This is a genomic window from Streptomyces polyasparticus, from assembly GCF_014493765.1.
GTDB lineage: Bacteria > Actinomycetota > Actinomycetes > Streptomycetales > Streptomycetaceae > Streptomyces > Streptomyces polyasparticus.
In genome coordinates, this window is the sequence record NZ_JACTVJ010000008.1 from 1 (window position 1) to 57671 (window position 57671).

The 57671-nt window shown below is 71.1% G+C and carries 46 protein-coding genes and 3 pseudogenes (1 of these 49 running past the window's edge); 32 read left to right on the plus strand and 17 right to left on the minus strand.

All coding sequences use genetic code 11. The features are described 5' to 3' along the window. Window position 1: 1 nt before the first annotated feature. From H9Y04_RS19050 to H9Y04_RS19070, 6 genes and pseudogenes are all read right to left on the minus strand, one after another. Window positions 2-925, minus strand: coding sequence for an alpha/beta fold hydrolase (locus H9Y04_RS19050; RefSeq protein WP_187815140.1), 924 nt, complete (start codon window positions 923-925; stop codon window positions 2-4). Further along, the gene (locus H9Y04_RS19055; protein ID WP_187815141.1) at window positions 922-1434 is read right to left on the minus strand and encodes a phage holin family protein; all 513 of its coding nucleotides are present in this window, start codon (window positions 1432-1434) and stop codon (window positions 922-924) included. Before H9Y04_RS19055 ends, H9Y04_RS19050 begins: the two co-directional genes overlap by 4 nt. Window positions 1435-1562: 128 nt before the next feature. Continuing rightward, a pseudogene (locus tag H9Y04_RS46800) lies at window positions 1563-1780 on the minus strand (DUF6584 family protein); the annotation flags it as partial. Further along, entirely contained in the window at window positions 1780-3210 is a 1431-nt protein-coding gene (gene nhaA / locus H9Y04_RS19060; protein ID WP_308801030.1) for a Na+/H+ antiporter NhaA, read from the minus strand. The gene nhaA and the pseudogene H9Y04_RS46800, both read right to left, overlap by 1 nt. Before the next feature lie 198 nt (window positions 3211-3408). After that, on the minus strand, window positions 3409-5370 hold the full coding sequence (gene acs, locus H9Y04_RS19065; RefSeq protein ID WP_187815143.1) for an acetate--CoA ligase: 1962 nt from the start codon (window positions 5368-5370) through the stop codon (window positions 3409-3411). A gap of 186 nt (window positions 5371-5556) precedes the next feature. Further along, window positions 5557-7890 carry a SulP family inorganic anion transporter gene (locus H9Y04_RS19070; protein ID WP_187815144.1) on the minus strand — a complete coding sequence of 778 codons (2334 nt, stop codon included), beginning with the start codon at window positions 7888-7890 and terminating at the stop codon, window positions 5557-5559. Between the two features lie 301 nt (window positions 7891-8191). Between H9Y04_RS19070 and H9Y04_RS19075 the strand changes: the two genes are divergently transcribed. Continuing rightward, window positions 8192-9502 (plus strand): polysaccharide deacetylase family protein, encoded by a 1311-nt coding sequence (locus H9Y04_RS19075; RefSeq protein ID WP_187815145.1) that lies wholly within the window; start codon window positions 8192-8194, stop codon window positions 9500-9502. 14 nt (window positions 9503-9516) lie between these two features. On the opposite strand, the gene H9Y04_RS19080 is transcribed toward H9Y04_RS19075, so the two are convergent. Then, window positions 9517-10500 (minus strand): ATP-binding protein, encoded by a 984-nt coding sequence (locus tag H9Y04_RS19080; protein WP_187815146.1) that lies wholly within the window; start codon window positions 10498-10500, stop codon window positions 9517-9519. A 145-nt stretch (window positions 10501-10645) separates the two neighbouring features. On the opposite strand from H9Y04_RS19080, the gene H9Y04_RS19085 reads away from it, so the two are divergent. The 3 genes from H9Y04_RS19085 to H9Y04_RS19095 all read left to right on the plus strand — a co-directional run bounded on the left by H9Y04_RS19085 (window position 10646) and on the right by H9Y04_RS19095 (window position 14084). Then, window positions 10646-11464 carry an AraC family transcriptional regulator gene (locus tag H9Y04_RS19085; RefSeq protein ID WP_187815147.1) on the plus strand — a complete coding sequence of 273 codons (819 nt, stop codon included), beginning with the start codon at window positions 10646-10648 and terminating at the stop codon, window positions 11462-11464. Window positions 11465-11646: 182 nt separating this feature from the next. Further along, window positions 11647-13158 (plus strand): L-lactate permease, encoded by a 1512-nt coding sequence (locus H9Y04_RS19090; protein ID WP_187815148.1) that lies wholly within the window; start codon window positions 11647-11649, stop codon window positions 13156-13158. A gap of 113 nt (window positions 13159-13271) precedes the next feature. Further along, a complete protein-coding gene (locus H9Y04_RS19095) occupies window positions 13272-14084 on the plus strand; it encodes a Fic family protein (RefSeq protein WP_187815149.1) in 813 nt (270 codons plus the stop codon). Between the two features lie 502 nt (window positions 14085-14586). Here H9Y04_RS19095 and H9Y04_RS19100 read toward each other — a convergent pair. Beyond that, window positions 14587-15420, minus strand: a complete 834-nt coding sequence (locus H9Y04_RS19100) for an HAD family hydrolase (protein WP_187815150.1) — start codon at window positions 15418-15420, stop codon at window positions 14587-14589. A 590-nt stretch (window positions 15421-16010) separates the two neighbouring features. Here H9Y04_RS19100 and ssd point away from each other — a divergent pair. The 7 genes and pseudogenes from ssd to H9Y04_RS19135 all read left to right on the plus strand — a co-directional run bounded on the left by ssd (window position 16011) and on the right by H9Y04_RS19135 (window position 21814). Next, window positions 16011-17093: a septum site-determining protein Ssd gene (ssd, locus tag H9Y04_RS19105; RefSeq protein ID WP_187815151.1), complete on the plus strand. Its 1083-nt coding sequence runs from the start codon at window positions 16011-16013 to the stop codon at window positions 17091-17093. Next, window positions 17090-18235, plus strand: a complete 1146-nt coding sequence (locus tag H9Y04_RS19110) for a TadA family conjugal transfer-associated ATPase (RefSeq protein ID WP_187815152.1) — start codon at window positions 17090-17092, stop codon at window positions 18233-18235. The genes ssd and H9Y04_RS19110 overlap by 4 nt, the downstream gene beginning before the upstream one ends. Window positions 18236-18261: 26 nt before the next feature. Next, window positions 18262-19101: pseudogene (locus H9Y04_RS19115) on the plus strand (type II secretion system F family protein); the annotation flags it as partial. Window positions 19102-19352: 251 nt separating this feature from the next. After that, the gene (locus H9Y04_RS19120) at window positions 19353-20138 is read left to right on the plus strand and encodes a type II secretion system F family protein (RefSeq protein ID WP_187815154.1); all 786 of its coding nucleotides are present in this window, start codon (window positions 19353-19355) and stop codon (window positions 20136-20138) included. Window positions 20139-20392: 254 nt separating this feature from the next. Next, complete coding sequence (locus H9Y04_RS19125; protein WP_236071093.1) at window positions 20393-20551, plus strand: DUF4244 domain-containing protein; 159 nt, start codon at window positions 20393-20395, stop codon at window positions 20549-20551. 73 nt (window positions 20552-20624) lie between these two features. Then, the gene (locus H9Y04_RS19130; RefSeq protein ID WP_308801031.1) at window positions 20625-20954 is read left to right on the plus strand and encodes a TadE family type IV pilus minor pilin; all 330 of its coding nucleotides are present in this window, start codon (window positions 20625-20627) and stop codon (window positions 20952-20954) included. A gap of 551 nt (window positions 20955-21505) precedes the next feature. Beyond that, window positions 21506-21814, plus strand: coding sequence for an Rv3654c family TadE-like protein (locus H9Y04_RS19135; protein WP_308801035.1), 309 nt, complete (start codon window positions 21506-21508; stop codon window positions 21812-21814). A gap of 558 nt (window positions 21815-22372) precedes the next feature. Here the strand turns inward: H9Y04_RS19135 and H9Y04_RS19140 are convergent. Continuing rightward, on the minus strand, window positions 22373-24850 hold the full coding sequence (locus tag H9Y04_RS19140) for a DEAD/DEAH box helicase (RefSeq protein ID WP_187815156.1): 2478 nt from the start codon (window positions 24848-24850) through the stop codon (window positions 22373-22375). 79 nt (window positions 24851-24929) lie between these two features. On the opposite strand from H9Y04_RS19140, the gene bldG reads away from it, so the two are divergent. The 5 genes from bldG to H9Y04_RS19165 all read left to right on the plus strand — a co-directional run bounded on the left by bldG (window position 24930) and on the right by H9Y04_RS19165 (window position 30953). Further along, window positions 24930-25271: an anti-sigma factor antagonist BldG gene (bldG, locus tag H9Y04_RS19145; protein ID WP_003975386.1), complete on the plus strand. Its 342-nt coding sequence runs from the start codon at window positions 24930-24932 to the stop codon at window positions 25269-25271. Between the two features lie 106 nt (window positions 25272-25377). After that, window positions 25378-25812, plus strand: coding sequence for an ATP-binding protein (locus H9Y04_RS19150; protein WP_187815157.1), 435 nt, complete (start codon window positions 25378-25380; stop codon window positions 25810-25812). A 303-nt stretch (window positions 25813-26115) separates the two neighbouring features. Beyond that, entirely contained in the window at window positions 26116-28518 is a 2403-nt protein-coding gene (locus tag H9Y04_RS19155; RefSeq protein ID WP_187815158.1) for a sodium-translocating pyrophosphatase, read from the plus strand. A gap of 197 nt (window positions 28519-28715) precedes the next feature. After that, on the plus strand, window positions 28716-29288 hold the full coding sequence (locus H9Y04_RS19160) for a small secreted protein (protein ID WP_308801032.1): 573 nt from the start codon (window positions 28716-28718) through the stop codon (window positions 29286-29288). A 162-nt stretch (window positions 29289-29450) separates the two neighbouring features. Next, window positions 29451-30953: a DUF7059 domain-containing protein gene (locus tag H9Y04_RS19165; protein ID WP_187815160.1), complete on the plus strand. Its 1503-nt coding sequence runs from the start codon at window positions 29451-29453 to the stop codon at window positions 30951-30953. Between the two features lie 158 nt (window positions 30954-31111). Here the strand turns inward: H9Y04_RS19165 and H9Y04_RS19170 are convergent, their stop codons facing one another. After that, on the minus strand, window positions 31112-31561 hold the full coding sequence (locus H9Y04_RS19170) for a MarR family winged helix-turn-helix transcriptional regulator (RefSeq protein ID WP_187815161.1): 450 nt from the start codon (window positions 31559-31561) through the stop codon (window positions 31112-31114). A 118-nt stretch (window positions 31562-31679) separates the two neighbouring features. Between H9Y04_RS19170 and H9Y04_RS19175 the strand changes: the two genes are divergently transcribed. The 11 genes and pseudogenes from H9Y04_RS19175 (at window position 31680) to H9Y04_RS19220 (ending at window position 48088) form a co-directional block, all read left to right on the plus strand. After that, window positions 31680-33131, plus strand: coding sequence for an MFS transporter (locus H9Y04_RS19175; RefSeq protein ID WP_187815162.1), 1452 nt, complete (start codon window positions 31680-31682; stop codon window positions 33129-33131). Window positions 33132-33311: 180 nt separating this feature from the next. Continuing rightward, window positions 33312-34168, plus strand: a pseudogene (locus H9Y04_RS47755) (serine/threonine-protein kinase); the annotation flags it as partial. 210 nt (window positions 34169-34378) lie between these two features. Beyond that, window positions 34379-35362 carry a septum formation family protein gene (locus H9Y04_RS47760; RefSeq protein ID WP_308801033.1) on the plus strand — a complete coding sequence of 328 codons (984 nt, stop codon included), beginning with the start codon at window positions 34379-34381 and terminating at the stop codon, window positions 35360-35362. Between the two features lie 109 nt (window positions 35363-35471). Further along, entirely contained in the window at window positions 35472-35669 is a 198-nt protein-coding gene (locus H9Y04_RS19185; RefSeq protein ID WP_187815163.1) for a hypothetical protein, read from the plus strand. Between the two features lie 326 nt (window positions 35670-35995). After that, the gene (gene topA / locus H9Y04_RS19190) at window positions 35996-38815 is read left to right on the plus strand and encodes a type I DNA topoisomerase (protein WP_187815164.1); all 2820 of its coding nucleotides are present in this window, start codon (window positions 35996-35998) and stop codon (window positions 38813-38815) included. 107 nt (window positions 38816-38922) lie between these two features. Continuing rightward, window positions 38923-42126, plus strand: a complete 3204-nt coding sequence (gene tmk, locus H9Y04_RS19195) for a dTMP kinase (RefSeq protein ID WP_187815165.1) — start codon at window positions 38923-38925, stop codon at window positions 42124-42126. A gap of 113 nt (window positions 42127-42239) precedes the next feature. After that, complete coding sequence (locus H9Y04_RS19200) at window positions 42240-43445, plus strand: DNA polymerase III subunit delta' (protein ID WP_187815166.1); 1206 nt, start codon at window positions 42240-42242, stop codon at window positions 43443-43445. Window positions 43446-43575: 130 nt separating this feature from the next. After that, window positions 43576-45108, plus strand: coding sequence for an alpha/beta hydrolase (locus tag H9Y04_RS19205; RefSeq protein ID WP_187815167.1), 1533 nt, complete (start codon window positions 43576-43578; stop codon window positions 45106-45108). 112 nt (window positions 45109-45220) lie between these two features. Next, window positions 45221-46399: an NAD(P)/FAD-dependent oxidoreductase gene (locus H9Y04_RS19210; protein ID WP_187815168.1), complete on the plus strand. Its 1179-nt coding sequence runs from the start codon at window positions 45221-45223 to the stop codon at window positions 46397-46399. A 42-nt stretch (window positions 46400-46441) separates the two neighbouring features. Next, window positions 46442-47326: an RNA polymerase sigma-70 factor gene (locus tag H9Y04_RS19215; protein ID WP_187815169.1), complete on the plus strand. Its 885-nt coding sequence runs from the start codon at window positions 46442-46444 to the stop codon at window positions 47324-47326. A 141-nt stretch (window positions 47327-47467) separates the two neighbouring features. Then, complete coding sequence (locus H9Y04_RS19220; protein WP_187815170.1) at window positions 47468-48088, plus strand: LysE family transporter; 621 nt, start codon at window positions 47468-47470, stop codon at window positions 48086-48088. Window positions 48089-48202: 114 nt separating this feature from the next. Here the strand turns inward: H9Y04_RS19220 and H9Y04_RS19225 are convergent, their stop codons facing one another. After that, the gene (locus tag H9Y04_RS19225; RefSeq protein WP_187815171.1) at window positions 48203-48793 is read right to left on the minus strand and encodes a TetR/AcrR family transcriptional regulator; all 591 of its coding nucleotides are present in this window, start codon (window positions 48791-48793) and stop codon (window positions 48203-48205) included. Window positions 48794-48965: 172 nt separating this feature from the next. Here H9Y04_RS19225 and H9Y04_RS19230 point away from each other — a divergent pair, with 172 nt between their 5' ends. Continuing rightward, a complete protein-coding gene (locus H9Y04_RS19230; RefSeq protein WP_187815172.1) occupies window positions 48966-50402 on the plus strand; it encodes an MFS transporter in 1437 nt (478 codons plus the stop codon). Between the two features lie 45 nt (window positions 50403-50447). On the opposite strand, the gene H9Y04_RS19235 is transcribed toward H9Y04_RS19230, so the two are convergent. Continuing rightward, window positions 50448-50798 carry a PRC-barrel domain containing protein gene (locus tag H9Y04_RS19235; protein ID WP_187815173.1) on the minus strand — a complete coding sequence of 117 codons (351 nt, stop codon included), beginning with the start codon at window positions 50796-50798 and terminating at the stop codon, window positions 50448-50450. Between the two features lie 205 nt (window positions 50799-51003). Between H9Y04_RS19235 and H9Y04_RS19240 the strand changes: the two genes are divergently transcribed. Both H9Y04_RS19240 and H9Y04_RS19245 read left to right on the plus strand, forming a co-directional pair. Next, window positions 51004-51420, plus strand: coding sequence for a hypothetical protein (locus H9Y04_RS19240; protein ID WP_187815174.1), 417 nt, complete (start codon window positions 51004-51006; stop codon window positions 51418-51420). A 140-nt stretch (window positions 51421-51560) separates the two neighbouring features. After that, window positions 51561-52421: an RNA polymerase sigma factor SigF gene (locus H9Y04_RS19245; protein ID WP_187815175.1), complete on the plus strand. Its 861-nt coding sequence runs from the start codon at window positions 51561-51563 to the stop codon at window positions 52419-52421. A gap of 86 nt (window positions 52422-52507) precedes the next feature. Here the strand turns inward: H9Y04_RS19245 and H9Y04_RS19250 are convergent, their stop codons facing one another. Both H9Y04_RS19250 and H9Y04_RS19255 read right to left on the minus strand, forming a co-directional pair. Further along, complete coding sequence (locus H9Y04_RS19250) at window positions 52508-53062, minus strand: DUF6817 domain-containing protein (protein WP_187815176.1); 555 nt, start codon at window positions 53060-53062, stop codon at window positions 52508-52510. Beyond that, window positions 53059-53550 (minus strand): MarR family winged helix-turn-helix transcriptional regulator, encoded by a 492-nt coding sequence (locus H9Y04_RS19255; protein WP_187815177.1) that lies wholly within the window; start codon window positions 53548-53550, stop codon window positions 53059-53061. The genes H9Y04_RS19250 and H9Y04_RS19255 overlap by 4 nt, the downstream gene beginning before the upstream one ends. A 59-nt stretch (window positions 53551-53609) precedes the next feature. Between H9Y04_RS19255 and H9Y04_RS19260 the strand changes: the two genes are divergently transcribed. Both H9Y04_RS19260 and H9Y04_RS19265 read left to right on the plus strand, forming a co-directional pair. Next, window positions 53610-54548, plus strand: a complete 939-nt coding sequence (locus H9Y04_RS19260) for an ABC transporter ATP-binding protein (RefSeq protein ID WP_187815178.1) — start codon at window positions 53610-53612, stop codon at window positions 54546-54548. A 2-nt stretch (window positions 54549-54550) separates the two neighbouring features. Next, on the plus strand, window positions 54551-55330 hold the full coding sequence (locus H9Y04_RS19265) for an ABC transporter permease (RefSeq protein ID WP_187815179.1): 780 nt from the start codon (window positions 54551-54553) through the stop codon (window positions 55328-55330). Window positions 55331-55351: 21 nt separating this feature from the next. Here H9Y04_RS19265 and H9Y04_RS19270 read toward each other — a convergent pair whose 3' ends face one another. The 3 genes from H9Y04_RS19270 to H9Y04_RS19280 all read right to left on the minus strand — a co-directional run. Further along, complete coding sequence (locus H9Y04_RS19270) at window positions 55352-56089, minus strand: GAF and ANTAR domain-containing protein (RefSeq protein WP_187815180.1); 738 nt, start codon at window positions 56087-56089, stop codon at window positions 55352-55354. Between the two features lie 6 nt (window positions 56090-56095). Next, on the minus strand, window positions 56096-57130 hold the full coding sequence (locus H9Y04_RS19275; RefSeq protein WP_308801034.1) for a GAF and ANTAR domain-containing protein: 1035 nt from the start codon (window positions 57128-57130) through the stop codon (window positions 56096-56098). A 108-nt stretch (window positions 57131-57238) separates the two neighbouring features. After that, window positions 57239-57671: the end of a non-reducing end alpha-L-arabinofuranosidase family hydrolase gene (locus H9Y04_RS19280; protein ID WP_187815181.1), read on the minus strand. 1946 nt of this gene lie beyond the right edge of the window; 433 of the gene's 2379 nt are visible here — the last part of the coding sequence; the start codon falls outside the window, past its right edge; its stop codon occupies window positions 57239-57241.

Here is a 57671-nt window from a genome sequence, read left to right on the forward strand (position 1 = left end):
CTCAGCGGTCGGGCTCAGGGTCCTTCAGCCACTCGACGAGCTCCTTCGAGAAGGCCACGGGATCCTCTTCGTGCGGGAAGTGCCCCAGACCGTCGAACAGGCGCCAGCGGTACGGCGCTTCGACGTACTCGCCCGAGCCCGCCGCGCTGCGCGTCCGCATCACCGGGTCGAGCGAGCCGTGCAGATGCAGCGTGGGCACCCGCACCGGACGCTTCATCCGCCGGTTGAACTGGATCCCGTCGGGACGCGCCATCGACCGCACCATCCACCGGTACGGCTCGATCGAGCAGTGCGCCGTGGACGGAATGCTCATCGCCTTCTGATACGTGGCCACCGCCGCGTCCTCCGGAAGCCGCGGCCCCGACCAGTCGCGGATCAGCTCGCCGACCAACGCGCCGTCGTCCGCGACCAGTTGGCGCTCGGGGAGCCAGGGCCGCTGAAAGCCCCAGATGTACGAGCCGGCCTTGGTCTGCCGTATGTCGCCGAGCATCGCCGAACGCCAGCGCCGCGGATGCGGCATCGAGGAGACCGCGAGCCGGCGCACCAGCTTGGGCCGCATCACGGCCGCGGTCCACGCGAGGTATCCGCCGAGGTCATGACCGACGAGCGCGGCGTCGGGCTCGCCGAGGGACCGTACGACTCCGGTGATGTCGAGCGCGAGGTTCGCCGGGTCGTAGCCGCGCGGCGTACGGTCGCTGCCGCCGACGCCCCGCAGATCCATCGCGACCGCGCGGAAGCCGGCCTCGGCGAGCGCGGGCAGCTGGTGGCGCCAGGTCCACCAGTACTGCGGGAAGCCGTGCAGGAGCAGGACGAGCGGCCCGTCTCCCATCTCGGCGATATGGAAACGGGCCCCGTTCGCCGCGACGTCTCGGTGCGTCCAGGGGCCGTCCAGGCGTACTACCGATGTCGCGGAAGGGTCCGTCATGAAGACGAGCGTGCCACAGGCTTGGCGTCCTCGACCGCGCGGGTGAGTTCACCCCTGGCCGAGGCGGTGACGGGACGCGGATGCGGCTTGACGTTGCCGAGCACGGCGGCGGTCTCCTTGGCGGAGGCGGCGACCTTCTGGCGGCCTTCGTCCTTCTGGGCCTTCTTGAACAAGATCCATGCGACGAGGCCGAGGAGGAGGGTGAGCGCCACGCTCGCGGCGAAGGAGAGCAGGAAGCACCAGGCGAGATTCCAGCCGCCGCTGCCGTTGAACCCGCCGGTCCAACTGTTGATCCCGTACGCGAGCGCGAAGCTCAGCATCGGCAGGGAGAAGATGAACACGGCCACGGCGACGAAGGCCACGAGGCTGCCGATGCCCCCTCGCGTCACGTCCTTGCGCAACTGCGCCTTCGCCAGCGCGATCTCATCATGGATCAGCGCCGACATCTCGCTGGTAGCCGAGGCGACCAGCTGCCCCAGGCTGCGGTCGCCGTCAACGGCGTCGCTCATCGCGGTCTCCCTCTTCAGATCTGGCGTCACGGCAGTACGGCAGTACGGCAGTACAGCAGTACGGCAATGTCAGATCATGCCGGACTGCCGGACTTTCTGCTTCGCCTGGGGTCCGCCGGGACCACCAAGGCCGCGGTCTCCTCGGGGTCCCGGTCGGCCTCCAGGTATATCCACCGCCCGGCCTCCGCCGGTCCCCGTACAGGCGGTATAACTCGGCCAGGCGGCGCCGTACGGGCAGGTCCGCCGGGTAGGCGGCGACCAGGTCGCGCAGCCGTTGCCTGGCCACCGGCACCCGCCCGGTGGCCAGATCCGCGTCCGCCCGGGCCAGCGTCTCGTCCACACTCATCAGGAGCGACGTGCCGGGCCGGTGTCCTCGCCGCTTCCCGCGGGGCTCAGTTCGGCGCTTCGTGCGGCGCTCGCCTCGGCGAGACGGCGGTGTTCGGCGGCCTTCTTCTCGTAGATCGCGGCCATCCGCAGGTGGTACTCGGGGTTGTCCTGCTCGTAGATGTCCGGGATCCCGTCGAGGTCCTCGTCGCGCTCCTCGTCCTCGACCATCGCGCGGTACTTGGCGTTCCGCAGCTTGAGCAGCACCGTCGCGAGTACGGCAGCGATCAGCGAGCCGAGCAGGACGGCCGCCTTGACCTCGGCCATCATCGCCGTGTCGTCCTTGAAGGCGAGTTCGCCGATGAGCAGCGAGACCGTGAAGCCGATCCCGGCGAGCGACGCGACCGCGAACACATCGGGCCAGGCCAGCTCGTCGCTGAGTTCGGCCCGGGTGAAGCGGGCCGCGAGCCATGTACCGCCGAAGATGCCCACCGTCTTGCCGACCACGAGACCGAGCACCACACCGAGCGTCTCGGGCTGCGTGAACACATCGCCGATCGCCTTGCCGGAGACCGAGACTCCCGCCGAGAACAGGGCGAACAGCGGCACCGCGAGCCCGGCCGACAGGGGCCGTACGAGGTGCTCGATGTGCTCGCCGGGGGAGTGCTGCTCGTCGTCCTTGCGGCTGCAGCGCAGCATCAGGCCCATCGCGACACCGGCGATGGTGGCGTGCACGCCGCTGTTGTACATCAGGCCCCAGATCACCAGGGCGAGCGGGATGTAGATGTACCAGCCGCGTACGCCCTTGCGGAGGAGCAGCCAGAAGACGGCGAGGCCGACGACGGCGCCGCCGAGTGCGGCGAAGTTCAGGGAGTCCGTGAAGAAGACCGCGATGATCATGATCGCGAAGAGGTCGTCGACCACGGCGAGGGTGAGCAGGAAGGCGCGCAGCGCGGACGGCAGCGAGGTGCCGATCACGGCGAGTACGGCGAGGGCGAACGCGATGTCGGTCGCGGTCGGTACGGCCCAGCCCTTCAGCGACCCGTCGCCCGTGACGTTGGTCAGGACGTACACGAGCGCGGGCACGATCATTCCGCACAGCGCCGCGACGACCGGAAGGATCGCGGCCTTGGGGTCGCGCAGATCGCCGGCCACCAGCTCACGCTTGAGCTCGATACCGGCCACGAAGAAGAAGATCGCGAGCAGTCCGTCGGCGGCCCAGTGCTGGATCGAGAGGTCCAGGCCGAGCGAGGCGGGGCCTATGTGGAAGTCGCGCACCGAGGCGTAGCTGTCGCTGAGCGGGGTGTTCGCCCAGACCAGGGCGACGATGGCGGCGATGAGCAGCAGCACGCCGCCGACGGTCTCGGTCCGCAGCGCGTCCGCGATGAAGGTCCGCTCGGGCAGGGAGAGCCTGCCGAGTACCTTGCGGTTGTTCTTGTTGGGCGCGGCCACGGGGAGACCTCCGGGTCGGTACGGCACGACGGATCGCGAAATGCAGTCGCCGACCAGACTTCCCGGCACACCCTGTGGAACTTTTCGCATCACCTTACAGGGCGCCCACAGGGACGAATCTGGCGATCTTCACTTTACGTACGAAAAGGGCACCCGGCGCGTTGCCGGGTGCCCTTCGTGTACGCAGCGCTACGGGGGTCAGTCCTCCGAGCCCGCCGAGGGGAGCTTGGTCTGGATGAGGTCCATCACGGAGGAGTCGGTGAGTGTGGTGACATCACCGAGCTCACGGTTCTCCGCCACGTCCCGCAGAAGACGCCGCATGATCTTGCCGGAGCGGGTCTTCGGCAGCTCGGCCACCGGCAGGATCCGCTTGGGCTTGGCGATCGGGCCGAGGGTGGCACCGACGTGGTTGCGGAGGTCCGCGACGAGGCCCTCGGCCTCCGCGTCGGCCGAACCCCGCAGGATCACGAAGGCCACGATCGCCTGTCCGGTGGTCTCGTCGGCCGCGCCCACGACCGCCGCCTCGGCGACCGACGGGTGCGAGACGAGCGCGGACTCGACCTCCGTGGTGGAGATGTTGTGACCCGACACCAGCATCACGTCGTCCACGCGGCCGAGCAGCCAGATGTCGCCGTCGTCGTCCTTCTTGGCGCCGTCGCCGGCGAAGTACTTGCCCTCGAAGCGCGACCAGTACGTGTCGATGAACCGCTGGTCGTCGCCCCAGATGGTGCGCAGCATCGACGGCCACGGCTCGGTGAGGACCAGGTAGCCACCGCCGCCGTTGGGGACCTCGTTCGCCTCGTCGTCCACGACGGTGGCGGAGATGCCCGGCAGCGGGGTCTGGGCGGAGCCCGGCTTGGTCTCGGTGACGCCCGGCAGTGGCGAGATCATCATCGCGCCGGTCTCGGTCTGCCACCAGGTGTCCACGATCGGGGTGCGGTCGCCGCCGATGTTCTTGCGGTACCAGACCCAGGCCTCGGGGTTGATCGGCTCACCGACGGAGCCGAGGACCCGCAGGCTGGTGAGATCGAACTTCGCGGGGATGTCGTCGCCCCACTTCATGAACGTCCGGATCGCGGTGGGCGCGGTGTAGAGGATCGTGACGCCGTACTTCTGCACGATCTCCCAGAACCGGCCCTGGTGCGGGGTGTCCGGGGTGCCCTCGTACATGACCTGCGTGGCACCGTTCGCCAGCGGCCCGTAGACGATGTACGAGTGGCCGGTGACCCAGCCGACGTCGGCGGTGCACCAGTAGACATCGGTCTCCGGCTTGAGGTCGAAGACGGCGTGGTGCGTGTACGCGGCCTGCGTGAGGTAGCCGCCGGAGGTGTGCAGGATGCCCTTCGGCTTACCCGTCGTCCCCGAGGTGTAGAGGATGAACAGCGGGTGCTCGGCGTCGAAGGCCTCGGGGGTGTGCTCGGCGGACTGGCCGTCGACCAGCTCGTGCCACCACACGTCGCGGCCCTCGGTCCAGGAGATGTCCTCCTGGCCGGTGCGGCGCACGACGAGTACGTGCTCGACGCCCGCGCCCTTCTCGATCGCCGCGTCCACGGCCGGCTTCAGCGCGGAGGGCTTGCCCCTGCGGTAGCCGCCGTCGGAGGTGATGACGACCTTGGCGTCCGCGTCCTGGATACGGGTGGCGAGCGCGTCGGCCGAGAAGCCGCCGAAGACCACCGAGTGGGCGGCGCCGATCCGGGCGCAGGCCAGCATCGCGACCGCGGTCTCCGGGATCATCGGCATGTAGATCGCGACGCGGTCGCCCTTTTCCACACCCAGCTCGGTGAGGGCGTTGGCCGCCTTGGAGACCTCGTCCTTGAGCTCGGCGTAGGTGATCGCGCGGCTGTCGCCCGGCTCGCCCTCGAAGTGGATGGCGACGCGGTCGCCGTTGCCGGCCTCCACGTGGCGGTCGACGCAGTTGTACGCGACGTTCAGCTTGCCGTCGGCGAACCACTTCGCGAAGGGCGGGTTCGACCAGTCGAGGGTCTCGGTCGGCTCGGTCGCCCAGCTCAGCCGGCGCGCCTGCTCGGCCCAGAAGCCCAGCCGGTCGGCCTTGGCCCGCTCGTACGCCTCCGCGGTGACGTTGGCGTTCGCGGCCAGGTCGGCGGGCGGCGCGAACCTGCGCTCTTCCTTGAGCAGGTTGGCCAAGGATTCGTTGCTCACGACATCTCCCTTTCCCAGGGTGGGTGTCCGTTGTGTCCCAGGCCACAGCTCATCAGACGGACCCTGCCGGTGACAAGGGCCTACGGCTGATTGGTTTAGACCTGTGTGAGGGTGTGGCCCCATGCACTGGAGCCACACCCTGGCACGTACGGGAAAGGGATTCGGTTCAACCGCGCCCGGCGGCGGCTATCGGCCCGCCGTCGTGGTCACGGCCTGCGGTGATGCCTCCTGGACCTCGGCCACCCGGTCGAAGAGCCGCTCGGGCTCGGCGAGCAGATAGGCCTGCGCCTCGCCCACGTGGAAGTACATCCCGTGCAGGGCGAGCCGGCCCTCCTCGATGCCCCGGGCCACCGCGGGATGCGCCCGCAGATGCTCCAGCTGCTGCACCACATTGGTCAGGCAGAGCTGCTCGACCGCGTCGGCCGGCGCCCGCCCCGCGAGCCGCGCCCAGGCGTGCTCCTTGCCCGCCATCCGCTCCAGGCTCGGCCGCCCGTGCTTCAGCCAGCGCCGCAGCGGTGAATCGGCCTGATCCGGCGGGGTGTTGAGCAGGGCCTGCATGGCCCCGCAGCCGGAGTGCCCGCAGACGGTGATCGACTGCACCCGCAGCACGTCCACGGCGTACTCGATCGCCGCGGCCACAGAGTCGTCCCCGCTCTCGGCCCCGGGCAGCGGCACGAGATTGCCCACATTGCGGACGACGAAGAGGTCGCCGGGACCGCTCGACGTGATCATCGACGTGACGAGCCGGGAGTCCGCGCAGGTCAGGAAGAGCTGCTGCGGCCGCTGCCCCTCGCGTGCCAGCCGGGCGAGCTCGCTGCGCACGAGCGGAGCCGTGTTGCGCTGGAACGCGCTGATGCCGCTGGCCAGTTGACGCGTCCCGTGGTCGGCCGTCCGCTCGGGCGTGCAGCTGTGGTTGCGCCACGGGGTCCAGGGCCCGCAGCACGAGTGGTCGTTCCCGTCCTGTCGCGCGGGAGCGGCGAGCGGCCCGGAACGCCCGGTGAGCTCCGCCTTTCCGCCGCGCGCGGCATGCGCGTCCTGCCAGTCCTGCAGGGTCTCGAACGCGGCGTGGTCCATGAACGACCCGTCGATCTCCACCACCGCCTCGGACCCGGGTGGCACCTGGTGCAGCGCCCGCGTCAGCCGCGGCACGGCGAGGAAGGTCAACTGGCCGCGGATCCGCACATGGTGGACGCCCGCCCGCTCCTCGTACGTGATCCTCGTACGGGCGAGCCGGTGCAGCGCGACCCCGACGGCCACCGCGATGCCGACGGCCACGCCTTCGAGCACGCCGAAGAAGACGACCCCGACCGTGGTCACCGCGTACACCAGGACCTCGCGATGGCGGGTCACGCTGCGGATGTGGTTGATCGAGACCATCTGGATGCCGATCGCCATCACCAGGGCGGCGAGGGCGGCCAGCGGGATCAGATCGAGCACCGGCACGAGCAGCAGCGCCGCGATGATGATCCACAGGCCGTGCAACATCGTGGAGTTGCGGCTGACGGCACCCGCCCGGACGTTTGCCGTGCTGCGCACCGCGACACCGGTGATCGGCAGCCCGCCGAGCGAACCCGAGACGATGTTCGCCATGCCCTGTCCGCGCAGCTCGCGGTCGAGGTCCGCACGCGGTACGGGCATCGCGTCCCTGCGCGCGGAGGCCAGCTTGTCGGTGGCGACCGCGGAGAGCAGCGACTCGACACTGCCGACCAGGGTGATCGTCAACACCGCTGCGATCAGGCCGAGTACGGGCCCCTCGGGCAGTCCGACCAGCGCGTGGTTGCTCCACGACGGCAGGTCGACCCGCGGCAGGTCCAGCCCGCCGAACGCGGCCGCGGCGGTGGCGGCGGCGACCGCGGCGAGCGCCGCGGGAATCTTCCGCAGCCCCCGCCCGAAGGCGCCGGGGATACGGGGCCACGCGAGCAGCACGACGAGGGTGAGCGCACTCATCGACAGCGCGGCGGGGTGGATGTCCGCCAACTGGCTCGGCAGCTCACGGACGTTGTCGACCACCGAGCTGTGCGGCGAGCCGCCGAGCACGATGTGCAGCTGGGCCACGGCGATGGTGATGCCGATACCGGCCAGCATGCCGTGCACGATCGCGGGGCTCACGGCGAGCGCGGAACGGGCCACGCGCAGATACGCCAGGCCCAGCTGGGCCAGACCCGCCATGACGGTGATGGCGCAGGTGGTGCGCCAGCCGTACTGCTGGATCAAGTCGGCGGTGACCACGGTGAGTCCGGCCGCGGGGCCCGACACCTGGAGCGGCGATCCGCCGAAGCGGCCGGCCACGAGACCGCCGACGGCGGCGGCCACCAGACCCGCCTGGAGCGGGGCGCCGGTAGCGAGGGCGATGCCGAGAGACAGCGGCAGCGCGATCAGGAACACGGAGATCGAGGCGGACACATCGGCGCCCGCCAGGTGGAACCGGCGGCGGCGTGCCGTCTTCGGCGGACCGTGCGGTCCACCGTCCTCCGGGTCCGGCGAAGAGCTGTCGGTACGGGTGGGGACATAGGCAGACATAGGTTCCCGTCTCCTCCGGGGCTACGCGGTCGCTAGGGGTCCCCCGATGCCATGGACGGGGGTGTTCGCGGCCGTGGGTCACGGCGTACAGCGGCGGGATCTTTCTCAACTCTCGGTAAACGGATCGTAATGGAGAGTAAAGAGCTCGGCCGGATTATCGGGGCAAATGGGGTAATCATTCACCTTCAAGAGTGAATGAGTAAATTCATCGGCTTGTCATACCAATTCACCCTGCGTCGCATGCGACCTTGGCCGCGCCCCAACCCCGACCACCCGAGATCCGAAGGAAGTAGGTGGGCGCATGGCCGCCACCAAGAGGCTCGCCGCGTGCCTGGCCGCGAGCACGGCACTCGCCGTGGCGCTGGCCGGCTGTTCGAGCGGAGAGTCCGGCTCCGGCGAGAGCGTCAAGAAGGAGGGTGCCGGCGGTGCGCAGAACGCCCCGAAGGTCCCCGCGCCGGGCAGCGTGCTGCGCCCGATCGGCGACGGCTCGACCGCGTACACCGGAAGCCAGCCGAACCTCGCCGTGCCCGAGCGGCTCAAGCCGGGCCAGAAGCCCCCGCAGTTCGTGGTCTTCTCCTGGGACGGCGCGGGCGAGGACAGCCAGAAGCTCTTCTCGCACTTCCGCAAGGTCGCCAAGGCCAACAACGCGACCATGACGTACTTCCTCAGCGGCGTATACCTCCTGCCCGAGGACAAGAAGGAGCTGTACGAGCCGCCGCAGCACGCGGCAGGACGCTCGGACATCGGCTTCGGCGACGCCCAGGGGATCAAGGACACCGTGGAGCAGCTGCGCGGCGCCTGGCTCGAGGGCAACGAGATCGGCACCCACTTCAACGGCCACTTCTGCGGCAAGGGCGGCGGAGTCGGCGAGTGGTCGGTCGAGGAGTGGAAGCACGAGATCGCGGAGGCCAAGTCCTTCGTGAAGAACTGGAAGACCAACTCCGGTTCCATGAAGGCCGCTCCGCTCCCGTTCGACTACGACAAGGAACTGATCGGCGCCCGTACGCCCTGCCTGGAAGGGCAGAAGAACTTCACGCGGGCCGCACGCGAGCTCGGCTTCCGCTATGACACGAGCGGCGTGAACGACCAGGTCTGGCCCAAGAAGAAGCAGGGCCTGTGGGATCTGTCGATGCAGCTGGTGCCGGTGCCTGGGCGCAAGTTCGAGACGCTGACCATGGACTACAACTTCATGGTCAACCAGTCGGGTTCGACGACGCAGGGCGACCCGTCCATGCACGAGTACTGGGGCGACCAGATGCGCGACGGCCTGCTCGCGGGCTTCGAGCGCGCGTACAACGGCAACCGCGCACCGCTGATCATCGGCAACCACTTCGAGTCCTGGAACGGCGGCGCGTACATGCGCGCCATCGAGGAGACGATCGAGCGCGTCTGCACCAAGCGCGATGTCCGCTGTGTGTCCTTCCGCCAGCTGACGGACTGGCTGGACGCTCAGGACCCGCAGGTCCTGGAGAAGATGACCACGCTCAAGGTGGGCCAGGCGCCGCAGGAGGGCTGGGCCGCCTTCCTCTCGGGTCAGCAGCCCGCCCCCGCCCCGAAGGGCGTCCCGGGTGCACCGGCGGCGAAGCCGGCGGACCACGGAGCGGGCCACTGACGAAAGGGCGCTGCTCAGCTCACTGAGAGCACCGCACGCTCATCCAGCACGAAGCCGGGGTCGATCTGCTCAGCCAGGTCGGCCCCGGCCTTCGCGTTGCCCCAACTCGCCGCGTTCTTGCGGTGGAAGTGCACCATCTGCCGCGTGTACCGCTCCCAGTCCCTGCGCTCGTACGCGGCGTCCGCGACCGTGCGCATGGTCTCGAGCGCGGCACGGTTGGGCGCTTCGAGGAGCTCGAACCGGGGCGGCCGGCCCTTCTCCATCGCGCGCACCCAGTCCGAGTGCCCCACCGTCACCAGGAGGTCCTCGCCGACTTCCTCCCGGAGGAAGTCGATGTCGTCCTGCCCCTGCACCTTGTTGCCCACGACCTTGAGGGCGACGTCGAAGTCGCGGGCGTACTCCTTGTACTGCCGGTAGACCGAGATGCCCTTGCGGGTGGGCTCCGCGATCAGGAACGTCATGTCGAAGCGGGTGAACATGCCGGAGGCGAAGGAGTCGGATCCCGCCGTCATGTCGACGACCAGGAACTCGTCGCGGGCGTCGACGAGATGGTTGAGACAGAGCTCGACCGCCCCGACCTTCGAGTGATAGCAGGCGACGCCGAGATCGGACTCGGTGAAGGGCCCGGTGACCATCAAACGGACGGTGCCGCCGTCGAGTTCCACCTCGCGGGCGCAGCTTTCGTAGACCGGGTTGTCCTCCCGGATCCGCAGCAGACGCGAACCCTCGCCGGGCGGTGTCGTCTTGATCATCGTCTCGGCCGAGGCGATCCGCGGGTTGCTGCCGCGCAGGTAGTCCTTGATGAGCGGCAGCCGCGCCCCCATCGCGGGCATGGCGGTGGCCTCGTCCTCGTCGAGTCCGAGCGCGGCACCGAGGTGCTGGTTGATGTCCGCGTCGACGGCGATGACCGGGGCGCCCGTGGTGGCGAGGTGGCGGATGAAGAGAGAGGACAGCGTGGTCTTGCCGCTGCCGCCCTTCCCGACGAAAGCAATTTTCATGTTCACCAAGCGTAGTGGGATGAATGCACTGCGCATCCGCTTCGCGTGGAGAAGACCACTCCTTCGTGGGGTGGACGGCCCGATCCCCGGCGGCGGCGTGAGACGGGCCTTAGGGCGGGGGCGTCGGTCTGCGAGCATGCCGGGCATGGGGAGTGGGGGAGAGCACGCGCGGTTGTGGACCGCTCAGGGCAGCTCGCAGGTGGAGTTGCTGGCGGCACGGTTCGAGCGGTTCGCCTTCGACCGGCACAGTCATGAGCAGCTGTCCGTCGGCGTCATCGAAGAGGGGGCCGAGGGGCTGCACTTGGCGGGTGGCCAGGTCGTGATCCCGGCCGGGCAGCTGGTGATCATCAACCCGGGGCAGGTGCACACCGGCTTCGCCGCAGACGAGGCCGGGTGGCGCTACCGGATGTTCTACTTCGACACCGGCATGGTCGAGGAACTGGCGCGCGAGCGGCTGGGCGCGCGGGAGGTGTGGTTCCCGGAGACGGCCGTACGGGACGACGGTCTTTTCGCCCGGCTGCGCCGTGTGCACGCGGCGCAGGAGGTGGCCGGTGACGATCCGCTGACGGCGGAGTCACTGCTGCTCGACGGGCTGGGGGCGGTACTGGGACGACATGCGCGTACGGGGCCGGCGCGGGCGGCAGGGCGGCAGGGCGGACACCGCGGGCCGGACCTGGCGCGGCAGGTGCTGCACGACCGGTGGACCGAGCCCGTCACCGTGGCGGAGCTCAGCGCGGCGACCGGCATGCCGCGCGCGTCCCTGATCGCGGCGTTCCGGCAGGCGTACGGGCTGCCGCCGCACGCCTATCTGCTGCGGCTGCGCGCGAACCGGGCCCGGCGGATGCTCCTGCGCGGGGGCCGGCCGGCCGAGGTGGCGGCGGCCGCGGGCTTCTCCGACCAGGCCCATCTGACACGTATCTGCAAGCGGTACTTCGGGACCACACCCGGGGCGATTCGACCCTGATGTTCCCTGTGCACGCTGACGTTCCCTGCGCACGTTGACGTTCCCCGTGCACCTTGACGTTCCGCGCGCACCCTGACGTTCCCCGCGCCGGGAGTAGACCGCGACTTTCGTTCAAGACCCGTGCCCCGCCGCACCGCGAGGCTGCCGGGACGCGAACGAAAGGCAGTGCGATGGTGTGGGCGATGGCGGTGTCACCGCTCGTCATGGTGTTGGGAATGATCACCGGGCTGCGGCGCCCGGCGCACGTGGCGGCGGCCGTCGGTGCGGTCGCGGCCGCGCTGCTGATCTGGTGGGTGCCGGACTTCGCCCTGCCGGGCGACGCGCTGACCGCCGGCGCCGGCGGTGCGGGACTGCTTGTGCTCAACGCCGCGGCGGTGATGCTGCCCGGCGTCTATCTCAGCCAGGTCCTGACCCGCCACGGGGTGCACCGGTCGCTGCAGGAGTGGGTACGGGGGCTGCCGCTGCCGGGACCCGCGAAGATCGCGCTCGTGGTGGCGGGCATCGCGCCCACGGTCGAGTCGCTGACCGGCTTCGGGGTGTCGCTGCTCGTCACGGTCCCGGTCCTTCTCGCCCTCGCGCCGCCCGCGACCGCGCTGCGCCAGGCCATGCTCGGCATGAACATCATGCCCTGGGGCACCCTCGGCCTCGCCACCGTCATCGGCGCGGCCCTCACCGGCACGGGCACAGCGGAGTTGGGTACGGCCACCGCGATCACGAGCTCCCTGGTGTTCCCGCTGGTCACGGTCTGGGCGGCGCTGCTGGCCCGGCCGCGGCACCGGTTCCGTACGGCCGTCGTGGCGGGGGCCGCGGGCGGAGCGCTGTCGCTCGGGCTCCTTGCACTGGGCCGGGCGGGAATGGTGCAACCGGCCGGGGTGCTGGCCGGGTTGCTGGTCACGACGGCGGGGCTGCTCCTGTGCGCGGCACGGCGCCGGCGGCTCGCGGTGCGGCCCGGTGGGTCGGGCGCCCCTGACGGGTCCGGTGCCCCCGACGGATCCGGTGCCCCCGACGGTGGTCCACTGCTGCCGCCGGGGACGGTGCTGCGTGCGTACGGCATGGTCCTGGGCGGTATCGCCGTTCTGCGCACGGCGACCGCCGCCGGGGTCGCGCCGCTCGAACTCCACGCGGGCGGTGCGAGCTTCGCGGTCCTTTCGTCACCGGGACTGCCCCTGCTGGCCGCCGCGCTCCTCCTTGACCGGGGCCGCCCGAGCGGCGCGGACGCGCGTGCCGCACTGGCCCGGGCCGGCCGGCCGCTGCTTGCGCTGACCGGTTTCGTCGTCCTCGGCTGCCTGATGGCGGACAGCGGCATGATCGGCGAGCTGGGCGCGGCCGTGACGGGCGCGCCGCCGGCGGCCATCGCGCTGGTGGTGCCCGCGCTCGGGATGCTCGGCGGCTTCGTCACCGGGTCGAACGTCGGCGGCAACGCGCTGATGCTGCCGCTGCAGGAGCGCTTGGCACCTGACGGCGCGGGTCTCGAGGCATGGTTCGCGGCCCTGCAGAACAGTGCGGCGGGGCATGCCGTCTTCACCTCCCTGCCCATGATCATGCTGATCCTGGCGGTGGCGGGCGACCGGGCGAAATCTGCCGGAGTGACCGAGCAGGGCCTGCTGCGCTTCGGCTTGGGAGTGGCGGCGGCGGTGTACGGGGCGCTGGCGGTGACGGCGGTGATGGTGATGGCTTGGAGCGGGGCTCTGTAGTGCTGCTTTACAGGGGTGGGGCGGGTGCTCTGCAGTGACGTGGAGCCGTGCTCCGTAGTGAAGAAGGCCACTCCTTCGTGGGCCCGGCGGCTTTGCTGCGTAGGGTCTTACTCATGAGTACTGCCGATCCGCTCGCCGCCCTCGGCGAGCTGCCCACTGTGGCCGACTCCGTGGACTCCGTACGCAAGGCCGTGGACCGGGTCTACGGTCACCGGGTCATGCGACGGCGCAGCCATGCGGTCACCTCCGAGGCGGCGCTGCGCGGTGCGCGCGGCTCGGCCGCGCTGTCCGGTGCGGACTGGGCCCTTGAAGAGGTGCGGCGACGCAGCGACTTCAGCGGTGACGACGAGGCGCGCACGGTCGGTGCGGCGCTGCGCCTGACCGCCGAGGCCGGTCAACTCCTTTCCATCTGGCGCCAGTCGCCGCTGCGGGTGCTCGCCCGGCTGCACCTGGTGGCGGCGGGCACCCAGGAGGACACGGTCGGGCGGCCGCGCCAGAAGGGCGAGCCGGTCGACGAACCGCTGGTCGAACTCCCGCTGCCCGAGGCGGACGAGGTCGCCGGGCGCATTGAGGGCCTCTCCGAACTGATCATCGCGGGCAGCTCGGCGCCGGCGATCGTCACGGCCGCGGTGGTGCACGGCGAACTGCTCGCGCTGCGCCCCTTCGGCGCGCACAACGGCCTGGTCGCGCGGGCCGCGGAACGGATCGTCCTGATCGGCAGCGGGCTCGACCCCAAGTCGATCTGCCCGGCCGAGGTCGGCCATGCGGAGCTGGGGCGTGCGGCGTATGTGGCAGCTCTGGAGGGCTACGTCTCCGGTACGCCGGAGGGGATGGCGGCCTGGATCGGGCACTGTGCCAAGGCGGTTGAGCTGGGAGTGCGGGAGTCGACGGCGGTCTGCGAGGCGCTGCAGCGGGGCGCGGCCTGAGTCTCTGACGGGGGACGCGGATGACTCCCTGACAAAGGGTTGCGGCGGTACCGATGTCGGTACCGCCGCTGGCATGTCCGCCCAGTTACCAAGCGTCCTCGATGTATGCCCATCAGGTCGGGGAACTTTGCCCGTTGCCTGGTGCGGCTGGCCCGTAATCGACGGGTCGACGTCGCGTGGGTGCTGTGGCTTCCATGCTCGGTCCGTGGGGCCTTGGTTGCGTTAAAGGTGATCCTCTCGGATGTCCCTGGTCTCGCGGGCCGTTGAGTCCTTTGTACTCCTGTCATGGGGGAAGCGGAACCCCTGAGCGCACTTCTTTACTTTTAGGTTCAAATAGGTGCGAAACGGGCGGGGATGTGCTGGGCCGGGAGTGCTTCGGTGTGCTGAGGCGAGGAGGGCTGGGCGCTGTCCCGGGAGAGTGCAGGTCAGCGGGCGTTGTCAGTGGGGGCCGATACCGTTGGACGGGCCGGTGGCCCCCCGGGAGGGAGGGCTGTGTCCGCCCTCAAGTCGCCAGCGCGCGACGCCTGCTGGCGTACCAGACAAGCCCCGCGGTCGCCGCCGCCGCACCCACCGCCGCGGCCGCGACGAGTGCCGGGCGGGGCGGAACGGGCAGTTTGCGCACCCGCTGCTTGAGGCGGACGGGCCGGTGGAAGTCGAGAATCGGCCAGTCGCGTGCGAGGGCTTCGCGGCGCAAGGTGCGGTCGGGGTTGACCGCATAGGGGTGGCCGACGGATTCGAGCATCGGCAGGTCGGTGGCCGAGTCGCTGTACGCGTAGCAGCGATCCAGGTCGTATCCCTCGGACGCGGCGAGTTCGCGTACGGCTTCGGCCTTCGTCGGCCCGTATGCGTAGTACTCGATCTCGCCCGTGAAGCAGCCGTCGTCTCCGACGACCATGCGCGTGGCCACCACGCGGTCCGCGCCGAGCAGCTCGCCGATCGGCTCGACGACCTCGGCGCCGGAGGTGGACACGATCACCACGTCGCGCCCCGCAAGGTGGTGCTCCTCGATGAGCGAGGCGGCCTCGTCGTAGATGATCGGGTCGATCAGATCGTGCAGCGTCTCGGCGACGATCTCCTTGACCTGCTGCTGGTTCCAGCCCTTGCACAGCGCGGACAGATACTCGCGCATGCGCTCCATCTGGTCGTGGTCGGCGCCGCCCGCGAGAAAGATGAACTGGGTATACGCCGTCCTCAGCACCGCTCGGCGGTTGATCAGGCCGCCTTGGTAGAACGACTTGCTGAACGTGAGCGTGCTCGACTTCGCAATGACCGTCTTGTCCAGGTCGAAGAAGGCGGCTGTGCGGGGCAACGAGTGGTTTTCCACGTGGTCGAGCATAGGCGCCCACCATTCGGCGTAAGCTGGGGCGCGTGGGTTTGCCTGAGAAGGCCTTCGGGTACACCATGGAAGTCACGGATCGTTCGCGACCGTGCTAACCCGGTCTGGCTCCTCCCCCCCCGAGTCGGACCGTGGGGACGACCCCCGCTCTCCCCCCCGGCGGGGGTCGTCGCATGTCCGGGCCCAGGTTTGGGCCCTTTTTGTTGGCTCTCCCGGGCCCGGACATCCCCTCCTGCGCCCAGTCGGCGCCTTCCTCTGACCGTTGAGACTCGTCACGGTGTGTAGTGGTTGCGCTGCGCTCCGGAAGTCGTGGAGAACTCACCGGTTCGGGTGACGGAGTTATTCACATCGCTTCGGTTGTCCACAGATTTCGACCAAGATCCACATGATTTCCGGGCTCCGCCCATCGTGATTCCTGCTTGCGAACTTCGCAGCCGGGCGCCTGCGCCTTCGGCTGCGTTTGGGATGCGGCATTCACATCGTTCGCAGCGTTCACGTGCGTTCGGCGCCGGTTGGTGTCTCCGGCGGCGGGCGTGACGGGACGCGAAGGGCGCTCAAGACGCGAGGCGTTCGACGAGAGGGGCGGGAGCATGACGGGAGCCATTGCGGAAGGCCGGCCGGCGGAGCGGAAGCGGCGCGGGCCGTTGATCGTGACGGAGGACGCGCAGCTGCTCGACGATCTGTTGCGGCTGTGCGCCGCGGCGGGAGCCAGGGCCGAGGTGCACCACGGGGTGCCCGAGCGAAGAGACAGCTGGGAGGGCGCGCCTCTCGTCCTGGTCGGGGACGACGCGGCGGTGCGGGTGCGCGGCGCCACGCGGCGGCGCGGGGTGTGTCTGGTCGGCCGTGACCAGGACGATCCACGGGTGTGGCAGCGGGCTGTGGAGATCGGTGCCGATCATGTGCTGCGGCTGCCCGATGCCGAGCAGTGGATCGTGGACCGGATCGCCGATGCGGTCGAAGGCGTGGGGCGTCCCGCGCTGACGGTCGGCGTGCTGGGCGGCCGGGGCGGGGCCGGTGCCTCGACGCTGGCCTGCGCGCTGGCGGTCTCGGCGGCGCGGGCGGGGCGGCGCACCATGCTGATCGACGGGGATCCGCTGGGCGGCGGCCTCGATGTGCTCCTCGGCGGGGAGTCGGCGCAGGGGCTGCGCTGGCCCGCGTTCGCGCAGTCGCGGGGGCGGCTGGGGAGTGCGGCCCTCGAGGAGTCGCTGCCGGAGCTCAGTTCTTTACGGGTGCTCAGCTGGGACCGCGGCGACATGCTCACGATCCCGCCCGAGGCGATGCGCGCGGTGCTCGCCGCGGCGCGCAGGCGCGGCGGTGTGGTCGTCGTGGATCTGCCGCGGAGGGTGGACGAAGGGGTGGCCGAGGCCCTGGAGCAGCTCGATCTCGGGCTCCTCGTGGTGCCGGCCGAGCTGCGGGCGCTGGCGGCGGCGGAGCGGGTCTCCTCTGCCGTACGGATGGTGCTGCGGGATCTGCGGGCGGTGGTCCGCGGCCCGTTCGCGGACGGGCTCGGCGCCGAGGAGACGGCGCGGATGCTCGATCTGCCGCTGGCCGGTGAACTGCCGCTGGACACGAGTGTGTTGAGCGGTGGAACGCCTGCGGCCGACGCCCGGGAGCCTCTCGCACGGTTCTGTACGGCCTTCTGGGAGCGCGTCCCCGCGGGAGACGCGTCATGAGCGGGGCGCTGCTCGACGGGGTGCGGCAGTGGCTCGCCGAATCCGGTGCCGAGGCGACTCCGGCGCGGGTCGCCCAGGCCTTGCGGGACCAGGGGAAGGTGCTCGGGGACAGCGAACTGCTCGGTGTCGTCGGGGAATTGCGTTCCGAGCTGGTCGGGGCCGGACCGCTGGAGCCGCTGCTCGCGGATCCGCGGGTGACGGACGTGCTGGTCTCGGCGCCGGACCGGGTGTGGGTGGACCGGGGTGGCGGACTCGAACTCACCCCGGTGACCTTCGCCGACGCGGCGGCCGTGCGCCAGCTCGCCCAGCGGCTCGCGGCGGTGGCGGGGCGGCGGCTCGACGACGCCAGGCCCTGGGTGGACGCCCGGCTGCCGGACGGCACCCGGCTGCATGCCGTGTTGCCGCCGGTCGCGGTCGGATCGGCCTGCCTCTCGCTGCGTGTGGTGCGCTCCAAGGCCTTCTCCCTGGGCGAGTTGGCCGCCGCCGGAACGGTGCCGCCGGGCGGTGACCGGGTGCTGCGCGCGCTGGTCGAGGCGCGGGCGTCGTTCCTGATCAGTGGGGGCACGGGCTCCGGGAAGACCACGCTGCTCAGTGCGCTGCTCGGTCTGCCCGGGCCGGGGGAGCGGATCGTACTGGCCGAGGATTCGGCGGAGTTGAGGCCCGAGCACCCGCATGTCGTGAGCCTCGAATGCCGGGTGGCGAACCAGGAAGGCGCGGGCCGGGTCACGCTCGAGGACCTGGTGCGCCAGGCGCTGCGGATGCGCCCGGACCGTCTGGTGGTGGGTGAGGTGCGCGGGGCGGAGGTCGTGCACCTGCTCGCCGCGCTGAACACCGGGCATGCGGGCTGCGGCACCGTCCATGCCAATGCGGCGGCCGATGTGCCCGCACGCCTCGAAGCGCTCGGCACGGCCGCGGGGCTTGACCGGGCGGCGCTGCACAGCCAGCTGGCGGCGGCGGTTTCGGTGGTGCTGCATCTCGTACGGGACCGGGGTGGGCGGCGCCGGGTCGCGGAGGTGCATGTCCTGGAGCGGGATGCGGCCGGGCTGGTGCGGACGGTGCCGGCGTTGCGATGGGGCGAGCGGGCGTTCGTCTACGACCAGGGCTGGGAGCGGCTGCGGGGGATTCTCGGGGGTGGGCTGTGAGCGGGGTGGTGCCGGTGACGTGGGGGATGCCGGCGTATGTGGCGGCGTTCTGTGCGGGGGCCGCGGTGTGGCTCGTGGCGGCGCAGGACCGTGTACTGCGGCGGGCCAGAGGGCTGGTCGTGGCCGGTGTACAGGAGCCGGAGCCCGTCCCGCCGTGGGTGCGGTGGGTGGCGTGGATCCGGGTGCGGGCGCGGGCCGAGTGGTGGTGCCTTGCGGTGGGTGCGCTGGTGGGTCTGGCCGGGAGGTCCGTACTGCCGCTGATTCTGGGCGGGTTGGCGGTGCCGCTCGTCGGGCGGGTGCTGCGGGGGCGGCAGGCGCGTCGTACGCGGGAGGCGAGAGCGGAGCGGGTGATCGCGCTGTGCGCGGCACTTGCCTCGGAGGTGCGGGCGGGGCGGCAGCCGTCGGCTGCCCTGTCGATGGCCGCGCGGGACACGGGTGGGCTCGGAGCCGGCGGGGCCGATGCGGCGGTCCTTGCGGCGGCGCGGTTCGGGGGCGATGTGCCGGACGCGCTGCGGGCGGCGTCGGGCGGGCCCGGTGCGGAGGGGCTTGCCGGTCTTGCGGCCTGCTGGCAGGTGGCTGTGGACAGAGGCGCGGGGCTCGCCGAAGGGCTCGACCGCCTGGCGGCGGCGCTGCGGGCGGAACGGGATCAACAGGCGGATCTGCAGACCAAGTTGGCGCCCGCGCGAGCTACGGCGGCGATGCTCGCGGTGCTGCCCGTGGTGGGGCTGCTCATGGGGACGGCACTGGGTGCGGATCCCTTGAGGGTGCTGCTGCACACGCCGGCCGGGGTCGGGTGCCTGGTGGTGGGCGGTGCGCTGGAGGGTGCTGGGCTGTGGTGGACGTCGCGGATCGTGCGGCGGGCCGAAGGGGGGCGGCTCTCGAAGGGGGAGGACGTGGTGCGTGGGTCCGGGGCGGCGGTGGGGGCGTTGCCTGGGTCCGGGCTGATGGTGGGGACGCTGCGCGCGTCTGGCCGGGTGGTGGAGGCGTTGCCTGGGGCTGAGCGGGCGGTGGAGATGCTGCCCGGGTCCGATCGGGCGTTGGTGCGTGGGGCCGGGCGGGTGGCTCGCGTGGTGCGTGGAGACCGGCGGGCTGTGGAGCCCGGACAGGGGGAGGTGCGGTGAGCGGGGAAGTTGTCCACAGGCTGGGGGTGGTGTTGTGCATCGCGCTCGCGGCCGTGGTGGCGAGTGCCGTGGTGGCCGACCGGCGTGCGCGGGCTCTGCGGCTGCGCCTGGAGCGGTTGTTGGGGGTCGAGCCACGGGAGAAGGCGCGATCCGTACGGGGACCGGAGCGGCGGGCCGCTGTCCGGCGGTGGGCACCGGTGGTGAGCGCCGGGTGCCTGGCGTACGCCTTGGTAGGTGGTCCGGCCGGGCTGGTGGTCGGCGTGGCGGCCGGGCTGGGGGTGTGGCGCTGGTGGCGGCGCAGGTTGATGTCCGCCCCTGCGGAGACCCGGCAGGCAGAGCAGGCCGGGCGTCAACTGCCGCTGGCCGCCGATCTGCTGGCCGCATGCATCGCCGCGGGTGCCGGGCCCGTGGAGGCGGCGTCGGCCGTGGGGGAGTCGCTGGGCGGGCCGGTGGGCGAGCGGTTGGCCGGGGTGGCCGGCGAGTTGCGCCTCGGTGGTGAACCCGGGCAGTGCTGGGGGCGGTTGGCCTCGATACCCGAGGCGGCGGCGCTGGCGCGCTGTCTGCAGCGCGCTGCAGACTCCGGGGCGCCCGCTGCCGAGCAGGTGGCACGGGTGGCGACCGACTGCCGGCAGCGTGCGGCGCGGTCCGCGCTCACCAGGGCCCATCGGGCCTCGGTCATGGTCACGGCGCCGGTCGGGCTGTGCTTTCTGCCGGCGTTCTTGGTCCTTGGTGTGGTGCCGGTGGTGGTGGGGCTGGCGGGAGAGATCTTGCAGGGGGTGTGAGGGCGGGGGGCTTGGTGTCGGCCGTGGTGTGGGGCTTGGTGTGCGGCGGTCGCCGGTCGCCGGTCGCCGGTCGGCGGTTCGGTTCAAAGGCCCGAAAGGGCTGGTCACAACGGGGAGTTGGCATGCGGTTTTGCAGGTCAGAAGAAGGTGGCGGGGGAAGTCCCGTCGTGAGTGTGGTGCTGCGGCAGATGGCCGGGGGCGCTCGGGTGGTGTGCGGAGTTGCGCGACGGGCTTGGGGTGCGCGCCTGGCCAGGATGCGAGGCGCCGACACCGGGATGATCACCTCGGAGTACGCGCTGGGCACGGTGGCTGCGTGTGCGTTCGCGGCGCTGCTGTACCGGGTGGTGACCTCGGGGACGGTGAAGCAGCTGCTCGAAGGGGTGATCGGGAAGGCGCTCGGTGGACAGTTCTGAGCGCGGGCGGGGTTCTGCGGGGCGGGCCGGGGGTGGATCGGCGGCTGCGTTCTTGCGCCGGGACGGCGGGTTCGTGAGTGCGGAAGCGGCGTGCGCCATGCCGGCGTTGCTGCTCGTCGGGGTCGCGCTGGTGTGGGCGCTGATGAGTGCGGCTGCTCAGATCCAGTGCGTGGACGCTGCCAGGGCGGGCGCTCGTGCGGCAGCCCGTCAGGAGTCGCCGACGGCGACGGTGGAGGCCGCCCGCCAGGCCGCGCCCGCCGGTGCGGAGATCGGCGTGGGCCGCGAGGGCGACCTGGTACGGGTCACGGTCTCGGCCACGTCACCTGGCCCCGACGTGCTCGCGCTGTCGTTGCGGGCGTCGGCTGTGGCGTTGGCGGAGGAGACGGTGGGGGTGGGGTCTTGAGCGGGGGTGGGTGGCTCGGTGAGCGGGGCCGACCGGGGGTGCAGTTGGAGGTGTTGGCGGGGCCGACTGGGGGTGCAGTTGGAGGGGTTTGCGGAGCTGGACGGGTGGGGGAGTTGGAGGGGGCAGAGGCGGACGGATGGGCGGACGTGTGAGGGGCGGAAGGAGGCGGAGGGTGAGTAGCAGCGGACGGGTGGCGGGGCTGGAGGGGAGAACAGCGACGAACAGGTGGGCAGAGGTGGCGGGTTGAGGGGATGTGAAGAGGCGCGTAGAGGTGGAAAGGGGGCGGAGGCGGCGGGACGAGGGGAAGTGAGGGGGCGCGTAGAGGTGGAAAGGCGGGCGGAGGCGCCGTGGGCGGCACAGGTGGAGTGGTGAGCGGAGGCGGGGTGGTCGGCGGGGGTGGTGCGTGGGGCCGCTCGGCTTCGGGCCGCCTGGCGTGGGTCGGCCGGAAGTGGAGGGGCTGGGCGGGGAGCGGGTGGACGGGGAGCGGCCGGGCGTGGGTTCGTGCACGCGGACGGGACGACCGCGGTTCGGCGACGGTGTGGGTCGTCGCTGTGATCGGTGCGCTGTGTCTTGTCCTCGCCGGGCTGATGCTCATGGCCCAGGCCCTGATCGCGCGTCACCGGGCGGGCGCGGCTGCGGACTTGGCCGCGCTGGCGGCCGCGGACCATGCGTTGCGCGGGCAGCAGGACGCGTGTGCGGGGGCGTCGCGGGTGGCTCGGGCGCAGGGCGCGGATGTCGAGCGGTGTGCGGTGCGGGGCGAGATCGCGGACGTGACGGTACAGGCACGGTCAGGCCCCATGTCGTCCTCGGTGCGCTCACGCGCCGGCCCACCCGGACCCGCCGGTGGGCGCGTGCGTTAGGGCGAGTTCCTAAGGCCCCGCTTCGCGCGTGGGTTGGGGCCTTGCCCAGTTCACCCGTTGGCGTGCGGTCGCTGGGTCTCGCCCAGGGCCACGGGCTGCATGCGGGAGTTGAGGCCCTTCCCGGACCATTTGCAGCGTGCAGTGCGCGAGTTGGGGCCTCACCCAACTCACGACCACCCGCCGCGCGCGGGCACCCGCCACCCCGGGACAACCAACCCGATCCGGCCCACCGTCTTCGGAGCTGCCCGCGTTCCCTCCGGTACTGACCGCACTGTCTCCGAAGCTGCCCGCGTCCTCTTCGGCCCTGACCGCACCGTCTTCGGAGGTGCCCGCGTCCCCTCGGCCCGACTACACCGCCTTTAGAGCCTTCGCACCACCTCCGGCCCCGACCTGCCCACAACACCCAGAGCCCCACACCGCCCCAGATCCCCCGCACCCCCAGAGCCCCGTTACGCCTCCAGAGCCCGCAGCGCCCCGGAGCCCCGTACCGCCCTCAGAGCCCCGCACCGCCCCAGATCCCCGCCAGTCCTCCGCAGCCCGCACCGACCCAGACCCCCACTACTCCTCCGGAGCCCCCCGCAGCAGCTCCGTCAGCAAGCGCACCGCGCCCCGTTTGTGCAGGGGATCGTTGCCGTTGCCGCACTTGGGGGACTGGACGCAGGACGGGCAGCCCGCCTCGCATTCGCAGGAGGCGATCGCCGCGCGCGTGGCCGTCAGCCAGGTGCGGGCCGTGTGGAAGGCGCGTTCTGCGAAGCCCGCGCCGCCCGGGTGGCCGTCGTAGACGAAGACGGTCGGCAGGAGCGTGTCCGGGTGCAGCGGGACGGAGACGCCGCCGATGTCCCAGCGGTCGCACGTCGCGAAGAGCGGGAGCATGCCGATCGAGGCGTGCTCGGCGGCGTGCAGAGCGCCGCCGAGGATCTCGGGGTTGATCCGGGCGGCATCGAGCTGGTCCTCGGTGACCGTCCACCACACGGCACGCGTACGCAGGGTGCGCGGCGGAAGGTCCAGCTTCTGCTCGCCGAGGACCTCGCCGGTGATGAGCCGGCGGCGGAGGAAGGAGACGACCTGGTTGGTGACTTCGACGGAGCCGTAGCAGAGGCGGCCGTCACCCCAGGGCACCGAGACGTCGGTGTCCAGGACGGAGATGGCCGTGGTGTCACGGGCGGTCGTGGAGTACGAGGGGTTGGCCTCCTGGACGAGGGCGACCGACTCCTCCAGGTCCAGCTCCTTCACCAGGTACGTACGGCCCTGGTGGAGGTGGACCGCGCCTTCGTGCACCGCCGTGTGGGAGGCCGAGGCGTCGACCGTGCCGAGGAGGCGCCCGGTGCCGGCTTCGACGACCTGTACCGGCGGGCCGCCCTCGCCGCGGATGTCCGTCAGATCGGCGGCGCGTTCACGGCGGGTCCAGTGCCAGGCCTTCGTACGGCGCCGCAGCAGCCCGGCCGACTCGAGCTGCGGAAGCAGCTCGGGCACGGTCGGCCCGAACAAGGCGAAATCCTCTTCCTTCAGCGGGAGTTCGGAGGCCGCCGCGCACAAGTGAGGAGCGAGGACATACGGGTTGTCGGGGTCGAGGACCGTCGATTCGACCGGCTGCTGGAAGAGCGCCTCGGGGTGGTGGACGAGGAAGGTGTCCAGCGGGTCGTCGCGGGCGACCATCACGGCCAGCGCTCCCTGCCCGGAGCGTCCGGCACGGCCTGCCTGCTGCCACAGCGAGGCGCGCGTGCCCGGATAGCCGGCGATCACCACGGCGTCCAGGCCGGAGATGTCCACGCCGAGTTCCAGGGCGGTGGTGGCGGCGAGGCCGAGCAGTTCTCCGGAGTGCAGGGCACGCTCCAGGGCGCGGCGTTCGTGCGGGAGATAGCCGCCGCGATAGGCGGCGACGCGCCCGACGAGGGAGCGGTCGATCTCGGCCAGGCGCTCCTGGGCGATCACGGAGATCAGCTCGGCGCCGCGCCGGGAGCGGACGAAGGCGATCGAGCGCTGGCCCTGGAGCGTCAGATCGGTCAGCAGATCGGCGGTCTCGGCCGTGGCCGTGCGGCGCACGGGCGCGCCCTTCTCGCCGTGGAGTTCGGTCAGCGGGGGTTCCCACAGGGCGAAGACCAGTTCGCCGCGCGGCGAGGCGTCGTCGGCGACCTCCTTCACGGGCAGGCCGGTCAGCCGCTCGGCGGCCGTCGACGGGTCCGCGGCGGTGGCGGACGCGAGCAGAAATACGGGGTCGGAGCCGTAGCGGGCGCACAAGCGGCGCAGTCGGCGAAGGACTTGGGCGACATGGGAGCCGAAGACACCCCGATAGGTGTGGCACTCGTCGATGACGACATAGCGCAGGGCGCGCAGGAAGGAGGACCAGCGGGGATGGGAGGGGAGTATCCCGCGGTGCAGCATGTCCGGATTGGTCAGGGCGTAGTTGGCGTACTGACGTACCCATTCGCGTTCTTCGAAGGGGGTGTCGCCGTCGTAGACCGCGGGCCGGACGGCGTGGCCGAGCGGGGCGGCCAGCTCTTTGACCGCCCGGCACTGGTCGGCCGCGAGCGCCTTCGTCGGGGCGAGGTACAGGGCCGTCGCGCCGCGCCCGTTGGGTGCCTCGGAGCCGTCGAGGAGCGTGGAGAGCACCGGCATCAGATATGCGAGGGACTTGCCCGAAGCCGTACCGGTGGCGACGACCACACAGTCGCCGTCCAGCGCGTGTTCGGCCGCGAGTGCCTGGTGGGCCCAGGGGTGATCGATTCCGGCCGAGTTCAGGGCGGCGATCACTTCCGGCCGGATCCGGTCCGGCCAGAGCGCATGGCGGCCCGCACGCGGGGGCAAGTGCTCCGTATGAGTGAGGCGCGCGGACCGGCTCTCCCCCGAGGCGAGCCGGTCGAGGACCGTGCGCGGGGAAGGCCGCCCGGAGGGCCCCGTAGCGGGCGGCTCCTGGCGGTCGTCGCTGCGCCGGTCGGGGCGGTGATTCATGGCCATCGGCACCGAGTGTGTCACTGGCGTGACGGACAATGCTCCCAAGGCGTCGTGCTCGCCTGCCCGTAAGTGATTGAATGCCATCGCGGCTGGCGTTCCGCCCCAGTCCTGCAAGCCAGGAGACCAGGGGGCGACTGCCCGATAGCAAGGTGCTGGAGGATCCGTGGACCTGTCCCTGTCGACCCGTACCGTCGGCGATCGTACGGTCGTCGAGGTCGGTGGCGAAATCGATGTGTATACCGCGCCCAAGCTGCGCGAGCAGCTGGTCGAGCTGGTGAACGACGGCAGTTTCCACCTTGTCGTCGACATGGAGGGCGTCGACTTCCTCGACTCCACCGGACTCGGCGTGCTGGTGGGTGGTCTGAAGCGAGTGCGCGCCCATGAGGGTTCGCTGCGCCTGGTGTGCAACCAGGAGCGCATCCTGAAGATCTTCCGTATCACCGGCCTGACCAAGGTGTTCCCGATTCACACCTCGGTCGAGGAGGCGGTGGCGGCCACCGACTGACGGCTGCATCCCGGGCCGCCCAGGCCCGGTGCGGAGGGAGCCGGGGGCACCGGGCCGCGAGGCCCGGCCCCCCGACAGCACGTAGGAACGTAACGGAGGGGGATTGATGGCCACCGTTGAACTCCGCTTCAGCGCGCTGCCCGAGCACGTCAGGACCGCCCGCCTCGTGGCGGCCGCGGTCGCGCGCAGGGCCGGGGTGGACGAGGCCGTGCTCGACGAGGTCCGCCTCGCGGTCGGCGAGGCCTGTACCCGTGCCGTGGGGCTGCATCAGAGCCATGAGGTCAGCGCGCCGGTGAAGGTGGTGCTCATCGAGGAGGAGAAGCAGTTCTCCATCGAGGTGGGCGACGAGGCGCCGCATGCGATCGCGCCCGTCGAGCCCGAGGCCGCCGATGCCGGCACCGAGTCGGACATGGAAGCCGAGGACGAGATGGGGCTCGCCGTCATCAGCGGCCTCGTCGACGATGTCGAGGTGACCACCGGCGAATCCGGCGGCCAGATCAGGATGAGCTGGCCGGTGAGCGTGGCACCGGTGGTCGGCTGATCGGCTGCGTGCGGCCGATCACCCGCGTTCGTCTGTCCTGAAGGGCCCTGCTGAGCAGGGCCCTTCAGTGTTTTCTCTGTGCATTTCTTGATCCTCGTTGATCCCCATTGATCGATTTTCCGTCCCGCGATCAAGAGTCAACGCTTTTGATCCATTACCTCTTTCGAGGTGAATCCTGTGACGCGATCATTTGCTGAGGAGCAAGTGAAGGCCAATTCCGTTTGTCGCCCACTGTTTTGATCAGGGTCCGCTCCCTACAATCCGTCCACATCTTGAGCTCAGCACAGGCGTCAAGGAGGACGAATGGCGGGGCTTTCTACCCCTCATCAGTTTGACCAACCCACAACCTTCGCAGCCGCAGTACTGACCGACGACAACCGAATGATCGTGATGGTCATCGGGGCCGTCGCTCTCGCTGCGCTCGTCGTAGCCGGCGTACTCGTACGCCAAGTCCTCGCCGCAGGCGAGGGAACCGACAGCATGAAGAAGATCGCAACGGCGATCCAGGAAGGCGCAAACGCCTATCTGGCACGGCAGTTGCGGACGCTCGGCCTTTTCGCCGTGATCGTTTTCTTCCTGCTCATGCTGCTGCCCGCGGATGACTGGAATCAGCGCGCCGGTCGTTCCGTGTTCTTCCTCATCGGTGCGCTCTTCTCCGCTGCCACCGGCTATATCGGCATGTGGCTGGCTGTACGCGCCAATGTGCGTGTGGCCGCGGCGGCGCGGGAGGCCACTCCCGCGGAAGGCGAACCGGCCACGGATCTGACGGCCGTATCGCACAAGGCCATGAAGATCGCTTTCCGTACGGGCGGCGTCGTCGGCATGTTCACTGTGGGGCTCGGTCTCCTCGGCGCAGCATGTGTGGTTCTCGTCTATGCGGCGGACGCGCCCAAGGTGCTCGAAGGCTTCGGCCTGGGTGCCGCGCTGATCGCGATGTTCATGCGTGTCGGCGGCGGCATCTTCACCAAGGCCGCCGACGTCGGCGCCGACCTGGTCGGCAAGGTCGAGCAGGGCATCCCGGAGGACGACCCGCGCAACGCCGCGACCATCGCGGACAACGTGGGCGACAACGTCGGTGACTGCGCCGGTATGGCCGCCGACCTCTTCGAGTCGTACGCCGTGACGCTGGTCGCCGCGCTGATCCTCGGCATGGCGGCGTTCGGCGACTCGGGTCTGGCGTTCCCGCTGATCGTTCCGGCGATCGGTGTGGTGACGGCGATGATCGGCATCTTCGCGGTGGCGCCGAGGCGTTCGGACCGCAGTGGGATGTCCGCCATCAACCGCGGGTTCTTCATCTCCGCGGTGATCTCGCTCGGCCTGGTGGCCGCTGCCGCGTACGCCTATCTGCCCGCCACGTACGCGGAGTTGAAGGGTGTCACCGACGCGGCGATCAGCGCCAAGAGCGGCGATCCGCGGATCCTCGCGGTGGTCGCGGTCGGCATCGGCATCGCGCTCGCCGCCGTGATCCAGCAGCTGACCGGGTACTTCACCGAGACCAACCGGCGTCCCGTCAGGGACATCGGCAAGACCTCGCTGACCGGTCCGGCCACCGTCGTGCTCGCCGGTATCTCCGTCGGTCTGGAATCCGCCGTCTACACCGCGCTGTTGATCGGTCTCGGTGTGTACGGCGCGTTCCTGCTCGGCGGTACGTCGATCATGCTCGCGCTGTTCGCGGTGGCCCTGGCCGGTACCGGTCTGCTCACCACGGTCGGCGTGATCGTGGCCATGGACACCTTCGGTCCGGTCTCCGACAACGCGCAGGGCATCGCCGAGATGTCCGGCGACGTCGAGGGCGCGGGCGCCCAGGTCCTCACCGACCTGGACGCGGTGGGCAACACCACCAAGGCCATCACCAAGGGCATCGCCATCGCCACCGCCGTACTGGCGGCGGCCGCGCTCTTCGGCTCGTATCGCGACGCCATCGCGACCGCGGCCGCGGACGTCGGCGAGAAGCTCGGCGACGGCGCTCCGATGAACCTGGTCATGGACATCTCCCAGCCCAACAACCTGGTGGGCCTGATCCTCGGCGCCGCGGTCGTGTTCCTCTTCTCGGGGCTCGCGATCAACGCCGTGTCCAGGTCGGCCGGTGCGGTGGTCTACGAGGTGCGGCGGCAGTTCCGCGAGCACCCCGGGATCATGGACTACTCGGAGAAGCCCGAGTACGGCAAGGTCGTCGACATCTGCACCAAGGACGCCCTGCGCGAGCTGACCACGCCCGGTCTGCTCGCCGTGCTCACGCCGATCGCGGTCGGGTTCACGCTCGGCGTCGGTGCGCTCGGCTCGTTCCTCGCGGGTGCCATCGGCACCGGCACCCTGATGGCGGTCTTCCTCGCCAACTCCGGTGGTGCGTGGGACAACGCCAAGAAGCTCGTCGAGGACGGCCATCACGGCGGCAAGGGCTCCGAGGCCCACGCCGCGACCGTCATCGGCGACACGGTCGGCGACCCGTTCAAGGACACCGCGGGTCCCGCGATCAACCCGCTCCTGAAGGTGATGAACCTCGTCGCGCTGCTCATCGCGCCCGCGGTCATCCAGTTCAGTTACGGGGACGACGCCAGCCCGGGCATCCGGGCGGGCATCGCGGTGGCCGCGATCCTGGTCATCGTCACGGCGGTGTACATCTCCAAGCGGCGCGGAATCGCCGTGGGTGACGAAGACAACTCCGGGCGGGCGGCCAAGTCGGCCGACCCGGCGGTGGTCTCCTAGCCGTCGGGTCGTACCTGCTCAACAAGTGGGCGGGCGGCGCACTTTGATGCGTCGTCCGCCCCTTTTTTGTTTCCGTGAGACTCATCTCCCTTGGTGCAAATGGCTGCAATAGGGGATTTACCGGACCCTGAGCGCGGGAATGAGGCCCGGTTGGCGTGTAAGTTCCGGGGCCGAGAGCCATGGAAGGGACCAATCCGGTGAACAAGAAGCTCGCAGCCGCGCTGTCCGGCGGTGCGGTACTCGTAATGGCGCTGTCGGGATGCAGTGACGACGGCAACAAGGAGCTCGACAACTGGGCCAAGTCGCTGTGCGGTCAGATCAAGCCGCAGCTCGAGAAGAGCGTGAAGGCACAGCAGGCCATCATCGCCACCGCCGCGGACGGCAACCGGGAAGAGATCAAGAAGGTCGACTCGGCCTCCTTCCAGGCCAGCGCGGACGCGTACACCGCGATCGCCGGTGCGCTCGAGAAGGCCGGCCCGCCGCCGGTCGACGACGGCGAGAAGATCCAGAACGACACCGTCAAGGAGCTCAACGCCGCCTCGAAGGCGTACGAGGACCTCAAGAAGCAGAGCGACGCGATGGACGCGAAGGACGACTCGCCCGAGGGTGTGATGGCCTTCTCCGACGACCTCAAGAAGATCGCGGACGAGCTCGGCAAGATCCAGGACGAGGGCGCGGACGCGCTGAAGTCCCTCACGGAGGGCGAGGTCGGCAAGGCGATCGCCGCCCAGCCCGACTGCAAGGTCGAGTCGGCGTCTCCGTCCAGCTGAGGCGGGGCGTCTCCGTCCAGCTGACGCAGGGCGTTCCCGTCCAGCTGACGCACGCCGCAAGGAACGGCCCGGTACGCACTGCGTGCCGGGCCGTTCCGCGTATGTCCACAGCGCGCGGTGTTCGCGTAGGTGCCGGGCGCGTGGTGCGGTGACAATGGACGGGTGAGTACGACGAAGCCTCTGCCCTCGACCGACCGCGCGGGCGCAGCCCAGCTGCGCGCAGCGCTCCTCGCCGCCGACTTCACGGCCGACGGCCTGCTGGAACTGCTCGGCGCCCCCGCGTACGCCGCGCTGGCCCGCAGCGAGACCGTGCCCGCCGTGCGCGCGACCCGCGGCGAGGGCGCCCTGGAGACGCTCGTACGCCTCTTCCTGCTCCAGGACGCCCTGCCGGGCGACCGGGTGGCGCAGGCCCTGCCGCTCGAACAGGCCCTCGCGCAGGGCTGGTTGACCGAGGACGGCGACCAGGTGCGGGCCACGGTCGACGTACGGCCCTACGGGGGCCCCGACGGCCAGGACTGGTTCATCGTGTCCGACCTGGGGTGTGCGGTCGGCGGGGCCGGCGGGATCGGCAGCAAGGACGAGGGCGTGGTGCTCGGCGTCGGCGGGGCGTCCACCACGCTCGCCGGGATCACCGTGCGCCGCCCCGTGGACAGCGCGCTCGACCTCGGCACCGGCTCCGGCATCCAGGCGCTGCACGCGGCGCAGCACGCCACGCGCGTGACCGCCACCGACCTCAACCCCCGTGCCCTGCGCATCACCGCGCTCACGCTCGCGCTCTCGGACGCGCCCGAGGCCGACCTGTGCGAGGGCTCGCTCTTCGAGCCGGTCGGGGACGACACGTACGACCTGATCGTCTCGAACCCGCCGTTCGTGATCTCCCCGGGTGCGCGGCTGACGTACCGCGACGGCGGGATGGGCGGCGACGATCTGTGCCGCACGCTCGTGTCGCAGGCGGGGGAGCGGCTGAACGAGGGCGGTTACGCGCAGTTCCTCGCCAACTGGCAGCACGTGGAGGGCGAGGACTGGACCGAGCGGCTGCGCTCGTGGGTGCCGCGGGGCTGCGATGCGTGGATCGTGCAGCGTGAGGTGCAGGACGTCACGCAGTACGCGGAGTTGTGGCTGCGGGACGCGGGGGATCACCGCAGCGATCCGGCCGAGTACGCGGCGCGGTACGACGCGTGGCTGGACGAGTTCGAGGCCCGTAAGACCAAGGCCGTCGGGTTCGGGTGGATCACGCTGCGCAAGTCCGGTGCCGCGGAGCCCTCGGTCGTGGTCGAGGAGTGGCCGCACCCCGTCGAGCAGCCGCTCGGGGAGGCGGTCGAGGCGCACTTCGCGCGGCTCGACCATCTGCGGGCGCATGACGATGCGGCGCTGCTGGCCGGGCACTTCGTGCTTGCGGAGGGTGTGGTGCAGGAGCAGGTCGGGCTGCCCGGTGCGGAGGATCCCGAGCATGTGGTGCTCCGGCAGCATCGGGGGATGCGGCGGGCCACGAAGGTGGACACGATCGGGGCGGGGTTTGCGGGGGTGTGTGACGGCAGCATGAGTGCGGGGCGGATTCTGGACGCGATTGCCCAACTGGTGGGGGAGGATCCGGTGTTGCTGCGGGATCGGACGCCCGCGCAGATTCGGCTGCTCGTCGAGCAGGGGTTTCTGTTGCCTGCGTAGGGCGGTTTCGTCGTCGGGTGCGGGTGGGTGGGGGTGCAGGTTCGCCTGCGGCGGGCTGAGTTCCCCTACCCGCCCCTTCCCGAAACCGGGGCTTCGCCCCGGACCCCGCATCCGAACTTCGTTCGGATCTGCTCAAACGCCGCAGGGGCTGATAAGGATCACCGCGGCCAAGGCTGGCCGCTCAGCCGTTCAATGCTCGTGTTGAAGCGCTGCAGATAGCGGGCGAAGGTTTCCACGTCCTCCGCCGGCCAGTCGTCGAAGACCTGGTTCAGCTCGTCGACCCGGGTCTCGCGTTCGTCGTCGACCTCTCGCTCGCCCGCTTCTGTGAGCTGGAACTTGCGGGCCATGCCGCCCTCCGGGTCCGGGATCCGCCTCAGGAGACCCGCCCGTACGGCGTGGGCGGTCTGGCGGTTCACGGTGGAGGTGTCGAGGTGGAACGCCTCGCTCAGTTCGCCGATCGACATCGGCCCCTGGATCCGGATCCGGCTGAGCATCACGTACGTACTGCGCTCCAGGCGGCCCTGCTCCTTGCGGAGTTTGGCGCCGCTGAGCTGGTGGCGGCCGAGCACCATGTGCTCGAACTCGACCAGATGCGATGGCTTGTCCATGTACGTACGTCCTCCTGATGGCGACCGTACCGCACAGCCGACGCCGATGTGCATGACGCACATCGTGTGTACGATGCATATCGTTGCCTGAGGATCCCATCTGGAGAAGCGAGCGTTCATGGAGACCCCCCAGCCAAGGAGCCGGCCGGGCCGCATAGTCGCCACGCTGGCGCTCGCCGGAACCGTGGCCGCGCTCATGCAGACCCTGGTCACCCCGCTGATCGCGGAGCTGCCCGAGCTGCTCGGCACCTCGCCGTCCAACGCGGCCTGGGTGATCACGGCGACTCTCCTGGTGGCCGGTGTCTGCGTGCCGGTCTCGGGCCGGCTCGGCGACCTGGTGGGCAAGCGCCGCATGCTGCTGGTCTGTTCGGTGCCGCTGGTCGTGGGCTCGGTGGTGTGTGCGCTGTCGTCCTCGGTGCTGCCGATGATCGTCGGCCGCGGACTGCAGGGCATGGGGATGGGCATGGTGCCGCTCGGTATCGCGCTCCTTCGGGACGTCGTGCCGAAGGAGCGGCTCAGCGGATCCATCGCTCTGGTCAGCGCCTCGATGGGCATCGGCGGCGCGATCGGTCTGCCGATCGCCGCGGCCGTGGCGCAGTACGCCGACTGGCGTGCGCTGTTCTGGGGTTCGGCCGTGCTCGCCGCGCTGATCGGCGTACTGATCTACGTGATGGTGCCCGACGTACCGGCCGGGGCGAAGGGGCAGCGGTTCGACCTGCCCGGTGCCGTCGGTCTGGCGATCGGGCTTGTCGCCCTGCTGCTCGCGGTCTCCAAGGGGGCGGACTGGGGCTGGAGTTCGGGCACCACGCTCGGTCTGTTCGCGCTCGCCGTCGTGGCGCTGCTCGTCTGGGGCTGGTGGGAGCTGCGCACCCGCGACCCGCTGATCGATCTGCGCACCACCGCCCGGCCCCGCGTCCTGCTGACCAACATCTCCTCGATCCTGGTCGGCGTCGGCATGTACGCCTTCATGCTGATCGCGCCGCAGCTGCTTCAGTTCCCCGAGGCCACCGGCTACGGGCTCGGACAGTCGATGCTGGCGGCCGGTCTGTATCTGGCGCCCGGCGGCGTGATGATGATGCTGATCTCGCCGCTCGGCGGGAAGCTGATCAACTCCCGCGGGCCCAAGTCCGCGCTGATCTGCGGTGCGTTGGTGATCTTCGCGGGGTATGGGCTCGCGCTGCCGCTCATGGGGTCGGCCTGGGGCCTGATGGTCGTCGGCATCGTGGTCAGCGGCGGGGTGGCCCTCGCGTACGGGGCGATGCCCGCCCTGATCATGAGCGCCGTGCCGCTCTCCGAGACCGCCGCCGCCAACGGATTCAACGCGCTGATGCGCTCGCTCGGCACCACCATCGGCTCCGCCGTGATCGGGGTGGTCCTCGCGCAGATGACCATCAGTGTGGGCGGCCGGACCCTCGCCTCGGCGGACGGCTTCCGTGTGGGCCTGCTCATCGGGTGCGCGGTGGCGCTGCTCTCCGCGCTCGTGGCGTGCACGATCCCCGCGATGCGTACCGCCGGTGACGGTGCGGGGGACGAGCGGGCCGTGGCGGAGAAAGCCGGGGCGCGCGCCTGAGGGCGCGCGGCGCGGGCGGGGACCGAGCGTCCCAAGTGCGCCGAGCGCCCCAAGTACGCCGAGCACCCTGAGCGCGCCGAGCGCCCCAAGTGCCGGGATTTACAAGGAAAAAGCCTGCTTGGAACCGGCGCGTCCCCCTTACCGTCGATACCGACATGTCGCAGTCTCGGGGGAGGCGCCATGGCCGGGGACATACCGGAGCGGGGTGCGGGCAGGGTCATCGGCGGCCGTTACCGGCTGCTGCGCAAGCTGGGTTCGGGCGGGATGGGCCGGGTCTGGCTCGCCTACGACGACGAACTGGCCTGCGAGGTCTCGATGAAGGAGATCACGCTGCCGGCCGTCCCGATGGACGCGTCCGAACCTGCCCAGCGCATCGCCCGCGCCCGCAGCGAGGCCCGGCACGCGGCGCGGCTGCGCGGCCATCCCCATGTGGCGACCGTGCATGACGTGCTGCTGCACGAGGGGCTGCCGTGGATCGTCATGGAGTACGTGGCGGACGCGACCGATCTGCAGTCGCGCGTACGGAACAGGGGTCCGCTGCCCGCGCACGAGGCCGCACGGGTGGGCCGCGCGGTGCTCGACGCGCTGACGGCCGGGCACCGGATCGGCATCCTGCACCGCGATGTGAAGCCGGCCAACATCCTCTTGGCGCCCGACGCTTCGGGCGACCCGGCGGGCCGGGTGCTGCTCACCGACTACGGCATCGCGCTGCAGCCCGAGTCGAGCGAACCGCGCCTGACGTCCACCGCCGGGATCCTCGGGACGCCCGGCTATCTCGCGCCCGAGCGGGCACGCGGCGAGCCGCCGACGCCGGCCGCCGATCTGTTCTCGCTCGGGGCGACGCTCTACTACGCGGTGGAGGGCCGCGGCCCCTTCGACCGCGGTGACGAGTACGCGATGCTCACCGCGCTGGTCGGCGAGGACCCTGGCCGCCGGCGCGGGCCGGTGAACTCTGGCCCGTACTACAGGGATTGCTGCACAAGGACCCGGTGCTCAGGTCGGCGCCGGAGACGGCGGCGCGGCGGCTGCGGGAGGTCGAGCAGGGGACGGCGGGCGGCCCGCCAGGAGGCACCTTCGGGCCCCCGCCGGCGGGGTACTACGCGGGCACACCGAACACGCCCGGTACGCCCGGCACGCCTGTCACTCCTCACGCCCCGGGCACCCCCCAGACGCCGGGCACGCCGGGTGGCCCCCCGTCACCCGGCGGCGGCCCTCAATTCCCGTACGCCCAACAGGCTCTGCCACCGGTGGGCCAGCCCTGGCCCGGGCAGCAGGGGCACCCCACACCACCCGGCGCGCCCGCGGGCGACGGCCCCCGCCGCAAACTCTCCACGGCCATGGTCGTCGCCCTCGTGGCCGCCGTGGTCGTGGCCATCGCCGGTCTGTCCTGGGGCGCCTGGGCGACCTTCCGCGATACGGGCGATCCGCAGGCAGGAAAGAACGGGAAGCCGACCCCCACCGCACCCACGAGCAGCGCGCCCCCGAGCCCGACCGGCCCCGTCTACCCGTACGGCGAAGAGGTCGGTCTCAAGAAGCCGTTGCAGGCGGGGGATTGCGTCAACGTGGTCTGGTCGGGGACCCCCTTCAAGTCGGGCGCCAACCTCGGTGTCGTCGCCTGCGGCGCCGAGGACTCGCTCGCCGACGGCCAGGTCCTCGCCCTGGAGACGCATGCCAGCGCCCAGGAGGCCGGCGACCAGGGCGCCGAGCGCTGCGCGGGCCAGGTGGGACCGATCGCCGAGGCGCTGCCGGACGCGGGGGTGCACGCCGTGGTGCCCACGAAGGAGGGCTTCGAGGCGGCCGGGCGGGCCACGGCCTGTCTGGTGCTCGGTGAACATGCCGCGATCGGCGGGGAGATCGGGCGGTTCAGGGACGACGGGCAGATGCTGTTCACGAATCAGATGTCCGTCGGGGACTGCCTGCGCTACGACGACAGCGTCAAGGACGCCGAGGGCTACCGGCTCACCGACTGCGCGGAGCAGCACGAACTCCAGGTCATCCCCGGCGCCGCCGCGCCCGGCGGCATGAGCTGGACCAAGGTCAGCGAGGAGGCGTGGAAGGTGTGCGGGAACAAGTACGAGTCGGCCTGGGCACCCGGCGGCGACCACGCGGTGTTCGGTTTCGCGCCGTACGAGGAGGACTGGAAGGACGGCATGAAGACGCTGGTCTGCCTCGTCGGCCGGACCGACGGCACGGCCTTCACGGGCGCGATCGCGGACCCCGCGGAGGCCTGAGCGACGGCGTTCACCCGGGGTTGGCCCCGGCGACGCCCGGATGTGGCCGAAGCCTGCCAGCCTGCCGCGATCGGGGAAGCGGTGGGCGGCGACGGGGAGGAACACAGCCATGGACAGTGCACCGGCGATCTTCGCGGGCACGGTGTTCGCCCTGTTCGGGGTGGGCCTGGGGACCTGGACCGTGGCCCGGGTCGCCCACCGCAGGCCCGTGATCGAGCAGGCTCGGCCGGTGATGTCGGCCACGCTCAGCGCCCTGGTCTCGGCGGGCGCGCTGGCGCTCGGGGTCTGGTGCTTCCTGCGTAGGTGACCTGCGTATCCCCGTCGTATTCCGGATCATCCGGCGCCAGGTGGCGGGGAGGGAAACCGGCCAATCCGGGAGAGAAGGCTCCGGTACCCGGAAAAGGCCAGGTCGGCAGTCCGGGCGGCAGGACAGGCGGTAGTCGGGTTACCGTTCGAGTGGCCGCTGCGGGCTTTTCCCGTTTGACACGGGGGCGGGATGTACCGTCACACTCCGCAGCGTCACCGTATGACCGCAGAGGGCGGCGCCGTGGAAATGTTCGCGGGACCGCCGTATGAAGGCATACGGGCCGCACTGTCAGCCAGTGAGAGCGTCGACCGGAGAGAAGAGCCACGTTGTCCCCGACCAGCGAGACCGCACAGGGCGGCCGCCGCCGACTCGTCATTGTCGAGTCCCCTGCCAAGGCGAAGACCATCAAGGGCTACCTCGGCCCGGGGTATGTCGTCGAGGCGAGTGTCGGGCACATCCGCGACCTGCCGAACGGCGCCGCCGAGGTGCCGGAGAAGTACACCGGCGAGGTGCGCCGCCTCGGCGTCGACGTGAACAACGACTTCGAGCCCATCTATGTCGTCAACGCCGACAAGAAGGCCCAGGTCAAGAAGCTCAAGGACCTCCTGAAGGACTCCGACGAGCTCTTCCTCGCCACCGATGAGGACCGCGAGGGCGAAGCCATCGCGTGGCACCTCCTCGAGGTCCTGAAGCCCAAGGTCCCGGTCAAGCGCATGGTGTTCCACGAGATCACCAAGGCCGCGATCCAGGAGGCCGTCGCCAGTCCGCGCGAGCTCAACAAGCGCATGGTCGACGCCCAGGAGACCCGCCGTATCCTCGACCGCCTCTACGGCTACGAGGTCTCGCCGGTCCTGTGGAAGAAGGTCATGCCGCGTCTGTCGGCGGGCCGTGTGCAGTCCGTCGCGACCCGGCTCGTCGTCGAGCGCGAGCGGGAGCGCATCGCGTTCCGCTCCGCCGAGTACTGGGACCTGACCGGCACCTTCGGCACCGGCCGCGCCGGTGACGCCTCCGACCCCTCGCAGCTGATCGCCCGTCTGACCACGGTCGACGGCAAGCGCGTGGCGCAGGGCCGTGACTTCGACTCGCTCGGCCAGATCAAGGGCGCCAACACGCTGCACCTCGACGAGGCGAACGCCCGCGCGCTCGCCGCGGCCCTGGAGAACGCGCAGTTCTCGGTCCGCTCGGTCGAGTCCAAGCCGTACCGCCGCTCGCCGTACGCGCCGTTCCGCACCACGACCCTGCAGCAGGAGGCCTCGCGCAAGCTGGGCTTCGGTGCGAAGGCGACGATGCAGGTGGCACAGAAGCTGTACGAGAACGGCTTCATCACCTACATGCGTACCGACTCCACCACGCTGTCGGACACCGCGGTCTCGGCCGCCCGCACCCAGGTGACCCAGCTGTACGGGGCCGACTATCTGCCGGACAAGCCGCGCACGTACGCCGGCAAGGTCAAGAACGCGCAGGAGGCGCACGAGGCGATCCGTCCCTCGGGCGACCGCTTCCGCACCCCCGCCGAGACCGGCCTGACCGGCGACCAGTTCCGTCTGTACGAGCTGATCTGGAAGCGCACCGTCGCCTCCCAGATGAAGGACGCGACCGGTAACTCCGTCACCGTCAAGATCGGTGGCACGGCGAGCGACGGCCGCGACGCCGAGTTCAGCGCGTCCGGCAAGACCATCACCTTCCACGGCTTCCTCAAGGCGTACGTGGAAGGCGCGGACGACCCGAACGCCGAGCTCGACGACCGTGAGCGTCGGCTTCCGCAGGTCAGCCAGGGCGACCCGCTCTCCGCGGACGAGATGTCCGTGGACGGCCACGCGACCAAGCCGCCGGCCCGCTACACCGAGGCCTCGCTCGTCAAGGAGCTCGAAGAGCGCGAGATCGGCCGCCCGTCGACGTACGCGTCGATCATCGGCACGATCCTCGACCGCGGTTACGTCTTCAAGAAGGGCACGGCGCTCGTCCCGTCCTTCCTGAGCTTCGCCGTGGTCAACCTGCTCGAGAAGCACTTCGGGCGGCTCGTCGACTACAGCTTCACGGCCAAGATGGAGGACGACCTCGACCGCATCGCGCGGGGCGAGGCGCAGGCCGTGCCGTGGCTGCGGCGCTTCTACTTCGGTGAGGGCTCCGACGGGGCCGGGGGTGCGGCCGACGCCGGCAACGGCGACGGTGACCACCTCGGCGGTCTGAAGGAGCTGGTGACCGACCTGGGCGCGATCGACGCCCGGGAGATCTCCTCCTTCCCCGTCGGCAACGACATCAAGCTGCGTGTCGGGCGCTACGGCCCGTACATCGAGCGCGGTGAGAAGGACGCCGAGGGCCACCAGCGGGCCGACGTCCCGGACGACCTCGCGCCGGACGAGCTGACGGTCGAGCTGGCCGAGGAACTGCTCGCCAAGCCGAGCGGTGACTTCGCGCTCGGCAAGGACCCGGTGTCGGGCAACGAGATCGTGGCGAAGGACGGCCGCTACGGCCCGTACGTCACGGAGATCCTGCCCGAGGGCACGCCCAAGACCGGCAAGAACGCGGTGAAGCCGCGGACCGCCTCGCTGTTCAAGACGATGTCCCTGGACACGGTCACGCTCGACGACGCGCTGGCGCTGATGTCGCTGCCGCGGATCGTGGGCACGGACGCCGAGGGTGTGGAGATCACCGCGCAGAACGGGCGCTACGGCCCGTATCTGAAGAAGGGCACGGACTCGCGTTCCCTGGAGAACGAGGAGCAGCTCTTCTCGATCACGCTCGACGAGGCCCTCGCGATCTACGCCCAGCCGAAGGTCCGCGGGCGGGCCGCCGCGAAGCCGCCGCTCAAGGAGCTCGGCGAGGACCCGGTCTCGGGCAAGCCGGTGGTCGTCAAGGACGGGCGCTTCGGTCCGTACGTGACGGACGGCGAGACGAACGCGACGCTGCGGGCTGCGGACTCCGTGGAGGAGATCACGCCGGAGCGCGGGTTCGAACTGCTCGCGGAGAAGCGGGCGAAGGGGCCGGCGAAGAAGGTCGCCAAGAAGGCGCCGGCGAAGAAGGCCCCGGCCAAGAAGGCGGCCGCGAAGAAGACCGCTGCCAAGAAGACGACGGCTGCGAAGAAGGCCCCGGCCAAGAAGGCCGCCGCGAAGAAGGCTGCGGCTTCGGCTCCGGCCGAGGACTGAGTTCCCGTAAGGCGAAAGGCCCGCCCCCTCCCCGTACGACGGTGAGGGGGCGGACCTATGTTCGGGAGGCGGTCCGGGGACGGGGGCGCTCCGGATAGGCTGGTCGAATGACCCGAGACGACTCCGATGCCGCCCTGGTCGCCGACTCCCGCGAGCGTGCCGTACGCGCGCTGTTGCGCCATCCCCCGCTGAAGCGCCTGTGGAGCGCGCAGTTCGTGGGAGGGATCGGGGACGCGCTCGCGCTGCTCGTGCTCGTCCTGCTCGGGGTGCAGGCGGCGCTCGCCGAGCAGTCCTTCGGCGGTGGTTATCGCGGCGTCGCCTTCGCCGTGGCGGCCGTCTTCGCCGTCCGGATCCTCGCGACCCTGATCTTCGGGGCCGTGCTCCTCGGCCCGCTCACCTCGCTGACCAGTGCCGAAGGTCCGCTCGACCGCCGCTGGACCATGATCGTGTCGGACGGTCTGCGGGCCGTGCTCCTGATCATCGCGCCGCTGTGGATCGACTGGACCCCGGACAATGCGCTCGCCGTCCTGCTCGTGACCGGCTTCGTCGTCGGCGTCGCCGAGCGCTTTTGGACCGTGGCCCGCGAGAGCGCCGCACCCGCGCTGCTGCCCGCGCCCCCGTTGGAGGGGGCGACCGTACGCCCGCTGCCGGACCACACCGAAGCGCTGCGCCGCCTGTCGCTGCGTACGGGATTCATCGCGCTGCCCGTCGGCGCGCTCGTGCTGATCACCGCCACCCTCATCGGCAATCTGCTCGGTGCCGGGGTGGACTGGTTCGCGCAGCACCAGGCCGCGCTGGCCTCGTATGTCGCCGCCGGACTGTTCGCCGCGTCGCTGTCCGTCGTCTACTTCATCGAGCTGCCCGACAGCCGGACCCCGCGCGCCCGTTCACCGCTCGAGGGCCTGCGCCGGCCGAAGACCGGCGGCGGTGTCGACAAGGGCCGTACGGGCGCCATCCCGCTGCTCGTCCTGGCCTGCGCGGCGGTCGCCGCGGCCATCGCGGCCGCCGTCTCCGTGGTCGTGCTGCACGCGATCGACCTGGGCGGCGGGCCCGTTCTCTTCGGCATCTTCGTCACTGCGCTGACCGCGGGCACCGTGCTCGGGATCCGGATCGCACCCTCCGTGGTGCCCGCCCTGTCGCGGCGCCGGCTGCTCGCGCTCGCCGTCGCCGTGGCCGGGATCGCGCTGCTCGCCGCCGGTCTCGTACCCGACCAGACCACCGTCCTGCTGCTGCTCGGCCTGGCCGGCACGGCCGCCGGAGTCGCCGCCAACACCGGGCACTCCCTGCTCGACCAGGAGGTCGAGGACTTCCGCCGGACCCGTACGACCGAGCATCTGCAGGCCGCTGTACGGGTGGCGGTCGCGCTGGCCGCGGTCGTCGCGCCCGTGCTCGCCGGGCTGATCGGGGAACACCGGCTCGAGAACGGCAAGTTCGTGTTCGCGCACGGCGGCGCCGCCTTCCTGCTGATGCTGGCGGGCGCGCTGCTGCTTCCCGTGGCGGCTCTGGTGCTCGCCAAGGCCGACGACCGGTCCGGGGTGCCGCTGCGCCGCGATCTGACCGATGCGCTGCGCGGCGCCGAACCGGCCCAGGCGCCGTCCGCGACCGGGTTCTTCATCGCGCTCGAAGGCGGCGACGGTGCGGGCAAGTCCACGCAGGCGAACGCGCTCGCCGAGTGGATCAGGTCCAAGGGCCACGAGGTCGTGCTCACGCGCGAGCCGGGTGCGACGCCCGTCGGCAAGCGGCTGCGCTCGATCCTGCTCGACGTGTCGTCGGCCGGGCTCTCGCACCGCGCGGAGGCGCTCCTTTACGCGGCCGACCGCGCCGAGCACGTCGACACGGTGGTCCGGCCCGCTCTTGAGCGCGGCGCCGTGGTCATCACCGACCGGTACATCGACTCGTCCGTGGCCTACCAGGGCGCGGGCCGCGATCTGTCCCCGACGGAGATCGCCCGTATCTCGCGCTGGGCGACCGACGGGCTCGTACCGCATCTGACCGTCCTTCTCGACGTTTCGCCGGAGGCTGCGCGCGAGCGCTTCACCGAGGCGCCGGACCGGCTCGAGTCGGAGCCGGCCGAGTTCCACGCGCGGGTCCGCTCCGGCTTCCTGACGCTCGCCTCCGCCGACCCCGGGCGCTATCTCGTGGTCGACGCGGCGCAGGACCCCGAGGCCGTCACCACCGTCGTACGGCACCGTCTCGACCAGCTGCTGCCGCTCTCGGACGCCGAGAAGCAGGCGCAGGAGGAGGCCCGCAAGGCGGCCGAGGAAGAGGCCCGGCGGCGCGCGGAGGAAGAGGCCGCGCGCAAGGCCGAGGAGGAGCGCCTGGAGCGCGAGCGCCAGGAGCAGCTGGCCCGCCTGCGCGCCGAGGAGGAGGAGCGCAAGCGCCGCGAGCTGGAGGAGGCGCGGCGCCGCGAGGAGGAGCGGCAGGCCGAGGAGGCGCGCGCACGCGCCGAGGAGGCCCGCCGGCTCGCCGAGGAGGAGCGGCGTCGGCGTGAGGCCGAGGAGCAGCTGCGGGCCGCGGAGGAGGAGCGTCGCAGGCGCCAGGCCGCGGAGGAGCAGCGGCTGCGGGACGAGGCCGAGGAACGGCGTCTGGACAAGCAGCGCAAGGCGGAAGAGGCGCTGTTGAAGGCCGAGGAGGCGCGGCGGACCGCTGCCGCTGCGGCGCTGGCTGCCGAGGCGGCGGCGCAGCCCGATGCGGAGACCACGGTGCCGACGCCGATCGTGAAGGGCGCGGACGAGACCACCGTGTCCACGCCGATCGTGGCGCCCTCGCCCTCCGCGCCGCCGGCGGATGAGACCGCGGTGCTGCCGGTTGTGCCTGAGCCCGGTGGGCGGGGTGCGCAGGATGTACGGGGTGCTGACGGTGCGCAGGATGTACGGGGTGCCGACGGGGCGCAGGATGCACGGGATGCCGACGGTGCGCAGGATGTACGGGGCGGTCGGGATGGCCGGGAGGCCGACTCCGGGCCGCAGGACCGTGGGGCCGCGGTGAGTCCGGCCGAGGAGACGGCCGTGCTGCCGAAGCCGGCCGCGGCGGACGAGACCGCGGTGCTGCCGCCCGTACGGGACGCGCGGCCCGCCGACGATCCGGCGGACCGGGTGCCGCCGGGGCTGTTCCGCGACGAGCGGCCTGCGGCGGGTCGCGAGGACCGTACGCGGGAGCTTCCGCAGGTCGACGAGACGGGTGCGCCGCGGCGGCGTCCGCGCTCGGACTGGGCGGAGGAGACTCCGCTGGACGATCTGCCTTCTCTGGCGGATGAGTTGCTGGGTGAGCGGGATGAGGACGGGCCGGGCTCGGGCGGGCGTCGGGGGTAGGGGCGCCTGCGGCGGGCTGAGGGGCTGGATGGCGGAGCCCGCTGTCAGTGGGCTGCCCCACAATGGGACGGTAGGGCGCACCACCCCCCGTAGTGAAAGAAGGGCGGCACCCCATGCCCGTATGGGATGACCTGGTCGGTCAGGACCGGGTGACCGCGCAGCTCGAGGCTGCCGCGCGGGATGCCGACGCGTATGTGACGGCGGCCGCCGAGAAGACCACGCTGCCGTCGAGTTCGAAGATGACGCACGCGTGGCTGTTCACCGGCCCACCCGGCTCGGGGCGCTCCACCGCGGCCAGGGCCTTCGGCGCGGCGCTGCAGTGCGTGAGCCCGGACCGCGCGCTCGGCGGGATCCCGGGCTGCGGCTTCTGCGACGGCTGCCACACCGCCCTCGTCGGTACGCACGCCGATGTCGAAGTCGTGCGGACCGATCTGCTCAGCATCGGCGTGAAGGAGACCCGCGACCTCGTCCGGCGGGCCCAGATGTCCCCGGCCGGCGGCCGCTGGCAGGTCATCGTCCTGGAGGACGCCGACCGTCTCACCGAGGGCGCGGGCAATGTGCTGCTCAAGGCCGTCGAGGAGCCCGCGCCGCGCACGGTCTGGCTGCTGTGCGCGCCCTCCCTCGAGGATGTGCTGCCCACGATCCGCTCCCGCTGCCGCCACCTCACCCTGCGCACCCCGCCGGTGGACGCGGTGGCCGACATCCTCGTACGGCGTGACGGCATCGAGCCGCCCGTCGCGGCCGCGATGGCCCAGGCCACGCAGGGCCACATCGGGCGCGCCCGCAGGCTCGCCACCGATCCGCGGGCGCGCGAGCGGCGGGCCGCCGTGCTCAAGCTGCCGCTGCGGGTCGACGACATCGGCGGCTGCCTCAAGGCGGCCCAGGAGCTGATCGATTCGGCCTCCGATGACGCCAAGCAGCTGGCGGAGGAGGTCGACACCAAGGAGACCGAGGATCTGAAGGCGGCGCTCGGCGGCGGTCAGGGCGGGCGGATGCCGCGCGGCACCGCGGGTGTGATGAAGGACCTGGAGGACAAGCAGAAGCGGCGGCGCACGAGGACGCAGCGCGACACCCTGGACCTCGCGCTCACCGACCTCACCGGCTTCTACCGGGACGTTCTGGCACTGCAGCTGGGCTCCCAGGTCGCCCTCGCCAATGTCGACCACCGCGAGCAGCTGGAGCGCCTGGCCCGGTCCGGTTCGCCGGAGGCGACCCTGCGCCGGATCGAGGCGATCTCGGCCTGCCGCGAGGCACTCGACCGCAATGTGGCCCCGCTGCTCGCCGTCGAGGCGATGACGATGGCGCTGCGGGCGGGCTGAGGCCCAGAGGCTGCGGGCGGCTGAGTCCCAAAGGCTGCCACCCCGGAGTCGCCCCCGGGAAGCAAGGGCGCGCGTCACTCGTACGAGGCGGAGCAACTCCGCTGAGCGACCGCACCGTTACCCTCGGTGGATGCGCACCGAAGCCCCCCTCGCCCGTACCGCCGCCGCCCTGCTCGCGGCGGGGCTGCTCATCTCCGGCTGTTCCGGGGGGAGTTCACCGGATCCCTCGGCCCAGTCCTCCCTGGACGGCGCGGACCGGGACGCCCTCGAGACGTACTACGCACAGCAGTTGAAGTGGCGCGAGTGCGGTGTCCCGGGCTTCGAGTGCGCGACCCTGAAGGCGCCGCTCGATTACGCGCAGCCGGACGAGGGCGAGATCAAGCTGGCCGTCTCCCGCAAGAAGGCCACGGGCCCCGGCAAGCGCATCGGCTCCCTGATGGTGAACCCGGGCGGCCCGGGCGGCTCCGCGATCCAGTACCTGCAGGCCTACGCGGCCCTCGCCTATCCCGCTCCGGTCCGCGCCCGCTACGACATGGTCGGCATGGACCCGCGCGGCGTGGCCCGCAGCGAGCCCGTCGAGTGCCTCGACGACAAGCAGATGGACGCGTACACGCAGACGGACGTCACCCCGGACGACGCGCGGGAGCAGGACCAACTGGTCGCCGCGTACAAGGAGTTCTCACAGGGCTGCGAGAAGCGTTCGGCGAGGATCCTGCCGCATGTGTCCACCGTCGATGCCGCCCGCGACATGGACCTCCTGCGCGAGGTGCTCGGCGACGAGAAACTGCACTACGTCGGAGCCTCGTACGGCACCTTCCTCGGTGCCACGTATGCCGATCTCTTCCCGGACAAGACCGGCCGGCTCGTCCTCGACGGCGCGATGGACCCGTCCCTGCCCGCCGAGCAGCTGAACCTCGACCAGACCGCCGGATTCGAGACCGCCTTCCAGGCCTTCGCCGAGGACTGCGCCAAGCAGGCCGACTGCCCGCTGGGGACGACGAGCGCCGAGGACGCGGGGCGACGGCTCTCGGCGTTCTTCAAGGAGCTGGACGCCCAGCCCCTCAAGGCGGACGACCGCGAGCTCGGCGAATCCCTCGCCACGACCGGCGTGATCGCCGCGATGTACGACGAGGGCGCCTGGCCCCAGCTGCGCGATGCGCTCACCTCCGCGATGAAGGACAAGGACGGCTCGGGTCTGCTGCTGCTCTCGGACAGCTACTACGAGCGCGAGCCCGACGGGAAGTACGGCAACATCATGTTCGCCAACGCGGCCGTCAACTGCCTTGATCTGCCTGCCGCGTTCACCTCTCCGGACGCGGTCGAGGAGAAGGAGTCGGACTTCGCGAAGGCCTCGCCCGTCTTCGGCGAAGGCCTCGCCTGGGCCGGTCTGACCTGCGCGTACTGGCCGGAGAAGGCCACCGGCGAGGCGCATCGCATCGAGGCCGACGGCGCCGCCCCGCTGCTCGTGGTCGGGACGACCCGCGACCCGGCCACGCCGTACAAGTGGGCCGAGTCCCTGGCGGACCAGCTCGCGAGCGGCACCCTGCTCACGTACGACGGCGACGGGCACACCGCGTACGGGCGGGGCAGTGACTGCATCGACACGGCGATCAACCGCTACCTGATCGAGGGCAAGGTCCCGGAGGGCGGAAAGCGCTGCTGACCTCCGTACAGGAAGAGTGACTCAGGTCACATTCCGGCTCCTGTCACATCCGTGCGGTGTCGTCTGTCCCATGGACGACACCGCAACGGAAACGACCCGACAGGAGCCCGTCATGAGTACCTCCTCGCACCGCATCGTCGTCCTCGGCGCCGGCTACACCGGCATGATGACCGCTTCCCGGCTCGCCCGCCGCACCCGCGGTGACCAGGGCGTACGGATCACGCTGGTCAACCCCTCGCCCCGGTTCACCGAGCGGCTGCGGATGCACCAGATCGCCGCGGGCCAGGAGCTCGCCGACTTCCGGATCACCGAAGTGCTCGACGGTACGGGCATCGAGTTCGTCGAAGGCCGGGCGACCGCGATCGACGTCGAAGCCCGTGAGGTCGAGGTGTCCGGGGCCGGGCGGCCACTGCCGTACGACACCCTCGTCTACGCGCTCGGCAGCTCGACCGACACGAGCCTGGTGCCGGGTGCCGCCGAGCACGCGTACACGCTCAACGACCCGCGTACCGCCCGCACCATGGCGCTCGAGCTGGCCGGCCTCGCGCGGCAGGGCGGCGCGGTGACCGTCGCGGGCGGCGGGCTCACCGGTATCGAGGCCGCCGCCGAGATCGCCGAGTCCCACCCGGGGCTGCGCGTGACGCTGCTGAGCCGCGAGGTGCCCGGCTCGATGATGGGTCCCAAGGCCCAGGCGTATCTCCTTGCCGCACTCGACCGGCTCGGCGTCACCGTCCGCTCGGGCGTGACCGTGGGCAAGGTGCTGCCCGCCGGGGTGGAGCTGGCCGACGGTGAACTCCTCGCGTCCGACGTGACGTTGTGGACCGCCGGCGTACGCGTGCCGAGGCTCGCCGCCGAGTCGGGGATCGCCGTCGACGCGGCCGGGCGGATCCTCGTGGACGCCACGCTGCGTTCCGTTTCGCACCCGGAGATCCAGGCGATCGGGGACGCGGCCCGGGTCGAGCAGGCCTGGGGCACGCTGCACGGCACCTGCCAGTCGGGGATTCCGACGGCCGCGTACACCGCGGACGCGATCGCGCGGCGGCTGCGCGGCAGGCAGGTGATGCCGTTCCGCTTCGGCTACATCCACCAGCCCGTCAGCCTCGGCCGCAAGGACGCGGTCATCCAGTTCACCAAGCCGGACGAGAAGCCGCGGCGGATCTGGCTGAAGGGCCGCAGCGCCGTGTTCTACAAGGAGACCGTGAGCGCGAGCCCGGTGCAGACGTACAAGCTCACCAAGAAGCTCGCCGGTGCGGCCGTCTGGCCCCAGGGCGGCCGGGCGACGAAGGCGTGAACGGCCTTGATGCGGAAGCCGGTTGGCTGCGAAGGTGGCGCGATGCCGGACGCTCGCGCCACCGACCAGCCGTTCCTGGAGCACCGCCGTCTGCTCTTCGCCACGGCCTACCGGATGCTCGGCAGCGTCGCCGACGCCGAGGACGTCGTGCAGGACACCTGGCTGACCTGGTCGAAGGCGGACCGCTCCGATGTCGCCAACGCCCGCGCGTATCTCGTCCGCACCGTGACCAACCTCTGTCTGAACAGGCTCACTTCGGCCCGCGCCACCCGTGAGTCGTATGTCGGCCCGTGGCTGCCGGAGCCGCTGCTCACCGCTCCCGACGTCGCCGAGGAGGCCGAGATGGCCGAGTCCGTTTCCATGGCGATGCTGGTGGTCCTGGAATCCCTCGGGCCCGTCGAACGCGCGGTCTTCGTCCTGCGCGAGGTCTTCGGCTACTCGCACGCCGAGATCGCCGAGACCCTCGGCAGATCCGAGCAGTCCGTACGCCAGACCGCCCATCGCGCCCGCTCCCACGTACAGGCCAGGCGGCCCCGGTACGAGGCGGACGGCGCCGAGCGCGAGAAGGCCACCCAGCTCTTCCTGAAGGCCGCTTCCGGCGGCGACCTGAACGGGATGATGGCGCTGCTCGCCCCCGACGTCACCTGCTGGTCGGACGGCGGCGGCAAGGTCACCGCGGCCCGCCGCCCGCTGCAGGGCGCGGACGCGGTCGCCCGCTGGGTGCTCGGCGTCCTGGCCAAGCCGGACTACGCCGCCATGGTCACGGCCCCGGCCGTCATCAACGGTGAGCTCGGCCTCCTGTTCACCCTCGACGGGGTCACCATCGGCACGCTCTCGTACGCGGTGACGGACGACGGGCGGCTGAGTGATCTGCGGTTCCAGGTGAACCCGGACAAGCTCGGGGGTGTGCAGCAGCCCGGAAATTGAGTTGCTGCTGCCGAGGCCCACCCGCCACGATCCCCGCATGACATCTCTTCGCACCGCCGCCCTGCCGCTTGCCGCCGCCACCCTTACGGTGCGCGCGCAGCAGCAGCCCGGCCGTCCATGGAGGCCCGAACTGCCGCTCGCATGACGGCGGCAGCGGTCGCCGGACTGCTCGCCGGTTATGGCATCGCCATCCCGGTCGGCGCGGTCGCGACCTATCTCGTGGCCCTCACCGCCCGCACCTCTCTGCGCACCGGGGCCTCGGCCGCGCTCGGCGTCGCGAGTGCCGACGGCCTCTACGCCCTGATCGCCGCACTCGGCGGCACCGCGCTCGCCCCGCTGCTCGCCTCGGTGACGGCCCCGTTGCGCTGGGCCTCGGCCGTGGTCCTGCTCGCTCTGGCGGTACGGGGATCAGTCAGCGCGGTCCGCCAGTACCGGGGCACGGCCGCAGCAGGCCGTGACGTACGCGAACTCACGCCGCTGCGGGCCTACGTGAGCCTCCTCGGCATCACGCTGCTCAACCCGGTGACCGTCGTCTACTTCACCGCGCTCGTCCTCGGCTCGGGCTCGGGATCGCCCTCCGGGGGCGCCGAGCAGACCGTCTTCGTGCTCGCCGCGTTCCTCGCCTCCGCCAGCTGGCAGCTGCTGCTCGCGGGCGGGGGAGCGCTGCTCGGCCGACTCCTCACGGGCAGGCGGGGACGGCTGGTGACGGCGCTGGCGTCGAGCGTGCTGATCGCGGGGCTTGCGGTGGGGGTGGTGCCCTAGCGGGAGTGCCTCCAGCCCTGCCTGACGGAAGTGCCCCCAGCCCTGCCTGACGGAAGTGCCCCCAGCCCTGCGTAACAGAGTGCCCCTGCCCCTGCGTGACCGGAGCAGCAGCCCCTACACCCCGGGCCACCCGCGCCGCAGATGCCCGAAGGCCGCTTCGAGCGCGCGGCGCGGGTCGGGGTCGAGTGCGGTCAGGTCGGGGATCTCCAGGACGTACCGCGCGAGGAGACGCAGGGAGAGATCGCCCTCGGGGCGTCCGGTCTCCTCGGCCATCACCTTCGTGAGCGACTCCTCGCACGAGACCCACAACTGCCGTGCGTAGGCACGCAACTTGGGGGTGTTCGTCACGAACTCCACCTGCCGCCGGAACGCGTGGTCCTGATCCGACGAGAAGATCCCGCGCCCGGCGAAGAACCGCTCGAGCGCATCGAGCACCGACTCGCCCTCGCCGCGCTCGCGCACCGCCGCCGCCAGCGAGGCCGCGCGCTCGCTCCCGTCGCCGAGGATCAGCGCCTCCTTGCCGCCGGGGAAGTGCGCGAACAGCGTGGTCACGGCGGTGTCGGCGCGCTCGGCGATCTGCGCCACGGTCACCTTCTCGAAGCCGCGCTCCAGGAACAGCTCCAGCGCGGCATCGGCCAGCGCTTTCCTGGTCGCCGCCTTCTTGCGCTCGCGCCGCCCGGGCTCCTTCTTCGCGGTCTCCGTCATGGCCTCAGCGTACCGGAGCCATCCCGTACTCGTATCGAGTGCAAAACTGTAGCGATTGCGGTTTTGAAATCGCTGTGCTTTTCTGGATGAGCGGCCACCGTGGCCGCCGTCCCTCCGCGGACCCGCGGCGACCGCGCCGTGCCCGCTCCCCCCTCACCTCTAGGAGTCCGCCATGTCTGCGACGCCTGCTCTCACCGAGCCGCCCAGGACGGCGGCCTCCCTCTCCCGTACCGCGCTGTGGCTGATCCTCGGCCTGGTCCTCCTTGCCGACGCGCTCGACATGATCGACTCGACGGTCACGAACATCGCGGCGCCGACGATCGTGAACGACATCGGCGGCGGCGCATCCCTGATCAAGTGGCTCGGCTCCGCCTACGCCCTCGCCATGGGCGTGCTGCTCGTGATCGGCGGCCGGCTCGGCGACAAGTACGGTCAGCGCCGGCTCTTCCTGATCGGCATGGCCGGCTTCACCGCGGCCTCCGCGGTCGCGGGACTCTCGCCCGATCCGGCGCTGCTGGTCGTGGCCCGCGCGGTCCAAGGCGCCTTCGGCGCGCTGATGATCCCGCAGGGCATGGCGATCCTGACGAAGACCTTCCCGCGCGACATGCTGCGCAAGGCCTTCCAGCTCTTCGGACCGCTGCTCGGCCTCGCCTCCGTGGGCGGCCCGGTGCTGGCCGGCTTCGTGATCGACGCCGACTTCGGCGGTCTGTCCTGGCGCCCGGTCTTCCTGATCAACCTGGCGCTCGGCGTGCTCGGTCTGTTCGCCGCCACCCGGCTGCTGCCCAAGGACGACGGCGACCGCGGCACGTCCGTCGACGGGTGGGGCGCGGGGCTGCTCGCCGTCACCATGTTCGGCTTGATGTTCGGCCTGATCGAGGGCTCCACGTACGGCTGGAGCGCGCTGTCGCTCGGCTCGCTCGCTGTCGGCGTGGTCTTCCTCGCCCTCTTCGTCCGCCGTCAGCGCACCGCCGCCGAGCCTCTGATCAAGCCCACGCTCCTCAGGAACAAGGGCTTCACCTCGGGCCTGTTCGTCGGCCTGCTCTACTTCGCGGTGACCAGCGGACTCACGTACGTCATCTCGCTCTTCCTGCAGCAGGGCCTGCACGCGAGCCCCGGTGACACCGCGCTCGGCATGCTGCCCCTGACGCTCGGCATCATCGTCGCGGCCTTCGCGGGCATGGCCCTGGCCGCGAAGCTCGGCCGGACGCTGATCCTCATCGGCATGCTCCTGACGCTGGCCGGCGCGGGCTGGCTGCTCGCCCTGGTCCTGGCCTCGGGTCTCTCCGTCGGCCTGTGGGCCCTGGCCCCGGCGGTCTTCCTGACCGGCCTCGGCATGGGCGCCTGCTTCGGCACGATCTTCGACATCGCCCTCGGTGACATCGACCCCGACGAGGCCGGCAGCGCCTCCGGCTCGCTCACGGCGATCCAGCAGCTCGCCAACGGCATCGGCTCCGCCACCGTCACCACCGTCTACTTCCACTTCCTGCCCGGCGGCTCGACGCACGCGATGACGATCAGCCTGATCGTCGTCCTCGCGACCACGGCGGCCTGCCTCCCGGCGCTGCGGCTGCTGCCGCGCAAGGCGCAGGAGGGGGCGGGCCACCACTGACACCCGGTCCCGGCTCCGGCCCGAGGTCCCCGCCGCAGGTGCGTGTCACGCCGGGCCGTTCCCGTAGTGCGCGTCGATGCGGGAGCGGTAGCCGGGATCCGTGACGCGCATGTCGCGGTCGAAGGGCGGAGCATCCCTGATCAGGTCACGGGTGTGGGGGACGTGCAGCACTCCGCCGGTCCGGTCGACGTGGGTGACGGCCCAACAGGGCAGCAGCACCCTCTTGTTGAAGAGGGTTCCGCCCGTGTTGACGACCAGATGGTCGGGGCCGACCTCCTCCGAGTGCGCGTCCACCTCACCCGCGGGTCCGTCGTCGCCCTCCACGCTGTAGCCGATCACCTCGACGGGTGTGAAGGGCGCGTTCCCGAGCGGGGGAAGAGGCGGGCTGTCGGTCATGGCACTCCTCTCCAGTGCGTACGGGGTCGGTACGCACCGCTGGTCCAGATGGAACTCCTGATGTCCAGGCGGCTGCGGACGAAACATTCCGGCCGGCCTCAAGTCCCGCTGTTCATACGGAAGTTGGTTGCCTTCATCCGTACGGTCGAACGGGGCTTCGTACGGCCGGTTGTTTGCGGGCGCGGGATGCGGCTATTCGAGCGTCATGGCCAACACACCGCAGAAGAAGGACGAGACGACCACCCGCACCGCCAAGACGGCCGCCGCAAGAGCGAAGCAGACCGCCGCCAAGTCCACGGCCTCCGGGTCCGAAGCCGCCAAGTCCACGGCGTCTTCCGGGGCCGAGGCCGCCAAGTCGGCCACGTCCGGTGCCGTACCCCAGGCCGCGCTCACGAAGGTGGGCTCCGCCCTCGGCAGCGTCCAGGCGAAGGCGGGCCCCGTCGTGAGCCAGGCGACCACCCTGGCGACCACCGCATGGACCGTCGTCCGCGCACGCAAGCTGATCGCCACGGCGGGCGCCGTGGGGACCGCCACCGTGGCCGCCACGGCGTTCGCGGCAGGGCGCCGCTCTCAGCGCGCCGCCCACGGACCGCTCACCCGCCTCACCGGAGGCCGGATCTGACGCGCCTTCGATGAAGTCGATTTTGCGTCATCCAAGAGCGCGGTTTCGGCAGAACGGGTGTGAGAACCGAGTAAGGGAGCACTTGGTTCCGGGCGCGATGCGGACCACGCGCCAGTCGACGACGAGCGGAGGGGCAGAGCATGACGACCCAGACGGCTGCAGCACCGGCACGGGCCACGGAGTCCCGGGAGCTGGCCGGTCTTCCTGTCGTGGATCCGGCGTCCGTGGCGCCGAGGGACGCCCGTGAACTCTCCAAGACGTTCTTCGACAGGCTGTGCACCCTCGAAGAGGGCACGCGCGAGCACCAGTACGTGCGCAACGTGCTGATCGAGATGAACCTCTCCCTGGTGCAGTACGCCGCCTCGCGGTTCAAGCACCGCGGACCGCAGGAGATGGAGGACATCGTCCAGGTCGGCACCATCGGCCTGATCAAGGCGATCGACCGCTTCGACCTGTCCCGTGAGGTCGAGTTCACCTCCTTCGCGGTGCCGTACATCACCGGCGAGATCAAGCGCTTCTTCCGCGACACGACCTGGGCGGTACATGTGCCGCGCCGGCTGCAGGAGGCGCGGATCGAGCTGTCGAAGGCCACCGAGGAGCTGCAGAGCCGCCTGGGCCGCTCGCCCTCCACGCAGGAACTGGCCGAGCTGATGCAGCTGGAGCCGGCCGAGGTGGCGCAGGTGCAGATGGCGGCCCAGGGGTACAACTCGTCCTCGCTCGACGCCTCGCTGTCCGGTCAGAACGACGAGGGCGAGTCCGCTCTCTCCGACTTCCTCGGGACCGAGGAGGACGCGTACGAACTCATCGAGGACTTCCACACACTGGCCCCGCTGATCGGTGAACTCGACGAGCGCGACCGCATGATCCTCCACCTGCGCTTCGTGGAGGAGCGCACCCAGTCGGAGATCGGCGAGGCGCTCGGCTGCTCCCAGATGCATGTCTCCCGGCTGCTCAACCGCATCATGCAGCGGCTCCGCAAGGAGATGCTCGCCACTACCTGAGCCGACCGGTCGAGGGGTCGTCGGAGGGCGCGTGCCTTCCGGCGGCCCCTCGGCCCGTTCCGTGCCGCGTACGGAGGCCTGCCCGATCAGGCAGTCGCCGTACGCCCCTCGCCCCGGAGCACCTCGACGCACGCCTGCCAGGCGGCAGGGCTCAGGGCGGGGCGCATCCTGGTGTACAGCTCCAGGAGGCCTGCCCCGTGCTTGCGGCGGAACTCCTCGTCGACCAGGGCGAGATCGAGCTCGTTCGCCGCCGTGAGCTCGGCGAAGTCCCGCTGCTCCTGCGGCGTGGGATGGCGGTCCTCGCCGGTGAACCGGTCGCGGTACGCGCCCGGTTCGCGATACGTCGTCGCCCGCTCGCACGCCCCGTAGAAATACACGATCCCCTCGGCCTCGGCACCGATCGCGGCCACGAGCTCGGCCCGCCGCTCCAGGGGAAGCAGCGCGGAGGCGAACCCGTCCGTTCCGTAGAACGCATGGCAGAGTCCGGCCAGTTGGAGCTCCGGCCGCGCACCCCAGGCGGCGAGCTGCTGCCGTACGCGCAGCAGATGGGCGAGCAGGGTGCCGCCGGGGTGCTCCATGGCCTCGGCGCCGCACCGGCGCAGGAGCTCAAGGGCGGGCTCGATGTCCACGTCAGTGCTCATGACTCTCCGGTTCCTGGCGCCTCGCCGCCGGGCTCCACGCCCTTCAGGCGGTCGATGGCCACCGTCAACGTATCGGTGAAGGCCGCCATTTGGCCGGGCGGCAGGTCCCCGAACAGGACGGCGGCGAGCTCGTCGCGGCCGCCGCGCAGGTCGGAGGTGAAGGTGCGCCCCTTCGCCGAGAGGGAGACCAGCGTCGCGCGCCGGTCGGTCGGATGCGCCCCGCGCGTGACCAGGCCCTCCTCCTCCAGCGCGTCCAGGAGGCCGGTCACATTGCGGGGCGTGACCCCGCGCCGGGCCGCGAGCGCCCGCTGGGTCATCGGCCCGTGGTGGAACAGCTCCCAGAGCACCCCGGCCCGCGCCGTCGTCAGCCCGCGCTCGGCGAGACCGCGCTGCATCAACGAACCGAGTACTTCGGCCAGTTCGAAGAGACGGTCGAGCGAAGCCCTGGCGGTGGCGGGCTCGTCCGGCGTATTGTGAAGTAACTTCACTATGTAGCACCTCCGTATACAGGGTAGTGCCATGGGCCGCCCGAGGGGAGTGGTCGACCATGAAGATCCAAGTGAGGGGCCTGACCAAGGCGTTCGGCGGCCGGAGGGTGGTCGACGGGCTCACCTTCGAGGTGGAGCCCGCCGCGGTCACCGGCTTCCTCGGCCCGAACGGCGCGGGCAAGACCACCACCTTGCGCATGCTCCTCGGCCTGGTCGCCCCGGACTCCGGCAGCGCGACGGTCGACGGCCGCCCGTACGCCGAACTGCCCGACCCGGGGCGGACGATCGGCGCCGCCCTGGAGGCCACCGGCTTCCACCCCGCCCGCACCGGCCGCGATCATCTCGCCGTCCTGTGCACCGTGCACGGCTTCGACCGGCGCAGGGCGGACGAGGCCCTGGAGACCGTCGGCCTCGCCGAAGCGGCCCGGCGCCGCGTCGGCGGCTACTCGCAGGGGATGCGCCAGCGTCTCGCCCTCGCCGCCGCGCTCCTGGGCGACCCCGAAGTCCTCGTCCTCGACGAACCCTCCAACGGCCTCGACCCCGAAGGGATCGCCTGGTTACGGCAGTTCCTGCGCACCTGGGCGGACGCCGGCCGGACCGTACTGGTCTCCAGCCACCTCCTCTCCGAGATGGAGCAGCTCGTGGACCGTGTCGTGATCATCGACCGGGGGCGCCTCGTCCACGCGGGGCCGCTCGCCCACCTCCCCGGCGGACAGGTCTCGGTGCACAGCCCGCAGGCCGAAGCGCTCCGTACGGCCTTGGAAGCCACCGGTGCGCGCACGCACAGGACCCGGCCCGACGCCCTCACGGTCACCGGCCTCCCGTGCGCCGAGATCGGCCGCCTCGCCCACCGCCACCGCATCGAGCTGCATGAACTCACGCCGGAATCGGGCGACTTGGAGACTCTCTTCTTCACTCTCACCGGCGGTGGCAGCGGCAGTGGCAGCGGCACTGGAAACGGCATCGGCATCGGCGCCGGCTCGCGAGAGGGGAAGTGACCATGGAGCGCCAGTCCTTGAGCCGACTCGTACGCGGCGAGTTCCACAAGCTGTTCACCACCCGCCTCTGGCTCTGGCTGCTGCTCGCGTCCCTGGCGCTCACCGCCCTGTACGCGAGCCTTCTGATCGCCTTCTCCGACGGCTCCGGGACCTGGACGCCGCCGCTCGACACGGCCCCTGGTCAGCAGACGCTGTTCGCGGTGGCCGCCGGCGGCACCGGCACGCTGGCCGCCGTCCTGGCCGCGATCGGCGTCACGGGGGAGTTCCGGCACCGCACGGCGACCGTGACCTTCCTGGCCACGCCGCACCGGGGGCGCGTCGTCACCGCCAAGCTCCTCGCGTACGCGAGCGTCGGCGCGGCCTTCGCCGTCCTCGGCCTGGGCGTGGTCACGGCGATCGCCCTGCCCTGGCTCTCGGCGAAGGGCATCGGCCTGTCGCTCACCGCGCACGGCATCCCCGGCACGGCCCTCGGGGTCCTCGCCTCGGTCACGCTCTTCTCGCTGATCGGCGCGGGCCTCGGCGCACTCCTGCGGGACCAAGTCGCCACGGTGGTCGCCCTGTTGGTGTACCGCTTCGTCGCGGAGCCGATCCTCACCGGCGTACCGGCCCTCGAGGCCTTCTCGCGCTATTTGCCGGGCCCCTCGTCCTCGGCCCTGACGCAGATCACGCTCACCACGCAGGAGTTCCTTCAGCCGTGGGCCGGCGGTCTCCTGCTGACCGGTTACGGCCTGACGTTCGCGCTCCTGGGCACGGTGTGGTCCGTACGCCGGGACATCACGTAGACCTGTCCGTAGGGCAGAACCTCACTTGGGGCTCACCGCCGAGAGCACGGCGCCCGGGGCGAGCTCCCGGCGGACGAGCGCCTGCGCGGTGTCCGTGAGGCGGGCGCCGTGCCGGTGGCTGTAGGCGCGCAGGGTCCGGTCGGCCTCGGCCAGTTGGAGACCGCCGAACTCGGCGAGCATCCCCGTGGCCATGTCCACGGTGGCCTTCGCGGCCACGGCGGCCTGCGCGCGGGTGAGCACGTCGGTGCTGCGGACGGGCTCCGGGCGGTAGTGGAAGAGCGCCATGGCGGCGACGTCCGCGAGCGCCTGCGCGAGGCGGAGGTCGTCGGCGGGCATCCCGTCCGGGCCGGTGAGCAGCAGACCGACGGCGCCGATGGTCGTGTGGTCGACCCGCAGCGGCAGCGCGTGCACCGACCGGTAGCCGGCCCGCACCAGGAGCGGCGTCAACTGCGGCCACCGGCGCCCGCCTTCGGGCAGGCCGGGGGCGTCGACGGGTCGGCCCGTGCGGTGCGTGTCCAGACAGGGCCCTTCGTCGATCTGCAGCTGCAGCAGTTCGCACAGCGCGGCCCCGCCGTCGGAGGCGGACATGGTGCGCAGCCCCCCGCGGGCCGTGCCCATCAGGGTGCCCGCCGCGTCGGCTCCGGCGAGGTCGACGCAGTGCCGTGCGAGCCGGTCGAGCAGCATGACCGGATCGAAGTCCTCGGCGAGAGTGTCGGTCAGCCCGACGAATGCCTCGGCGAGCTGTTGTTCGCGGTTCACGACCGTTCACCGTCCCTCTTCGGTTGCGCCGTCGCCTGCTTCCTGCCGGCCCGGTCCCTGGTCGCCTGATTCCTGATCACTCGGTCCCTGATCACTCGGTCCCTGGCCACTCGATCGCTGGCCACTCGATCGCTGGTCGCTCGGTCTCGGACCGCCCGGTCCCTTGTCACCCGGTCCCATGTCACCCGGTCCCTGGTCATCCCCTTCGCGCGAAAACCGGTAGCTGCGGTTGATGATCTCGTGGGCGACCTCAGAGACGGTCCGGCCCCGCACGAAGGCACGGGCCCGCATACGGTCCAGGGCCTGCTCCGGGTCGACGCCCAGCTGGATCATGACCATGCCGACGGCCTGATGGACCTCCGTACGGTCCGCGTCGGCGGCCTCCATCCACGACGCTACTCCGCCCTCGACGGGGTCGGCGGCGGCCGGGTGCCCGTTTCCCAGATTGAGGACGGCGAACGTGACGGCGTCCCGGACCATCATCGCGATGCCCAGCTCACGCCAGGACAGGGCGCCCGGGGTGTCCCGGTACAGATCGAGCGTGCCGATCGCCTGCGCACCCGAGCCCAGCGGCAGCGAGAAGGCCGCCCGCACTCCCAACTCGACCGCCTGATGGGCGAAGACCGGCCACCTTCCGACGTCGGGCCCCTGCGTGAGATCACCGGCGAGGACCGGGGCGGACAGCCTGAGCGCGCTCTGGCAGGGACCGTCGCCCAGCGTGTACTGGGCCTCGGCGAGCCGGGCCGCGGTCTCGTCGCTGGCGAACCACAGCGCGCGCACCGTGCTTCCGGAGGCGAGGGAGACGGAGGCGCCGGTGATCGGAAGCAGCGCCACACAGGCCCGGCACAGGGCGGCGGGCACCTGCCGCGCATCGCCGGCGGCCGCGGCGGCGTCCGTCAGCGCGCCCGTGACCCGCTTGCGGTCCGCGTCGGAGGCGTCGCGGCAACGATCCGCGTCGTCCGGCGGGACTGCGCCGTCCTGATGCTCGTGCCGCATCGCCGCCACCTCCAGCCGTGCCGTCCACGTTGCGACGTGATCCACCAGTATCACCCTTGGTGGCGGCTGTGATGCGCGACGTCCCGCCCGCGCGGGTGCACGGACGGGACGTCGGAATCAGGACAGGGTGAGCACCCGTTCAGGCGCCCGGGATCAGCGCTTCAGGGTCAGGACCCCCGGCCGGTACGGCAGCGCGTCGTAAGGGCCGCCCGCGGTGGGGGACTTGCCCTGGTAGAGGAACTGCAGATTGCAGGGGTCGACGGTCATGGTCTGGTCCGGGTTGCTGCGCACCAGGTCACCGTGGCTGATGTCGTTGGTCCAGGTGGCACCGCTGTTGGCCTTGCCCGCGAACGGGTTGCTCTCGGTCGCCGCCTGCGGTGTCCACGTACCGCCGAGGCTGGAAGCCGTGAACGAGCGGAAGTAGCGCCCGTTGGCCCCCTTCGCCTCGACGATCATGAGGTACTGGTTCTGCCCCTTGACCTTGTAGACCTGGGGCGCCTCGAAGAGGTTGGCCTCGGTGTCGCTCATGACCGTCGTATACGTGGAGCCGAAGCTGCCCGGGAAGTTCCCGATCGGCATGCTCGCC

Coding starts and splice junctions, on each gene's coding strand:
- H9Y04_RS19055 (WP_187815141.1), bottom strand. CDS start 1,434: ATGAGCGACGCCGTTGACGGCGACCGCAGCCTGGGGCAGCTGGTCGCC.
- H9Y04_RS19170 (WP_187815161.1), bottom strand. CDS start 31,561: ATGGACAAGCCATCGCATCTGGTCGAGTTCGAGCACATGGTGCTCGGC.
- H9Y04_RS19205 (WP_187815167.1), top strand. CDS start 43,576: ATGCGCACCGAAGCCCCCCTCGCCCGTACCGCCGCCGCCCTGCTCGCG.
- tmk (WP_187815165.1), top strand. CDS start 38,923: ATGACCCGAGACGACTCCGATGCCGCCCTGGTCGCCGACTCCCGCGAG.
- H9Y04_RS19080 (WP_187815146.1), bottom strand. CDS start 10,500: ATGAAAATTGCTTTCGTCGGGAAGGGCGGCAGCGGCAAGACCACGCTG.
- H9Y04_RS19240 (WP_187815174.1), top strand. CDS start 51,004: ATGGCCAACACACCGCAGAAGAAGGACGAGACGACCACCCGCACCGCC.
- H9Y04_RS19090 (WP_187815148.1), top strand. CDS start 11,647: ATGGCGGTGTCACCGCTCGTCATGGTGTTGGGAATGATCACCGGGCTG.
- H9Y04_RS19235 (WP_187815173.1), bottom strand. CDS start 50,798: ATGACCGACAGCCCGCCTCTTCCCCCGCTCGGGAACGCGCCCTTCACA.
- H9Y04_RS19095 (WP_187815149.1), top strand. CDS start 13,272: ATGAGTACTGCCGATCCGCTCGCCGCCCTCGGCGAGCTGCCCACTGTG.
- H9Y04_RS19265 (WP_187815179.1), top strand. CDS start 54,551: ATGGAGCGCCAGTCCTTGAGCCGACTCGTACGCGGCGAGTTCCACAAG.
- H9Y04_RS19100 (WP_187815150.1), bottom strand. CDS start 15,420: ATGCTCGACCACGTGGAAAACCACTCGTTGCCCCGCACAGCCGCCTTC.
- H9Y04_RS19175 (WP_187815162.1), top strand. CDS start 31,680: ATGGAGACCCCCCAGCCAAGGAGCCGGCCGGGCCGCATAGTCGCCACG.
- H9Y04_RS19140 (WP_187815156.1), bottom strand. CDS start 24,850: ATGGCATTCAATCACTTACGGGCAGGCGAGCACGACGCCTTGGGAGCA.
- H9Y04_RS19185 (WP_187815163.1), top strand. CDS start 35,472: ATGGACAGTGCACCGGCGATCTTCGCGGGCACGGTGTTCGCCCTGTTC.
- H9Y04_RS19225 (WP_187815171.1), bottom strand. CDS start 48,793: ATGACGGAGACCGCGAAGAAGGAGCCCGGGCGGCGCGAGCGCAAGAAG.
- H9Y04_RS19230 (WP_187815172.1), top strand. CDS start 48,966: ATGTCTGCGACGCCTGCTCTCACCGAGCCGCCCAGGACGGCGGCCTCC.
- H9Y04_RS19085 (WP_187815147.1), top strand. CDS start 10,646: ATGGGGAGTGGGGGAGAGCACGCGCGGTTGTGGACCGCTCAGGGCAGC.
- H9Y04_RS19155 (WP_187815158.1), top strand. CDS start 26,116: ATGGCGGGGCTTTCTACCCCTCATCAGTTTGACCAACCCACAACCTTC.
- H9Y04_RS19260 (WP_187815178.1), top strand. CDS start 53,610: ATGAAGATCCAAGTGAGGGGCCTGACCAAGGCGTTCGGCGGCCGGAGG.
- H9Y04_RS19150 (WP_187815157.1), top strand. CDS start 25,378: ATGGCCACCGTTGAACTCCGCTTCAGCGCGCTGCCCGAGCACGTCAGG.
- H9Y04_RS19110 (WP_187815152.1), top strand. CDS start 17,090: ATGAGCGGGGCGCTGCTCGACGGGGTGCGGCAGTGGCTCGCCGAATCC.
- H9Y04_RS19070 (WP_187815144.1), bottom strand. CDS start 7,890: ATGTCTGCCTATGTCCCCACCCGTACCGACAGCTCTTCGCCGGACCCG.
- H9Y04_RS19125 (WP_236071093.1), top strand. CDS start 20,393: ATGCGAGGCGCCGACACCGGGATGATCACCTCGGAGTACGCGCTGGGC.
- H9Y04_RS19210 (WP_187815168.1), top strand. CDS start 45,221: ATGAGTACCTCCTCGCACCGCATCGTCGTCCTCGGCGCCGGCTACACC.
- H9Y04_RS19220 (WP_187815170.1), top strand. CDS start 47,468: ATGACGGCGGCAGCGGTCGCCGGACTGCTCGCCGGTTATGGCATCGCC.
- H9Y04_RS19200 (WP_187815166.1), top strand. CDS start 42,240: ATGCCCGTATGGGATGACCTGGTCGGTCAGGACCGGGTGACCGCGCAG.
- ssd (WP_187815151.1), top strand. CDS start 16,011: ATGACGGGAGCCATTGCGGAAGGCCGGCCGGCGGAGCGGAAGCGGCGC.
- H9Y04_RS19050 (WP_187815140.1), bottom strand. CDS start 925: ATGACGGACCCTTCCGCGACATCGGTAGTACGCCTGGACGGCCCCTGG.
- H9Y04_RS19250 (WP_187815176.1), bottom strand. CDS start 53,062: ATGAGCACTGACGTGGACATCGAGCCCGCCCTTGAGCTCCTGCGCCGG.
- H9Y04_RS19245 (WP_187815175.1), top strand. CDS start 51,561: ATGACGACCCAGACGGCTGCAGCACCGGCACGGGCCACGGAGTCCCGG.
- H9Y04_RS19215 (WP_187815169.1), top strand. CDS start 46,442: ATGCCGGACGCTCGCGCCACCGACCAGCCGTTCCTGGAGCACCGCCGT.
- H9Y04_RS19075 (WP_187815145.1), top strand. CDS start 8,192: ATGGCCGCCACCAAGAGGCTCGCCGCGTGCCTGGCCGCGAGCACGGCA.